Origin of the sequence: Allobosea thiooxidans, assembly GCF_900168195.1 — a bacterium.
GTDB classification, from domain to species: Bacteria; Pseudomonadota; Alphaproteobacteria; order Rhizobiales; family Beijerinckiaceae; genus Allobosea; species Allobosea thiooxidans.
This window is the reverse complement of the sequence record NZ_FUYX01000004.1, coordinates 390,192-443,244: the sequence shown is the minus strand read 5'-3', so window position 1 is coordinate 443,244 and position 53,053 is coordinate 390,192. Positions and strand designations below refer to the sequence as shown.

At 67.6% G+C, this 53,053-nt stretch carries 60 protein-coding genes (2 of these 60 only partly in view); 40 read left to right on the top strand and 20 right to left on the bottom strand.

Going from position 1 to position 53,053, the window contains the following annotated elements:
* Positions 1-18, bottom strand: partial view of a 2-hydroxyacid dehydrogenase gene (locus tag B5Y19_RS10325; RefSeq protein WP_055729835.1) — the start only. Its footprint begins 978 nt before the window's first position; the window shows 18 of its 996 coding nt (coding positions 1-18); it begins with the start codon at positions 16-18; its stop codon lies off the left edge, out of view.
* A 189-nt stretch (positions 19-207) separates the two neighbouring features.
* Between B5Y19_RS10325 and B5Y19_RS10320 the strand changes: the two genes are divergently transcribed.
* The gene (locus tag B5Y19_RS10320; protein ID WP_055729834.1) at positions 208-738 is read left to right on the top strand and encodes an SH3 domain-containing protein; all 531 of its coding nucleotides are present in this window, start codon (positions 208-210) and stop codon (positions 736-738) included.
* 13 nt (positions 739-751) lie between these two features.
* On the opposite strand, the gene B5Y19_RS10315 is transcribed toward B5Y19_RS10320, so the two are convergent.
* On the bottom strand, positions 752-1,522 hold the full coding sequence (locus tag B5Y19_RS10315; protein WP_055729833.1) for a YbaY family lipoprotein: 771 nt from the start codon (positions 1,520-1,522) through the stop codon (positions 752-754).
* Positions 1,523-1,550: 28 nt separating this feature from the next.
* Complete coding sequence (irr, locus tag B5Y19_RS10310) at positions 1,551-2,015, bottom strand: Fur family transcriptional regulator Irr (RefSeq protein WP_055729832.1); 465 nt, start codon at positions 2,013-2,015, stop codon at positions 1,551-1,553.
* Between the two features lie 283 nt (positions 2,016-2,298).
* Here irr and fabA point away from each other — a divergent pair, with 283 nt between their 5' ends.
* From fabA to B5Y19_RS10285, 5 genes are all read left to right on the top strand, one after another.
* Positions 2,299-2,811, top strand: a complete 513-nt coding sequence (fabA, locus tag B5Y19_RS10305) for a 3-hydroxyacyl-[acyl-carrier-protein] dehydratase FabA (RefSeq protein WP_055729831.1) — start codon at positions 2,299-2,301, stop codon at positions 2,809-2,811.
* Positions 2,812-2,923: 112 nt separating this feature from the next.
* On the top strand, positions 2,924-4,150 hold the full coding sequence (gene fabB, locus B5Y19_RS10300; protein WP_055729830.1) for a beta-ketoacyl-ACP synthase I: 1,227 nt from the start codon (positions 2,924-2,926) through the stop codon (positions 4,148-4,150).
* Positions 4,151-4,157: 7 nt separating this feature from the next.
* Positions 4,158-4,427 carry a DUF3303 domain-containing protein gene (locus B5Y19_RS10295; RefSeq protein WP_055729829.1) on the top strand — a complete coding sequence of 90 codons (270 nt, stop codon included), beginning with the start codon at positions 4,158-4,160 and terminating at the stop codon, positions 4,425-4,427.
* 139 nt (positions 4,428-4,566) lie between these two features.
* Positions 4,567-5,400, top strand: a complete 834-nt coding sequence (gene fabI / locus B5Y19_RS10290) for an enoyl-ACP reductase FabI (protein WP_055729828.1) — start codon at positions 4,567-4,569, stop codon at positions 5,398-5,400.
* Between the two features lie 54 nt (positions 5,401-5,454).
* Positions 5,455-5,700 carry a DUF2188 domain-containing protein gene (locus B5Y19_RS10285; RefSeq protein WP_055729827.1) on the top strand — a complete coding sequence of 82 codons (246 nt, stop codon included), beginning with the start codon at positions 5,455-5,457 and terminating at the stop codon, positions 5,698-5,700.
* Between the two features lie 15 nt (positions 5,701-5,715).
* Here the strand turns inward: B5Y19_RS10285 and B5Y19_RS10280 are convergent, their stop codons facing one another.
* Both B5Y19_RS10280 and B5Y19_RS10275 read right to left on the bottom strand, forming a co-directional pair.
* Positions 5,716-6,069 carry a hypothetical protein gene (locus B5Y19_RS10280; RefSeq protein WP_055729826.1) on the bottom strand — a complete coding sequence of 118 codons (354 nt, stop codon included), beginning with the start codon at positions 6,067-6,069 and terminating at the stop codon, positions 5,716-5,718.
* 317 nt (positions 6,070-6,386) lie between these two features.
* Positions 6,387-7,619 (bottom strand): argininosuccinate synthase, encoded by a 1,233-nt coding sequence (locus B5Y19_RS10275; RefSeq protein ID WP_055729825.1) that lies wholly within the window; start codon positions 7,617-7,619, stop codon positions 6,387-6,389.
* A gap of 247 nt (positions 7,620-7,866) precedes the next feature.
* Between B5Y19_RS10275 and B5Y19_RS10270 the strand changes: the two genes are divergently transcribed.
* The gene (locus B5Y19_RS10270) at positions 7,867-8,475 is read left to right on the top strand and encodes a 2-hydroxychromene-2-carboxylate isomerase (protein WP_055729824.1); all 609 of its coding nucleotides are present in this window, start codon (positions 7,867-7,869) and stop codon (positions 8,473-8,475) included.
* Positions 8,476-8,479: 4 nt separating this feature from the next.
* On the top strand, positions 8,480-9,388 hold the full coding sequence (locus tag B5Y19_RS10265; RefSeq protein WP_139384339.1) for an NHL repeat-containing protein: 909 nt from the start codon (positions 8,480-8,482) through the stop codon (positions 9,386-9,388).
* Here B5Y19_RS10265 and B5Y19_RS10260 read toward each other — a convergent pair whose 3' ends face one another.
* Both B5Y19_RS10260 and B5Y19_RS10255 read right to left on the bottom strand, forming a co-directional pair.
* Complete coding sequence (locus tag B5Y19_RS10260; protein WP_055729822.1) at positions 9,389-10,459, bottom strand: M48 family metallopeptidase; 1,071 nt, start codon at positions 10,457-10,459, stop codon at positions 9,389-9,391. It lies immediately after the preceding gene.
* Positions 10,460-10,492: 33 nt separating this feature from the next.
* Positions 10,493-11,050, bottom strand: coding sequence for a LemA family protein (locus tag B5Y19_RS10255; protein WP_055729821.1), 558 nt, complete (start codon positions 11,048-11,050; stop codon positions 10,493-10,495).
* Between the two features lie 350 nt (positions 11,051-11,400).
* Here B5Y19_RS10255 and rpsA point away from each other — a divergent pair, with 350 nt between their 5' ends.
* The 7 genes from rpsA (at position 11,401) to B5Y19_RS10220 (ending at position 17,686) form a co-directional block, all read left to right on the top strand.
* Positions 11,401-13,104, top strand: coding sequence for a 30S ribosomal protein S1 (rpsA, locus tag B5Y19_RS10250; protein WP_055729820.1), 1,704 nt, complete (start codon positions 11,401-11,403; stop codon positions 13,102-13,104).
* Between the two features lie 162 nt (positions 13,105-13,266).
* Positions 13,267-14,556, top strand: a complete 1,290-nt coding sequence (locus B5Y19_RS10245) for an Hsp70 family protein (protein WP_079591417.1) — start codon at positions 13,267-13,269, stop codon at positions 14,554-14,556.
* 184 nt (positions 14,557-14,740) lie between these two features.
* Entirely contained in the window at positions 14,741-15,718 is a 978-nt protein-coding gene (gene sppA / locus B5Y19_RS10240) for a signal peptide peptidase SppA (protein ID WP_055729818.1), read from the top strand.
* A 28-nt stretch (positions 15,719-15,746) separates the two neighbouring features.
* Positions 15,747-16,031: an integration host factor subunit beta gene (gene ihfB / locus B5Y19_RS10235; RefSeq protein ID WP_055729817.1), complete on the top strand. Its 285-nt coding sequence runs from the start codon at positions 15,747-15,749 to the stop codon at positions 16,029-16,031.
* A 37-nt stretch (positions 16,032-16,068) separates the two neighbouring features.
* Positions 16,069-16,407 carry a LapA family protein gene (locus B5Y19_RS10230; RefSeq protein WP_055729816.1) on the top strand — a complete coding sequence of 113 codons (339 nt, stop codon included), beginning with the start codon at positions 16,069-16,071 and terminating at the stop codon, positions 16,405-16,407.
* On the top strand, positions 16,407-17,351 hold the full coding sequence (gene lhpI, locus B5Y19_RS10225; RefSeq protein WP_055729815.1) for a bifunctional Delta(1)-pyrroline-2-carboxylate/Delta(1)-piperideine-2-carboxylate reductase: 945 nt from the start codon (positions 16,407-16,409) through the stop codon (positions 17,349-17,351). Before B5Y19_RS10230 ends, lhpI begins: the two co-directional genes overlap by 1 nt.
* Before the next feature lie 38 nt (positions 17,352-17,389).
* Entirely contained in the window at positions 17,390-17,686 is a 297-nt protein-coding gene (locus tag B5Y19_RS10220; RefSeq protein WP_055729814.1) for a hypothetical protein, read from the top strand.
* 22 nt (positions 17,687-17,708) lie between these two features.
* Here the strand turns inward: B5Y19_RS10220 and B5Y19_RS10215 are convergent, their stop codons facing one another.
* A complete protein-coding gene (locus B5Y19_RS10215) occupies positions 17,709-17,876 on the bottom strand; it encodes a DUF3309 family protein (RefSeq protein ID WP_079591416.1) in 168 nt (55 codons plus the stop codon).
* A gap of 254 nt (positions 17,877-18,130) precedes the next feature.
* On the opposite strand from B5Y19_RS10215, the gene mepA reads away from it, so the two are divergent.
* Positions 18,131-19,072 (top strand): penicillin-insensitive murein endopeptidase, encoded by a 942-nt coding sequence (mepA, locus tag B5Y19_RS10210; protein WP_079591415.1) that lies wholly within the window; start codon positions 18,131-18,133, stop codon positions 19,070-19,072.
* Positions 19,073-19,162: 90 nt separating this feature from the next.
* On the opposite strand, the gene B5Y19_RS26325 is transcribed toward mepA, so the two are convergent.
* Together B5Y19_RS26325 and B5Y19_RS10200 are read right to left on the bottom strand one after the other, a co-directional pair.
* Positions 19,163-20,314: an extensin-like domain-containing protein gene (locus tag B5Y19_RS26325; protein ID WP_079591443.1), complete on the bottom strand. Its 1,152-nt coding sequence runs from the start codon at positions 20,312-20,314 to the stop codon at positions 19,163-19,165.
* 589 nt (positions 20,315-20,903) lie between these two features.
* On the bottom strand, positions 20,904-21,164 hold the full coding sequence (locus tag B5Y19_RS10200) for a hypothetical protein (RefSeq protein WP_055729811.1): 261 nt from the start codon (positions 21,162-21,164) through the stop codon (positions 20,904-20,906).
* A gap of 234 nt (positions 21,165-21,398) precedes the next feature.
* On the opposite strand from B5Y19_RS10200, the gene B5Y19_RS10195 reads away from it, so the two are divergent.
* From B5Y19_RS10195 to B5Y19_RS10185, 3 genes are all read left to right on the top strand, one after another.
* Entirely contained in the window at positions 21,399-22,379 is a 981-nt protein-coding gene (locus B5Y19_RS10195; protein WP_079591414.1) for a Tim44 domain-containing protein, read from the top strand.
* Between the two features lie 162 nt (positions 22,380-22,541).
* Positions 22,542-23,348, top strand: a complete 807-nt coding sequence (dapB, locus tag B5Y19_RS10190; protein ID WP_055730747.1) for a 4-hydroxy-tetrahydrodipicolinate reductase — start codon at positions 22,542-22,544, stop codon at positions 23,346-23,348.
* A gap of 2 nt (positions 23,349-23,350) precedes the next feature.
* A complete protein-coding gene (locus B5Y19_RS10185; RefSeq protein WP_055730748.1) occupies positions 23,351-23,974 on the top strand; it encodes an alpha-ketoglutarate-dependent dioxygenase AlkB family protein in 624 nt (207 codons plus the stop codon).
* A 39-nt stretch (positions 23,975-24,013) separates the two neighbouring features.
* Here B5Y19_RS10185 and B5Y19_RS10180 read toward each other — a convergent pair whose 3' ends face one another.
* The 3 genes from B5Y19_RS10180 to B5Y19_RS10170 all read right to left on the bottom strand — a co-directional run bounded on the left by B5Y19_RS10180 (position 24,014) and on the right by B5Y19_RS10170 (position 28,235).
* On the bottom strand, positions 24,014-24,634 hold the full coding sequence (locus tag B5Y19_RS10180) for a trimeric intracellular cation channel family protein (RefSeq protein ID WP_244555548.1): 621 nt from the start codon (positions 24,632-24,634) through the stop codon (positions 24,014-24,016).
* A 4-nt stretch (positions 24,635-24,638) separates the two neighbouring features.
* On the bottom strand, positions 24,639-25,241 hold the full coding sequence (gene grpE, locus B5Y19_RS10175) for a nucleotide exchange factor GrpE (protein WP_055730749.1): 603 nt from the start codon (positions 25,239-25,241) through the stop codon (positions 24,639-24,641).
* A gap of 225 nt (positions 25,242-25,466) precedes the next feature.
* Positions 25,467-28,235, bottom strand: a complete 2,769-nt coding sequence (locus B5Y19_RS10170; protein WP_079591442.1) for a [protein-PII] uridylyltransferase — start codon at positions 28,233-28,235, stop codon at positions 25,467-25,469.
* Between the two features lie 304 nt (positions 28,236-28,539).
* On the opposite strand from B5Y19_RS10170, the gene B5Y19_RS10165 reads away from it, so the two are divergent.
* The 5 genes from B5Y19_RS10165 (at position 28,540) to B5Y19_RS10145 (ending at position 32,717) form a co-directional block, all read left to right on the top strand.
* On the top strand, positions 28,540-29,502 hold the full coding sequence (locus tag B5Y19_RS10165) for an aliphatic sulfonate ABC transporter substrate-binding protein (protein ID WP_055730750.1): 963 nt from the start codon (positions 28,540-28,542) through the stop codon (positions 29,500-29,502).
* Positions 29,503-29,517: 15 nt separating this feature from the next.
* Positions 29,518-30,348 (top strand): ABC transporter permease, encoded by an 831-nt coding sequence (locus B5Y19_RS10160; protein WP_055730751.1) that lies wholly within the window; start codon positions 29,518-29,520, stop codon positions 30,346-30,348.
* A gap of 162 nt (positions 30,349-30,510) precedes the next feature.
* Positions 30,511-31,293, top strand: a complete 783-nt coding sequence (locus B5Y19_RS10155) for an ABC transporter ATP-binding protein (protein WP_055730752.1) — start codon at positions 30,511-30,513, stop codon at positions 31,291-31,293.
* 161 nt (positions 31,294-31,454) lie between these two features.
* Positions 31,455-32,165: an ATP-binding cassette domain-containing protein gene (locus B5Y19_RS10150; protein WP_176168604.1), complete on the top strand. Its 711-nt coding sequence runs from the start codon at positions 31,455-31,457 to the stop codon at positions 32,163-32,165.
* A gap of 42 nt (positions 32,166-32,207) precedes the next feature.
* The gene (locus B5Y19_RS10145) at positions 32,208-32,717 is read left to right on the top strand and encodes an OsmC family protein (protein ID WP_055730754.1); all 510 of its coding nucleotides are present in this window, start codon (positions 32,208-32,210) and stop codon (positions 32,715-32,717) included.
* Here B5Y19_RS10145 and B5Y19_RS10140 read toward each other — a convergent pair whose 3' ends face one another.
* The gene (locus tag B5Y19_RS10140; protein ID WP_055730755.1) at positions 32,718-33,899 is read right to left on the bottom strand and encodes a DNA recombination protein RmuC; all 1,182 of its coding nucleotides are present in this window, start codon (positions 33,897-33,899) and stop codon (positions 32,718-32,720) included.
* A gap of 114 nt (positions 33,900-34,013) precedes the next feature.
* On the opposite strand from B5Y19_RS10140, the gene def reads away from it, so the two are divergent.
* The 3 genes from def (at position 34,014) to truA (ending at position 36,465) form a co-directional block, all read left to right on the top strand.
* Positions 34,014-34,553: a peptide deformylase gene (gene def / locus B5Y19_RS10135; protein ID WP_055730756.1), complete on the top strand. Its 540-nt coding sequence runs from the start codon at positions 34,014-34,016 to the stop codon at positions 34,551-34,553.
* A 188-nt stretch (positions 34,554-34,741) separates the two neighbouring features.
* Positions 34,742-35,671 (top strand): methionyl-tRNA formyltransferase, encoded by a 930-nt coding sequence (gene fmt / locus B5Y19_RS10130; protein WP_055730757.1) that lies wholly within the window; start codon positions 34,742-34,744, stop codon positions 35,669-35,671.
* A 53-nt stretch (positions 35,672-35,724) separates the two neighbouring features.
* Positions 35,725-36,465 (top strand): tRNA pseudouridine(38-40) synthase TruA, encoded by a 741-nt coding sequence (truA, locus tag B5Y19_RS10125; RefSeq protein ID WP_055730758.1) that lies wholly within the window; start codon positions 35,725-35,727, stop codon positions 36,463-36,465.
* Between the two features lie 64 nt (positions 36,466-36,529).
* Here the strand turns inward: truA and B5Y19_RS10120 are convergent, their stop codons facing one another.
* The 3 genes from B5Y19_RS10120 to B5Y19_RS10110 form a co-directional block, all read right to left on the bottom strand.
* On the bottom strand, positions 36,530-37,114 hold the full coding sequence (locus tag B5Y19_RS10120; RefSeq protein ID WP_139384337.1) for a hypothetical protein: 585 nt from the start codon (positions 37,112-37,114) through the stop codon (positions 36,530-36,532).
* A 68-nt stretch (positions 37,115-37,182) separates the two neighbouring features.
* Positions 37,183-38,394 (bottom strand): succinyl-diaminopimelate desuccinylase, encoded by a 1,212-nt coding sequence (gene dapE / locus B5Y19_RS10115; protein WP_055730760.1) that lies wholly within the window; start codon positions 38,392-38,394, stop codon positions 37,183-37,185.
* A gap of 25 nt (positions 38,395-38,419) precedes the next feature.
* On the bottom strand, positions 38,420-38,845 hold the full coding sequence (locus B5Y19_RS10110) for a DUF805 domain-containing protein (RefSeq protein WP_055730761.1): 426 nt from the start codon (positions 38,843-38,845) through the stop codon (positions 38,420-38,422).
* 224 nt (positions 38,846-39,069) lie between these two features.
* Here B5Y19_RS10110 and B5Y19_RS10105 point away from each other — a divergent pair, with 224 nt between their 5' ends.
* The 10 genes from B5Y19_RS10105 to B5Y19_RS10060 all read left to right on the top strand — a co-directional run bounded on the left by B5Y19_RS10105 (position 39,070) and on the right by B5Y19_RS10060 (position 48,170).
* A complete protein-coding gene (locus B5Y19_RS10105) occupies positions 39,070-39,684 on the top strand; it encodes a ribonuclease D (protein WP_055730762.1) in 615 nt (204 codons plus the stop codon).
* Positions 39,685-39,842: 158 nt separating this feature from the next.
* Positions 39,843-40,619 (top strand): LPS export ABC transporter periplasmic protein LptC, encoded by a 777-nt coding sequence (gene lptC, locus B5Y19_RS10100; protein WP_055730763.1) that lies wholly within the window; start codon positions 39,843-39,845, stop codon positions 40,617-40,619.
* A gap of 1 nt (position 40,620) precedes the next feature.
* Positions 40,621-41,328 carry an LptA/OstA family protein gene (locus B5Y19_RS10095; protein ID WP_079591412.1) on the top strand — a complete coding sequence of 236 codons (708 nt, stop codon included), beginning with the start codon at positions 40,621-40,623 and terminating at the stop codon, positions 41,326-41,328.
* A gap of 43 nt (positions 41,329-41,371) precedes the next feature.
* Complete coding sequence (gene lptB, locus B5Y19_RS10090; protein ID WP_055730764.1) at positions 41,372-42,229, top strand: LPS export ABC transporter ATP-binding protein; 858 nt, start codon at positions 41,372-41,374, stop codon at positions 42,227-42,229.
* A 161-nt stretch (positions 42,230-42,390) separates the two neighbouring features.
* The gene (gene rpoN / locus B5Y19_RS10085; RefSeq protein WP_079591411.1) at positions 42,391-43,920 is read left to right on the top strand and encodes an RNA polymerase factor sigma-54; all 1,530 of its coding nucleotides are present in this window, start codon (positions 42,391-42,393) and stop codon (positions 43,918-43,920) included.
* Between the two features lie 129 nt (positions 43,921-44,049).
* Entirely contained in the window at positions 44,050-44,634 is a 585-nt protein-coding gene (gene hpf, locus B5Y19_RS10080; RefSeq protein WP_055730786.1) for a ribosome hibernation-promoting factor, HPF/YfiA family, read from the top strand.
* An 87-nt stretch (positions 44,635-44,721) separates the two neighbouring features.
* Complete coding sequence (gene ptsN, locus B5Y19_RS10075; protein WP_055730765.1) at positions 44,722-45,183, top strand: PTS IIA-like nitrogen regulatory protein PtsN; 462 nt, start codon at positions 44,722-44,724, stop codon at positions 45,181-45,183.
* A 245-nt stretch (positions 45,184-45,428) separates the two neighbouring features.
* Positions 45,429-47,045 carry a fumarate hydratase gene (locus B5Y19_RS10070; protein ID WP_079591410.1) on the top strand — a complete coding sequence of 539 codons (1,617 nt, stop codon included), beginning with the start codon at positions 45,429-45,431 and terminating at the stop codon, positions 47,043-47,045.
* Positions 47,042-47,371: a hypothetical protein gene (locus B5Y19_RS10065; RefSeq protein WP_055730767.1), complete on the top strand. Its 330-nt coding sequence runs from the start codon at positions 47,042-47,044 to the stop codon at positions 47,369-47,371. The genes B5Y19_RS10070 and B5Y19_RS10065 overlap by 4 nt, the downstream gene beginning before the upstream one ends.
* A gap of 145 nt (positions 47,372-47,516) precedes the next feature.
* Positions 47,517-48,170 carry an MBL fold metallo-hydrolase gene (locus B5Y19_RS10060; RefSeq protein WP_055730768.1) on the top strand — a complete coding sequence of 218 codons (654 nt, stop codon included), beginning with the start codon at positions 47,517-47,519 and terminating at the stop codon, positions 48,168-48,170.
* 258 nt (positions 48,171-48,428) lie between these two features.
* Here the strand turns inward: B5Y19_RS10060 and B5Y19_RS10055 are convergent, their stop codons facing one another.
* From B5Y19_RS10055 to efp, 3 genes are all read right to left on the bottom strand, one after another.
* Positions 48,429-48,908 (bottom strand): GNAT family N-acetyltransferase, encoded by a 480-nt coding sequence (locus tag B5Y19_RS10055; protein ID WP_079591409.1) that lies wholly within the window; start codon positions 48,906-48,908, stop codon positions 48,429-48,431.
* 8 nt (positions 48,909-48,916) lie between these two features.
* The gene (locus B5Y19_RS10050) at positions 48,917-49,435 is read right to left on the bottom strand and encodes a DUF1993 domain-containing protein (RefSeq protein ID WP_055730770.1); all 519 of its coding nucleotides are present in this window, start codon (positions 49,433-49,435) and stop codon (positions 48,917-48,919) included.
* Positions 49,436-49,524: 89 nt separating this feature from the next.
* Positions 49,525-50,094 (bottom strand): elongation factor P, encoded by a 570-nt coding sequence (gene efp / locus B5Y19_RS10045; protein WP_055730771.1) that lies wholly within the window; start codon positions 50,092-50,094, stop codon positions 49,525-49,527.
* A gap of 178 nt (positions 50,095-50,272) precedes the next feature.
* On the opposite strand from efp, the gene epmA reads away from it, so the two are divergent.
* The 3 genes in view from epmA to B5Y19_RS10030 are tightly spaced (each overlapping or abutting the next) and all read left to right on the top strand, a layout consistent with a single transcriptional unit that may run on beyond the window.
* On the top strand, positions 50,273-51,337 hold the full coding sequence (gene epmA, locus B5Y19_RS10040) for an EF-P lysine aminoacylase EpmA (RefSeq protein ID WP_055730772.1): 1,065 nt from the start codon (positions 50,273-50,275) through the stop codon (positions 51,335-51,337).
* Complete coding sequence (locus B5Y19_RS10035; protein WP_079591408.1) at positions 51,334-52,401, top strand: lysine-2,3-aminomutase-like protein; 1,068 nt, start codon at positions 51,334-51,336, stop codon at positions 52,399-52,401. Before epmA ends, B5Y19_RS10035 begins: the two co-directional genes overlap by 4 nt.
* A protein-coding gene (locus B5Y19_RS10030; RefSeq protein ID WP_055730774.1) for a DsbA family oxidoreductase crosses the window boundary here: on the top strand, positions 52,370-53,053 show its 5' portion. 33 nt of this gene lie beyond the right edge of the window; only the first 684 of its 717 coding nucleotides appear in the window; its start codon is at positions 52,370-52,372; its stop codon lies beyond the right edge, outside the window. Before B5Y19_RS10035 ends, B5Y19_RS10030 begins: the two co-directional genes overlap by 32 nt.

Below are 53,053 nucleotides of genomic sequence, written 5' to 3'. Positions count from 1 at the left end.
GGGCTTCTTCTTCGACATGGCGGTCACCCTTCCGTCATCGGCCGTATCGTCCGCACTTCCTCAACCCGCCATTAACCCTGCTGGCCCAGGAATGAGCGGGAACGGGAGCGCTTGCGCCCCCGGCTCTCCAGTTGTCTAGGCGGCACGGCGACGGATGACAACTTGCCCCTTCGCAGGGGGCGGAACGGCCGAGAAGGAGTGTGGTGGATGAAGGCCTTGTCGATGCGGCGCCTTGCGCTGTTGGCTTTCTGCGTCCTTGGCGCGCCGACCGTCGCCTTCGCGCAGGACATGCAGGCCGGCTCGGTGACCGGCCTGCCGGTGCCGCGCTATGTCAGCCTGAAGACCGATCGCGTGAATCTGCGCGAAGGCCCGTCGAAGGAACACCGCACGCGCTGGGTCTATCAGCGGGCCGGCCTGCCCATGGAGGTGACGGCGGAGTTCGAGACGTGGCGGCGTGTGCGCGACGCCGACGGCACCGAGGGCTGGGTGCTGCACAGCCTGCTCTCCGGCCGGCGGACCGCCCTCGTCGCGCCATGGTCGAAGAAGAAGGACGAGGTCTTTCCGATGCGCGCTACGGCGGGGGAGGATGCGGCGGTGGTCGCCCGGCTGCAGCCGGGCGTCGTCATCAGCGTCGCCTCCTGTGCCAATGCCTGGTGCCGCGTCAGCGTCGGCGCCATCAACGGCTATATCCGCCAGGAGCGGCTCTGGGGCGTCTATCCGAACGAGAAGGTCGACTGAGTCGCGCCGACCGCTACTGCGGCGTCAGCGTCGCCAACGGCCTGCCGCCGCGGTCGAGCAAGGCGAGACGGCCCGTTCGCTGCTGGATCGTCCAGCGCTGCACCCGTTCGAGGGTCTTCAGGAAACGCTGTTCCTGATCCATCACCTCCGGCGCGCAGGCCATCATCGTCGAGACCATGCGCGAGAAGCGGATGGTCCGGCCCCTGATCGTCGCATTGCCGCCGAAGCCGTTGCAGCCGCCGCGGCCGGACACTCTGCCATCGCTGGCGATCTCCATCGTGGTCGTGATCGAGGCCGGCGTTTCGGCGCCGCCGAGGCTGGCGAGGCGCCAGTTCCCGATCGGCGAGGAGGCGGGGCGGGAGGGCTGATCCTGCCCGGCCACGCGCTGGACCCAGATGTCGGTCTTGTCCGGGCCGCCGGTGAAGACACTGTGCCGCTCGGTCGTGATGAAGAGGAGCCGCCCGCGATCGAGGATGCGCGCCTGCAGCGCGTAGCTGCGCCGCGGCTCGATCTGGCGCGAATCGAAGCGGAGCGTCCAGGGCGCGGGGATGCGCCGCCCGGAGACGCGGGTTTCGGCGATGGTGCGGGAGGGCGCGTCGGCCAGCGACACATCGAGGAGCTTGACCTCGATGATGGCGCCCGGCGGCAGCGCCATGCGCTCGCGATAGGAAACCGTGCCGCGCAGGACGCGGGGCGCTGCCATAGCGGGGAGGGCGGGGCCGGCGGCGGCGAGCAGCAGTCCGGCGAGAGCCCGCCGCGAGATCGCGGCGTCGAGACAGCGCATCGTTCTGGGGCCTTTCGCGCGGGAGGGGTCAGCCGTCGATCTTGCGCAGGCGCACCACGACATCGACGCGGGCAATCTCATAGCCTTCGGGCGGCGTCGGCAGGCTGGCGACGTCGATCTCCTCGGCCGGAATGTCGATGACGCGGTTCTCGCCATCGACGACGAAGTGATGATGCTGGTGATCGGCGGTATCGAAATAGGCCTTGGCGCCGTCGAGCGTCAGTTCCCGCAGCAGGCCAGCCTCGGTGAACTGGCGCAGCGTGTTGTAGATCGTGGCCAGCGAAACCGGAATGCGCTCCCGCATCGCCTCTTCGTAGAGCATCTCGGCGCTGACATGGCGCTGCCCCTTGGCGAAGAGAACCCAGCCGAGAGAGACACGCTGGCGCGTCGGCCGCAGGCCCACGCGCCGCAGCTTTTGCCGGATGTCGTGGAAGGGGCAACCCTGCCGCGAGGCCGATCCGTAGCCCTGGCTCTGGGAAGTCAGATCGTTCATGCCGCTAAGCGTGTCCCTGTCCGCAACGGGCGCCCGACGCTCCGCTCGTTGATTGAAATCATCCTAAGAAATGTAAGGCTTCGGTTCCTCGGTCGCAAGCGCGACGCCCATATCTAGCGGGTCCTTGCGGTCCTGGCCTTGATCTGGCGCATGCTTGCGGTGGTTTTCGATCCGCGGGTGTGGTTGGGGGCGCCTGCGCCCTTTCGTTCCCGGCGCCGGGCGTGTTAGCACGGCGGAGAATACGCGGGCCGAAACCGGGCTCGCGCAAAGGAGCGGAACGGGAATGCAGCGTCAGTCGTCTTTCAGCTACGAGGAGATCCTCGCCTGCGGTCGCGGGGAACTGTTCGGGCCTGGCAATGCGCAGCTCCCGCTGCCGCCGATGCTGATGTTCGACCGCATCACCGAGATCGCCGAGGAGGGTGGCGAGCACGGCAAGGGGCTTGTGCGCGCCGAGTTCGACATCAAGCCCGACCTCTGGTTCTTCGATTGTCATTTCAAGGGTGACCCGGTGATGCCGGGCTGCCTCGGCCTCGATGCGCTCTGGCAGCTCACGGGCTTCTTCCTCGGCTGGCTCGGCCTGCCGGGCCGCGGCCGGGCGCTGGGCGTCGGTGAGGTCAAATTCGCCGACCAGGTGCTGCCGACGGTGAAGAAGGTCGTCTATGGCGTCGACTTCAAGCGTGTCTTCAAGTCGAAGCTCGTCCTGGGCATCGCCGATGGCTGGCTCGAGGCCGACGGCAAGCGGATTTATACGGTCAGCGACATGCGTGTCGGCCTCTTCAAGCCGGAAGCGGCCTGAGGAAAAACGCAGCCCGACCTTGCGCGCAGCTGCCGCTCGGTCCATTTGCGCGATAGGAATCCAGAGCGGCCGGGCTTGCCCCGCCGCGTGCGGACAGCTGGAGTAAGCGAGCATGAGACGCGTCGTCGTCACGGGGATGGGCATCGTCTCGTCCATCGGCAACAACACGCAGGAGGTCCTGGCCTCGCTGCGCGAGGCGAAATCGGGCATCTCCCACGTTGCCGAATTCGCCGAGCACGGCTTTCGCAGCCGTGTCGCCGGCGTGCCGACTCTCGATGCGGCCAGCGTCGTCGATCGTCGCGCGATGCGCTTCCATGGCGGCGGCTCCGCCTGGAATCATGTGGCGATGGAGCAGGCGATCGTCGATTCCGGGCTGGAGCCCGGCGAAGTCAGCCATGAGCGCACCGGCATCGTCATGGGTTCGGGCGGCCCTTCCACCCGGGCCCTGATCGACGCCTATGACAAGGCGCGCGAGAGCGGCTCTTCCAAGAAGGTCGGCCCCTTCGCCGTGCCCAAGGGCATGTCCTCGACCGCTTCGGCCACGCTCGCGACCTGGTTCAAGATCAAGGGCGTCAACTATTCGATCTCCTCGGCCTGCGCGACCTCCAACCACTGCATCGGCAACGCCTACGAGCTGATCCAGTGGGGCAAGCAGGACGTGATCTTCGCCGGCGGCTGCGAGGAGCTGGACTGGACGCTCTCCGTCCTCTTCGACGCGATGGGGGCGATGTCTTCGCGGTACAACGACACCCCGGCGGTTGCCTCCCGCGCCTATGACCTGAATCGCGACGGCTTCGTCATCGCCGGCGGCGCCGGCGTCGTCGTGCTGGAAGAGCTCGAGCACGCCAAGGCCCGCGGCGCCAAGATCTATGGCGAGGTCGTCGGCTACGGCGCGACCTCGGATGGCTACGACATGGTCCAGCCCTCCGGCGAGGGCGGCGAGCGCTGCATGCGGCAGGCGCTGGCAACGGTGAAGGCGAAGGTCGACTACATCAACCCGCACGGCACCTCGACGCCGGCCGGCGACGGCCCGGAGATCTCCGCGATTCGCAACGTCTTCGGCAGCGGCGATGCCTGCCCGCCGATCTCCGCGACCAAGTCGCTCACCGGCCATTCGCTCGGCGCGACCGGCGTGCAGGAGGCGATCTACTCGCTGCTGATGCTGAACAACGACTTCATCTGCGAGAGCGCCCATATCGAGGAACTCGACCCGGCCTTCGCCGACATGCCGATCGTGCGCAAGCGCATCGACAATGCCGGGCTCGGCTGTGTGCTCTCCAACTCCTTCGGTTTCGGCGGCACCAACGCCACGATCGTAATGAAGCGCCTGGAGGCCTGAGGGCACGATGCTCTTCATGGTGGTCGAGCATTTCGATCAGGCCCGCGTGAAGGACGTCTACGTCCGCTTCCAGGAACGTGGGCGGATGGCGCCGGAAGGCCTGCGCTATGTCGAAAGCTGGGTCGCCGCCGATCTCGGGCGCTGTTTCCAGATCATGGAATGCGACGATGTCGCCCTGCTGCAGGAATGGGTTCTGCAGTGGAGCGACCTCGCGCGTTTCGAGATCGTACCCGTCGCGACGTCGAAGGCCGCGGCTGCCGCGGTGTTGAAGTCCTAGCCTTGTCGCGCCCTTTCGCCTCGTGCAATGGACGTGCAATCGCAAGGTGAGGTTCAGGCTTGACGAGCCTCAGTTGCCCAGCGTTTTTCTCTTCCCCCGCCGTCGGACCAGATCCTGAAACTCCCTTCTAGAGTGTGCCATGCTCCCGCTGATGCATAACAAGCGCGGCCTCATCATGGGCGTCGCCAACCAGAATTCGATTGCCTGGGGCATCGCCCGCACGCTTCACGCCCACGGCGCCGAGATCGCCTTCACCTATCAGGGCGATGCGCTCGGCAAGCGCGTCCGGCCGCTGGCCGAGAGCCTCGGCTCGAGCCTCGTCATCCCCTGCGACGTCGAGGACACCGCTTCGGTCGATGCGACCTTCGCTGCCCTCGACGAAGCCTGGGGCGGCGATCCGGAACGCAACACGCTCGATTTCATCGTCCATGCGATCGGCTTCTCGGACAAGAACGAGCTCAAGGGCCTCTACGCCGACACCACCCGCGAGAACTTCTCGCGCACCATGGTGATCTCCTGCTTCTCCTTCACCGAGATCGCCAGGCGCGCCGCCGAACGCATGCCGAGGGGCGGCAGCATGCTGACCCTGACCTATGGCGGCTCGACCCGGATCATGCCGAACTACAACGTGATGGGCGTGGCCAAGGCGGCGCTCGAGGCGAGCGTGCGCTATCTCGCCGGCGACTACGGCCCGCGCGGCATCCGCGTGAACGCCCTCTCGCCCGGACCGGTCAGGACGCTGGCCGGCGCCGGCATCTCCGATGCGCGTGCCATGCTCTCCTGGCAGCGGGCCAATTCGCCGCTGCGCAAATCGGTCTCGCTGGAAGAGATCGGCGGCTCGGCCCTGTACTATCTTTCGGACCTGTCGGGTGGGGTCACCGGCGACATCCACCATGTCGACGCCGGCTACCACATCACCTCGATGCCCGTTCTCGAAGGCTTGCGGGCGGCCGATAGCGGCAACGGGGAGTAGACGGAACCCCGCGTCGGGACCATCGTTCTCCTCCGGTCGGAAGGAGGACATGCGATGACCTTGGTCAGGTATGAGATCGTCCAGCACGATGACGGCTGGGCCTACAAGGTCGGGGACGTGCTGTCGGAGACCTTTCGCTCGCACGAAGCGGCGCTGAAGGCGGCCAGGCGGGCGGCGGCGCGGCAGACGATCGCCGGCCATACGGACGGCATCGTCTACCAGGACAGGGATGGCCAGTGGCACGCGGAACTGGCCGACGGCCATGACCGCCCCTCGACCGAGGTCATCGACGAGCCCTGACGAGCGGGTTCCTGCCTAGCGGGCGGTGAAGAAGGTCAGCAGCACCTTGTCCATCTCCCCGAGCAGGCAGAGGAAGCGGCGCGGCTTGTCCGAGCGGTCCGTTCGCAGATAGGCCTCGCCCATGACGATGCGCGTGACCGGGATATCCTCGATCTTCGCTTCCGACACCGCGACGGTGGCGCCGTCCTCGTCGATATAGATGTCCTTGATCTCCGGTTCCTTCGCATGGAGCGTCTGGAGCGCCGCCTTCTTGCAGGTTGCGATCTCGGGCGTGGCCGGCTTTTCGCTCTTTGGCGGAACCTCTTGTGCGAGAGCGGGAGACGACAGGAGTGTCGCGGAGATCAGGGCAGTGGCGGCGAAGCGGAGCATGCGGGGAGCACTCGGGTTGATCGGTGAGTGCTGAACGCCTCAGAGCCCCGCTGGTTCAAAAGGCAACGTCATCCCGTGCGCGCTGCGGCGCGAAGTGCCGCTGCGCAGACACGGGACCGTGCGCCGGATAGCCTCCCGTCTCGCCCTCGGCGCGAGGCCCAAATGACCGTGGAAGATCGCGCTCATAGAAAAAGAAAACCCGGCGTGGTCTGACCTCGCCGGGTAATTGGAGCTTTTATCGTCACGCGGTCCCGTGTCTGCGCAGCGGCATTCACATGCCGCAGCGCGCACGGGATGACACCCGCGACAAGCGCTCGTCAGAGACCGAGCTTCTTCTTGCGCTGGCCGAGCGTGCGCAGGCGCAGCGCGTTGAGCTTGATGAAGCCGGCCGCGTCGCGATGGTCGTAGGCCACGGCGCCTTCCTCGAAGGTGACGAGGTCCTGGTCGTAGAGCGAGTAGTCGCTCGACCGGCCGATGACATGGACGCCGCCCTTGTAGAGCTTGAGGCGCACGTCGCCGGTGACGAATTCCTGGCTCTTGTCGATCAGCGCCTGCAGCATCTCGCGCTCGGGCGAGAACCAGAAGCCGTTATAGATCAGCTCGGCGTATTTCGGCATGATCTCGTCCTTGAGATGCGCCGCACCGCGATCGAGCGTGATCGACTCGATCGCGCGATGCGCCGCATGCAGGATCGTTCCGCCGGGCGTCTCGTACATGCCGCGGCTCTTCATGCCGACGAAGCGGTTCTCGACGAGGTCGAGCCGGCCGATGCCGTTGTCGCGGCCGAGATCGTTGAGCTTGGCGAGCAGCGTCGCCGGCGACAGCTTCTTGCCGTCGATCGCGACCGCGTCGCCCTTCTCGAAGGAGATCGTGATGATCGTCGGCTTGTCCGGCGCGTCTTCCGGCGAGACTGTGCGCGAATAGACGTAGTCCGGCACCTCGACCGCCGGGTCCTCCAGCACGCGGCCCTCCGACGAGGCGTGCAGCAGGTTGGCGTCGACCGAGAACGGCGCTTCGCCGCGCTTGTTCTTGGCGATCGGGATCTGGTGCTGCTCGGCGAAGGCGATGAGCTGTTCGCGCGAGCGCAGGTCCCATTCCCGCCAGGGCGCGATCACCACGACGTCGGGCTTGAGCGCGTAGGCGGTGAGCTCGAAGCGAACCTGGTCGTTGCCCTTGCCGGTGGCGCCATGGGAGACGGCGTCGGCGCCGGTCTTCTCGGCGATCTCGATCAGCTTCTTGGCGATCAGCGGGCGCGCGATCGAGGTGCCGAGCAGATAGACGCCCTCATAGGCGGCGTTCGCCCGGAACATCGGGAAGACGTAGTCGCGCACGAATTCCTCGCGCAGGTCTTCGATGAAGATGTTCTCGGGCTTGATGCCGAGCAGAAGCGCCTTGTCGCGCGCCGGTCCGAGCTCCTCACCCTGGCCGAGATCGGCGGTGAAGGTCACGACCTCGCATCGATAGGTGGTCTGCAGCCATTTGAGGATGATCGAGGTGTCGAGTCCGCCGGAATAGGCGAGAACGACCTTCTTCACGCTGCTGTCAGCCATCTTGGTCAATTTCCTGCTGGCGGCCCGCAGGCCGCGTTTCGGACGCAATGGCGCACTATCGCAGGGTTCGGGGCGAAGCAATCGGAACCTTCTGATCGATCCCGCGCCGTCCTGTGATGGGTCGGCGTTGGCGGCGGCGGCGCCCCGTTCCCGAGAGCGCCCATTCGGGGCGCTTGCGGTCGTGCTCCGGAGAGTTCAGGCTCGCCGGTGCGCGACACGAGATGATGACGACCTGTTCGGAGGCTGAATGCCGAATCGTCCCGTTCTGGACTTCTGGTATGAGTTCGCGTCACCCTATTCCTGCCTGAGCGCCCTCAGAATCGAAGAATTGGCCGAGGAGGCCGGTATTGCTCTGCGCTGGCGGCCCTTCCTGCTGGGGCCGATCTTCGCCGCGCAGGGCTGGAACACCTCGCCCTTCGCGCTCTATCCCAGCAAGGGGCGCTATATGTGGCGCGACACGGCTCGCCGGGCGCGGCGCCAGGGCCTCGATTTCGTCAAGCCGGAGAATTTTCCCCAGAATTCGCTGTCCGCGGCGAGGCTGGCCCTGGCCGGCCGCGAAGGCGGCTGGACCTCGGTCTTCTCGAAGGCTCTGTTCCGGGCCCAGTTCTGCGAAGGCAGGAACATCGCCGAGGAGGCGGTGCAGACGCTGGCGCTGCGGGAGGCGGGGATCGAGCCGCATGTCGCCATCCCGCTGTCGCGCAGCGAGGAGGTCAAGGGGCGGCTGCGGGCCGAGATCGAATACGCGAAGTCGATCGGCATCTTCGGCGCGCCCTTCTTCGTGGCGGGCGATGGCGAGCTGTTCTGGGGCGATGATCGCCTGGAGGAAGCGCTCGAATGGGCCCGGGACGGGCGCTGACGAGGTGAGGGCCAATCGACGCGAGCTGCTGGCGGCCGGCATGGGCCTGTGTCTGGCTCCCGCCGCGTTCGCACGTCCGGTCTTGCCGGGCGATGCGCCGAGCTACGACGCGCGCGAGCTCACGGCCGTGCCCAACGAGGCGGCGATCGGTCGCCGCTACTGGTCGCCCGGGCTGAACGAGGGCTATGTTCCGCAGGGGCTCACCGTCCATGGCGACGAGATCCTGATCGCCGCCTATCGCAGCACCGAGCGGGATCAGGACAACGGCCCGGCCCGTCTTTTTCGATTGGGTCGCCGCGATGGGCGCCTGCTCGGCAGCTTCGCGCTGCCGGCGACCTACGGCCACCCGGGTGGTCTCGCCATGGTGCGGGAGACGCTGTTCGTCGCCAATTCCGGCCGGCTCCTCGCGCTCGACTTCAAGGAATCATGCCGCAGCGGCGAATGCGTGCCGCTGAAGGAGACCCGCGTCGACAAGGCGATGGGTCCCTCCTTCCTGGCGGCCTCGGGGGACCGGCTCTGGTTCGGGCCCTACCGCCGCGAGGGCGCGCCCAGCGTCCATGCCGTTTCGGTCGCCCGCATTCTCGCTGCGGCGGAGGCACCGGTCGGGCTGGCCGATGCGGAGGCGACAATCCCGCTGCCGCTCTTCGCGCAGGGCGCCACTTTCGGCCCCGAAAGCAGTCTCTGGATCGCGCAGAGCTCCGGCAACCGGCCGGCCTTCCTGTCCCGGCTCGACGCCCGCAGCGGCGCGGTGCTCGCGCGCTATCCCGCTCCGGGCGGGATCGAGGATCTCGGCCATGCGCCGGACGGCAGGCTCTGGGCGGTCGGCGAGGCGGGGACACAGCGCTGGAACCGCTGGAGCACCTTCTACCCGCTCGTCTTCGAGATCGATCCGGGAAAGCTGGTCGCCGGCTGATCAGCCCGGCCCGGGCGTGGGCGGTCGCGACCACGGCCCACGCGCCACGGTTTCCTCGACCATCGTCGGCAAATCCTGCCGTTCGGTGAGCTTGGGCGGGTGCGGCGGCATGTCGGGCATCCTGCCGCCGGCCGTCTCGATCAGCGCCTGGACCCGCTTGGTCACGGAAGGGTGGGTCGAGAACAGGTCGGCGAAATCGTCGGGGTCGTTCTCGAAGCACATGTCCATGACGCCCGATGGCACCCCGTCGATATCGGCGCGGCCGGAGATCTTGAGCAGGGCCGAGATCATCGCATCTGGGTTCTTGGTCAGCTCGACCGCCCCGGCATCGGCCAGGTATTCCCGCGAGCGCGACAGCGACAGCCGGACCAGCACGGCCAGGAACCAGGAGATCGCGATCACCGCCACGCCGATGATGATGGCGGCGCCATTGCCCTTCTTGGAATCGTCCGACGAAACCCGGATCCGGCTGCGGCCGAAGCCGCGGAACACCATCTCCCCGATGAAGGAGATGACGCCGGCGATGACCACGGCGACCACCATCAGGCGGACGTCGCCATTGCGGATATGGGTCAGCTCATGGGCGAGGACGGCCTCGACCTCGGCGTCGTTGAGCTGGGCGAGCAGCCCGCTGGTGACGCTGACCGTGAACTGCTTGTCGTTGACGCCGCTGGCGAAGGCGTTGAGCGCGTCGCTTTCGATGATCGCCAGTTTGGGCATCGGCAGGCCGCGCGAGATGCAGAGGTTTTCCAGCATCCGGTAGAGCTTGGGGTTGTCCTCGCGTGCGAGGCCCTTGGCGCCCGTCACCGCCCCGATCAGCGCGACATTGATGCGGAAGCCGACGAAGACCCAGAGGATCGTCGCCAGCGTGATGAACGGAAACCAGGAGCGAAAGATGCGGTTCGCCTCGGTGAAGACGCTGCGGCCATAGGGCACGCCGCCATAGCCGTAGCCGATCAGCAGCAGGCCCCAGGTCGTGAGGTAGACGAGCAGGAAGAGCCCGGCGATCAGGAGGTTGGACCTGATCCGGTTGTTGCGCTGATGGGTATAGAGCCCGAAGGCCTGGGCCATCGCCGCCGCTCCCCTGCCGCCGGCAATCCTGCGCTAGAACTTCACGCTCGGGGCGGTCTCGATCTGGGCCCGGGTTTCCGGACCGACATCGAAGAATTCGCGCTGGGTGAAGCCCATCTGTGGCGCGAAGAGCATGGCCGGGAAGGCCTGGATCGCGGCGTTGAACTCGCTCACCGCATTGTTGAAGAAGCGCCGCGCCGCGGCGAGCTTGTCCTCGACATTGCCGAGATCGACCTGGAGTTGCTGGAAGTTGGCACTGGCCTTGAGGTCGGGATAGGCCTCGCCCAGCGCCAGCAGCCGGCCGACTGCGCCGGAGAGCTGCTGCTCGGCGGCCGCCTTGTCATGGACGCCGGTCGCGCCCTGGGCCGCGTTGCGGGCGGCGATGACGGCGTCGAGCGTCGACTTCTCATGCGTCGCATAGCCCTTCACCGTCTCGACGAGGTTCGGGATCAGGTCGTGCCGTTGCTTGAGCTGGACATCGATGTCGGCGAAGGCCTGGTTGACCCGCTGCCGCATCGTGACGAGCCCGTTATAGGTCATGATCGCATAGATGATGACGGCCGCGATCAGCCCGAGAATGACCCAACCCATGCAACGCTCCCCCTTGCCCGGCGTTCGAGCCGGCAGACTGGCACGGCCGGCGAGCTTGGGGAAGCCGCAGGAAGCTTGCCCTTGCGGCGAGAGTGGATTACATCGCCCCTGTCCGAAGGGCCGTGATCGATCATGCGCCGGGGGCGGTCTTCGTGGCCTGCTCCCGTTTCGTGTTTGAAACGGCTGCCTCGGATACGGATCGAGCCATCGGCATGGCGCCTTCGGCCCCGACGCGTCGGGGCGGAAACCTCCGCGAGGAGGAGCCGGCGGCGGCGCTCCGGACCGCAACACCAACCCATGGCGCCTTGCCGGACATCCGCGGGATACGCGGCCGGCTCCCAGGAGATCACATGTCAGCAGTTGAGAGCTATAGCGCGGGTCGCGAGGATTTCGCCGCCCTGCTCGAAGAGTCCTTCGCCCGCAACGAGGCGATGGAAGGCACCGTCATCAAGGGCAAGGTTGTCGCCATCGAGAAGGATATGGCGATCATCGACGTCGGCCTGAAGACGGAAGGCCGCGTCGCGCTCAAGGAATTCACCGGCCCCGGCCGCGAGCAGGAGATCGGCGTCGGCGATGAGGTCGAGGTCTATCTCGACCGGATCGAGAACGCCCTCGGCGAGGCCGTCATCTCGCGCGACAAGGCTCGCCGCGAAGAGAGCTGGGTCAAGCTCGAGAAGGCTTTCGAGGCCCGCGAGAAGGTTTCGGGCGTCATCTTCAACACCGTCAAGGGCGGCTACACCGTCGATCTCGACGGCGCCGTGGCCTTCCTGCCGCGTTCGCAGGTCGACATCCGTCCGATCCGCGACGTCGGCCCGCTGATGGGCCAGCCGCAGCCCTTCGAGATCCTCAAGATGGATCGCCGCCGCGGCAACATCGTCGTGTCGCGCCGCACCGTCCTCGAAGAGACCCGCGCCGAGGCTCGTTCCGAGCTCGTCGCCTCGCTCGAAGAGGGCCAGGTCATCGACGGCGTCGTCAAGAACATCACCGAATACGGTGCGTTCGTTGACCTCGGCGGCATCGACGGCCTGCTGCACGTCACCGACATGGCGTGGCGCCGCGTGAACCATCCGTCCGAGGTCGTGACCATCGGCCAGACGGTCAAGGTCAAGATCATCAAGATCAACCAGGACACGCACCGCATCTCGCTCGGCATCAAGCAGCTGCTGGCCGATCCGTGGGATGGCATCGCCGAGCGTTACCCGGTCGGCACCCGTCTCAAGGGCCGCGTGACCAACATCACGGACTACGGCGCGTTCGTCGAAGTGGAGCCGGGCATCGAAGGCCTGATCCACGTCTCCGAGATGTCCTGGACCAAGAAGAACGTCCACCCCGGCAAGATCGTCTCGACCTCGCAGGAAGTCGACGTCGCGATCCTCGAGGTCGATCCGGTCAAGCGCCGCATCTCGCTCGGCCTCAAGCAGACCCTGCGCAACCCGTGGGAGCTCTTCGCGGAGCAGCACCCGTCGGGTTCGGTGGTCGAGGGCGAGGTCAAGAACAAGACCGAGTTCGGCCTGTTCCTGGGCCTGGAAGGCGATATCGACGGCATGATCCATCTCTCGGATCTCGACTGGAACCGTCCGGGCGAGCAGGTCATCGAGGAATACAAGAAGGGCGACGTCCTGCAGGCCGTCGTTCTCGATGTGGACGTCGAGAAGGAGCGTATTTCGCTCGGCCTGAAGCAGCTGGGCGGCGATCCCTTCGTGGATGCCGGCGAGTTCAAGAAGGGCCAGATCGTCACCTGTGAGGTGGTCGAGGTCAAGGAGTCGGGTCTCGACGTCAAGATCGCCGACACCGACATGATGACCTTCATCAAGCGCGCCGAGCTGGCTCGCGATCGCTCCGAGCAGCGCCCCGAGCGCTTCGCGGCCGGCGAGCGCATCGACGCCCGCGTCGTGCTCTTCGACAAGAAGGCCCGCAAGATCCAGGTCTCGATCAAGGCCCTGGAAATGGCCGAGGAGAAGGAGGCGATCGCCCAGTTCGGTTCGTCCGACTCCGGCGCCTCGCTCGGCGACATCCTGGGCGCGGCCCTCAAGAAGGCCAGCGACAAGAAGTGAGGCTTCGGCCGCGTGAAGCGGCCGGCCTTCGAATTCGGCCCGCGCGGAGCGATCCGCGCGGGCTTTTGTTTCGGCTGACGACCCTCAGCCCTCCTCCTGAGCAGCCTTCCGGCGGCTCCTCGGGAGGGGGGCTGGTTTGTCTACTCGCGAAAGGACCTCGCCATGACCCCCGCCGCCATCGGCATCGACTTCGGCACCACCAACAGCGTCGTCGCGCTGGCGGGGGCGGACGGCTCGGTCATGACGCGCTCCTTCGCCACGCAGCAGGGCGCGGTCGACGCCTATCGCTCGGCGCTGATGTTCTGGCGCGAAGGGCGCCCGCCCGAGACCCGCATCACCCATGTCAGCGGGCCCGATGCGCTCGACATGGCGCTCGGCATGACGACCGAGCACCGCTTCCTGCAGTCGCTCAAGACGCATCTCTCCAGCCGCGCCTTCCAGGAGACGCGGCTCTTCGGCAAGCTCTTCCGGCTGGAGGACCTGATCGGCGTCTTCCTCTCGGATCTCTCGACTGACCTCTCCGGCCACGACACGCTGCCGCTCGTCTCCGGCCGCCCGGTCGTCTTCGCCGGCGACCGGCCGGACGAGGAGCTCGCGGTCGGCCGCCTGAAGGCCTCCTATGGCAAGGCCGGGATGGAACAGGTCGATTTCGCCTACGAGCCGCTTGGCGCCGCCTATTGGTATGCGCGCGAGCTGAAGGAGCCGCGGACCATGCTGGTCGCCGATTTCGGCGGCGGCACCAGCGACTTCTCGGTGATGCGCTTCGAGCCCGGCGCGCAGGGCAGGCTGGAGGCGATCCCGCTCTCCCATGCCGGCGTCGGTGTCGCCGGCGACACCTTCGACTACCGCATCATCGAGCATGCCGTCTCGCCGGCGCTCGGCAAGGGCACCGAGTACCGCTCCTTCGGCAAGCTCCTGCCGGTGCCGGCGCATTATCACGCCGCCTTCGCGCAATGGCACAAGCTCTCGCTGATGAAGAGCCGCGAGACCATGGCCGAGCTCAACGCGCTGATCCGCGAGGCGGTCGAGCCCGCCAAGCTCGAGGATCTGCTGACGGTGATCGAATACGATCTCGGCTACGAGCTCTACCGTGCGGTTTCCGCCGCCAAGGTCGCGCTGTCCGACAGCGACAGCACCATGCTGAGCTTCAGCCAGATGGGCGTGACCATCGAGAAATCGATCCGCCGGGCCGATTTCGAGCGCTGGATCGCCGAGGATGTCGGCGCTATCGAGGCGGCCCTCGACCGGGCGCTGGCCGAGGCCGGGCTCGGCGGCGAGCGCATCGAGGCGGTTTTCATGACCGGCGGAACCTCCTATGTCCCGGCGGTGCGCAGCCTGTTCGACCGCCGCTTCGGGGCCGGGAAAGTTCATATCGGCGATGCCTTCCGCTCGGTCGCGAGCGGCCTTGCGCTGCTCGCGCTCGATCGGGCGCGCGCCTCCGTCGCGGCCTGAAAGCGGTCCTTCCGTCTTGCCCGCCGGGCATGGCGGGTCTACATCACGGACCCGCAGACGCCGGCGCGCTTCCGTTCGCCCGGAATGGGCCGAGCGGAAGAGTTCGCGCCAAATCAAGAAGTTGAGCATGTTCCGCTTGCCAAGCCGGTTTCCGCTCTCGCGGGACGCGCTCTAGGAGGCCCCGATGTCGTCCGATGCCGACCTGCTCGCAGATCGTCGCAGCCTGCGGCGCAAGCTGACGCTCTGGCGCGTTCTCGCCGTCCTCGGCGTGGTCGCGGCGGCGATCGTCGGCGGCCTCGCCTGGAAGGGCGACAGCCCCAGCGCCAGCCTGTCGCGCTCGCACATCGCCCGCGTCACGATTTCTGGGTTCATCTCCGGTGACCGGCGCACCCTCGATCTGATCAAGTCGGTTGGCGAGAGCAGCGCCGTCTCCGCGGTGGTGCTGCGGGTCGACAGTCCCGGCGGCACCACCTCGGGGTCGGAGGCGCTGCACAGCGCCTTGCGCGATCTCGCCGGCAAGAAGCCGATGGTGGCCGTGGTCGACGGGGTCGCCGCCTCGGGGGGGTACATCGCCGCCATGGGCGCGGATCGGATCGTCGCCCGGCAGACCTCGTTGGTCGGCTCGATCGGCGTGCTCTTCCAGTTCCCGAACGTGTCCCATCTGCTGGACACGGTCGGCGTCAAGGTCGAGGCCATCAAGTCGAGCCCACTCAAGGCCGCGCCCAGCGGCTTCGAGCCGACCTCGCCGGAGGCGCGCGAGGCGCTCCAGCGCGTCGTCGACGACAACTATGCCTGGTTCAAGCAGATGGTGCGCGACCGCCGCCATCTCGGCGATGGCGAGGTCGCCTCGGTTTCGGACGGGCGCGTCCATTCCGGCCGCCAGGCGCTCGCACTGAAGCTCGTCGACCAGATAGGCGGCGAGCCCGAAGCCATCGCCTGGCTGGAGCGGGAGAAGGGCATCGCCAAGGAACTCACGGTGCGTGACTGGCGTCGGCGCAGCGAAACCTCATCCTTCGGCCTGTGGAGCTTCGCCGAAGCGATGGCGCGGGCTGCGGGGCTCGAAGCTCTGGCCACGACCATCGCGCGTGCGGCGGATCAGCCGGTCGGCTTGCGGCTTGACGCGCCCTTGGCGCTCTGGCAGCCTGCCCTCACTGAAAAATGATGTTGATACAAATGGTTATACTCCGGCGATGATTAAGTCCGAACTCGTTCAGCGGATCGCTGATCAGAACACCCACCTCTACCAGCGCGACATCGAGAACATCGTCTCGGCCATTCTGGACGAGATCGTGAAGGCCCTCGAGCGTGGCGACAGGGTGGAGCTGCGCGGCTTCGGCGCCTTCTCGCGCAAGGCCCGCTCGGCCCGCATCGGCCGCAACCCCCGCACGGGCGACGCGGTGGAGGTCGAGGAGAAATTCGTGCCTGTCTTCAAGACGGGCAAGGAGCTGCGGCTGCGCCTCAACGGCAAGGCTTGAGCCGAGAGCCGGCCCTATTGCCGGCACGGAGAACGCGATGAAGGCCTTTCTCAAGGCGTTGGTGCTGGTTCCGATCGCGTTGCTGATCGTGCTGTTTTCGGTTGCGAACCGCGCGCCGGTGCGGGTCTCGCTCGACCCCTTCAGCCGTGACCTGCCGACGCTGTCCTATGAGCTGCCGCTGTTCGCCGTGGTGCTGGCGGCGATTGCTATCGGCGTCCTCATCGGCGGACTGGCCTCCTGGCTGGCCCAGGGCAAGCACCGCAAGGCCGCGCGCCGCAATCGCCGCGAGGTCGAAACCCTGCGCTCGGAGACGCAGGCCCTGCGCTCCGCCGTTCCCGATTCCGCCCTGCCGGCCCTGACCAGCGGACGTCATTGATGCGCCTTTTCGACGTGGCCGAGATCGACGCGGCCCTGAGCTATCCAGCCCTGATCGACATTCTCGACGACGCCTTCCGCAGCGAGGTCATCGCACCCAAGCGCGGCCAGTACGCGATCGAGCGGCCGGGCGAGGAGAGCGCGATCCTGCTGACCATGCCGGCCTGGAGCGGGTCGGATGTCGCCAATCCCTATATCGGCACCAAGATCGTCTCGGTCTTCTTCGGCAACGGCAAGCGCAACCTGCCGGGTGTGATGGGCGCCTACCTGCTGATGGACGGCGAGACCGGCAAGCCGCTCGCCGTGATGGACGGCAACCGCCTGACGACCTGGCGCACGGCCGCCGCCTCCGCGCTCGCCTCCCGCTACATGTCCAACCCGGAAGCCAGCCGCATGCTGATGGTCGGCGCCGGCGCGCTTGCGCCCTTCATCATCAAGGCGCATCGCTCGGTCCGGCCGCTGACCGAGATCGCGATCTGGGCGCGCCGGCCGGAGGCGGCTGAAGCCGTCGTCGCCGAGCTGGCGAAGGACGGCATCGAAGCCCGCGCCACGACCGATCTCGAGGGCGAGGCCCGCACGGCCGACATCATCTCCTGCGCCACCAATGCGACCGAGCCGCTGATCCACGGCCACTGGCTGAAGCGCGAGGCCCATCTCGACCTGATCGGCGGTTTCACCATGCAGATGCGCGAGGCCGATGCCGATGCGCTGCACCGCGCCCGCGTCATCGTCGATTCCAGCAAGGCGATCGACGAAGGCGGCGACGTCGCAGTCGCGATCGCGGAAGGCAGCTACAGCGCCGACAAGGTCGCCGGCACGCTCGCCGATCTCTGCCATGGGCGGATCTCGGGTCCGGTCGAAGGCGGCGGCATCACGCTGTTCAAGTCGGTCGGCGTGGCGCTGGAGGATCTGGCCGCGGCCGTCGCCGTCTGGGACAACCGGTAGCCCCGGTGCGTTCCCGGCCGCAGGCGCAAGGCAGTCCCATGGCCGTATCGATCGAGCTGACGGACGAGGAGCGCGGCTATGCCGCACAGGCCGCAGCCATGAAGCCGGGGTTCCTGCCGACGCTGCTGAGCTATCTGCCCTATCTCGCGCCGGTGATTCTGTTCGGCGGCTACGGTCTCGCGATCGGCGATCTGACGGCGGTTGCGCTCGCCTTCATTTGCCTGCTCGCGCTGAATCTCTGGTGGATTCACGCTCAGAGCCGGCCCACGGCGCTGTTTCGGGCGATCTGCCACAAGCTCGTCGCTGCGGGCGGGCGGAGCGGGGCCGCGGAGTAGCAGCCGGCAGGGCGGTTTCGCCTCAGGCGACCGGAGCGCCGCCGATGGCGCCGAGCAGCCACAGGATCAGCACCACGACGAGAACGAAGCCGAGCACCCCGCCGAGCCCGGCGGGGCCGTAGGAACGGTGCCCGTAATAGCCGCCGCCGAACAGCAGCACGACGAGGATGACGATCAGAAGCGTGGACATGGACGTCTCCCGTGAAATGGGCGCCCATTCGGGCGCGGTCGAGCGGGAAACGCCGGTTCCGAAGCCTCTGTTCCGCGGCGCGGCCGCGGTCACTCGACCTTGAGCCAGGCGACAAGCCGTGCCGGCATATCGGTCGTTCTCTCTCGACTCCGGCATTGCCGAGCTGCCTTGCCGGCAGGCTGCCGTCGAGGCCTGCGGCTTGTCCAGCCGCTCGCGCTTGACCGCGGGCGGGCCAGGCGACGATCCTTCGGCCCATGCTCACTCATCCGCGAATCGCCATTCTTGCCGCCTGCCTGGCCGTTTCCGTGCCAGGAGCCGGCCTCGCCCAATCGACGGCCGATCAGGAGGCGAAGACGCGCGCCAACAACATCGCGGCCTATCCGGATGCGGCCCGCTCGCTCTTCGGCCAGAAGACGACGCCGGCCAGCATGCAGGCGCGGGCCATCGGCTCCTATGCCCGCGGCTGCCTCGCCGGCGCCGAGGCGCTGCCGATCGACGGGCCGAGCTGGCAGGTGATGCGGCTCAACCGCAACCGCAACTGGGGCCATCCGGTCCTGATCGACTATCTGGAGAAGCTCGCCCGCGACGTGCCGCGCATCACCGGCTGGCCGGGCCTTCTCGTCGGCGACATGTCGCAGCCGCGCGGCGGCCCGATGGTCACCGGCCATGCCTCGCACCAGATCGGGCTCGATGCCGATGTCTGGCTGACGCCGATGCCGAAGGGCCGGCTCGATCGCGAGGAGCGCGAGAACATGCCGGCGGTCAATATGGCCCGCTCCGACTGGCGCGACGTCGATCCGCGCAACTGGACCCCGGCCCATACGCGCCTGATCAAGGCCGTCGCGGCCGAGCCGCGCGTCGAGCGCATCTTCGTCAATCCGGCGCTCAAGGTGGCGCTCTGCCGCGAGGCGGGCGCGGACAAGAGCTGGCTGGAGAAGGTGCGGCCGATTTGGGGCCACAACTATCACTTCCACATCCGCATGGCCTGCCCGGCCGGCATGGCGAGCTGCCAGGGCCAGGAGCCGCCGAATTTCGGCGATGGCTGCGGGACGGAACTCAGCGGCTGGGTCGAGCGCCAGTACCAGGCGATCTTCCACCCGCCGAAGCCCAGGCCGGGGCCGAAGCCCAAGCCCAAGCCGCCGATGTCGCTGGACGCCCTGCCGCCGGAGTGCCGACAGGTGCTCGTCTCGCGCTGAGGCGGGCTGAGCATCGGACCGGAAATCGGAAAGTCCGATGCTGGCCAAGGGCTGGATCGCCATTTTGCGTCCGGTGGGACGCATGGCGATCTAGCGCCGCGGCGGCGCGCGCCCCGAGCTGTAGGCGAAGGGGTCGTGCTGCGGGTTGATCTGCGGTTGGGCCTGGTCATAGCCCTCCTGGTCGACCACGCCGGTTCCGCCCTCGTCGCCGAGGATATCCTCCTCCGTCGGCGCCACGGCTCCCTGCAGCGATAGCGGGCCGCCGGCCTCGCTCGGCAGCGGCTGCGGCTGGTAGGCACGCTGCGCGCCCTGCTGCTGCGGGCGATAGCCCGGCTGCTCCAGATAGCGGCGCTGCGCGTCGAGGCCCTGGCTTTGGCCCTGGGCGTAGCTGGCGACCGGATAGCCGCCCTGCACCGCGCCCGGCGGGCGCAGGCCGTCGCTCGGCTGCCGGAGCAGCCCGCCGCCTGCGACCATCGTGTCGGCCGGCGGCGCGGAGCCGCGCGGCAGCGCCCGGGCCGATGAGTACGTCCGGGCCGGATCCGGTGGCGGCAGGTTGTAGTTCGGCGTGTACTTGATGACCGGCTTGCAGATGTGCCGGCCCTTGGCGTGCCGGGCCAGGTCGATATGGAAATGGTCGTAATGCATCGGATCGGCGCCCGGGCCGAGCACGGTCGAGAAGTGCTCGCAGGCGCCGACGAAGACCTCGCGCAGGAAGTTCTGCTCCTCCGGCGAGCCGCGCCAGCCGTCCTTCACGGTGACGACGCGGTTGTCGTTCAGGCGGAAGGAGAAGACGTCGACGGCGTTGCCGAAGGCATGCTCCGAAGTGCGCCGCGTCCCCGTGCCGTTGTTCATCGCGCGGCAGGAATAGGAGCCGGCGCGGAGCTCGATGACCTGTGCGCCGAGGATGTTCATCGCCGCCGGCTGTACCACCTCCGCCAGCCATTTGTCCGTGGTCGCGACCACGGGGCAGGAGAGGGTGGCGGCGCTGGTCAGGCCGATGCCGCCATTCGAGAAGGCCGAGACCTTGAGCGGCTGCTGCATGCCGCAGGTGCCCGGCCCGTCAATCGCCTTGCCGCGCAGGCTGACATAGGCGGACAGCTGGACCTGCCGGGAGGCCATGCAGGCGGCCTCCGCCTGGTCGCGCCAGGCGGCGCGCTGGGGCTTCTGGAACTTGCCGCAACCCGCCAGGCCGGCTGCGCCGACGAGGCCGAGTGCGATGAGGGCGAGTTTTGCGCGTCGCATGACCATTCAAATGCGAAGCGCTTGGTGAACGCTTTCTCAACCGACTGCGCCTCGGCCGCCACAGCCGGATTAACTTTGGCGGGGTGGTGAATCGGCACTTAATGCCCTTCGGTCCGGCGTTAATCGGCAGCCCTTCGAGGGGCGGCGGCCCACCGTTCCGGCATTCCCAAGAACAGCGCCGATGCGCGCTCCGGAAAGATGGCGCCGCTGTGGCGGCCAAAGGTCGAGCCGAGGCCGCGACAATTTGACGGAAGAAGTATCCCCAAATCTAATCAATGGGTTAAGCAAGTTTTAAGGATGATCTAGCCTCCGCCCGGCCGGTGCCACGATGCTGCCCCCTTGCGGCCTCCCTCAGTTCTGGGTAGCTTCCGCGACAGGTCAATGACACAGGAGGGTGTGATGAGTGTCACGCTACGTCTCGACCGATTGATCATGGGTGCGGCCTTCGTGTTCATGATGGCGATCGTTCTGGGAGCGTTCTGACGGGGGTCAGTCTCGAAGTCGCTAGGACCACAAGAGCCATAGAAGCAACGCCGCCGGGAAGCTCCCGGCGGCGTTTCTCTTTGGTGGCCTCGCTCCGGAAAGCGTCTCAGCTTTCGGGGCAGTCGGTCTCGGAAATCTGCCAGGACATCATGTTGACGACCCGGCCGCAGGTGGCGAGCCGCCGGCCCTGCGTGGTGCGGATGCAGGACATCGAGCCCTCCGCGATCTTTCGGCCGTCATTCCAGCAGAAGCAGAGCGGCTCCGGCGCCTGGGCGAGGCGGGGCGGATCCAGCGCGACGGCGGGCTCGCCGGCTGCGGCGGCTTCGCTGATCAGCAGCAAAACGGCCAGCGCGAGCAACCAGCTCAACGCCCTGTGTCGGTGAGGCCTCGGTCCGGATCCGGTCATGGCGCTCTCCCACCGCCTTCGCATGGCGAGATGGCTTCGAAGTTTACCACGCGCACCCGATCGCGACGAATAATTATGCATTGATTTGAAATAGTAAGGGATTTCAGTCTGTTAGCCGGATGGCGTCTTGCGCGGCCCGCGATCGCTCTCCATATTGCGTGCCGGTTGGGCCCGTTGGGGGCTCCGGGAGGAACAATGTCTCTGATTTCGCTCGCCCGTCGTGGACGCGCCGTCGCCCTGGTTGTCGGGGCCCTGATGCTCGTGCCGCTGGTGGCCGAAGCCCGTCCGGGCGGTGGCCGCAGCTCGGGCAGCCGCGGCTCGTTCACCAACAGCGCGCCGCCGTCCACGAACACGACGCCGGGCGGCGCCCAGACCTTCCAGCGCTCGGCTCCCTCGCCGTCGCCGTCCATGGCCGGTCCTTCGGCCGGTGCGGCTGCGGCGCAGGCCGCCCGGCCGTCCTTCGCCCGCAACATGATGATGGGTATCGGCGCAGGTCTGCTCGGTGCGGGCCTGTTCGGCATGCTGTCCGGCTCAGGCTTCTTCGGCGGCCTGGCTTCGCTCGCCGGCGTTCTCGGCTTCCTGCTCCAGCTCGCGCTGATCGCCGGCATCGTGATGCTGGCCATCCGCTTCTTCCGCCGCCGCTCCGAGCCGCAGCTCGCCGGCGCCGGCGCGCCCTATGCCCGCCAGGGCCATGACGCGCCGCAGCCGGCCGCGGCCCGCATGGGCGGCTTCGGCGGTGGCGCCGCGGCCGCGGCCGTGCAGCCCCAGCCGATCGAGCTCGCCGGCGAGGACTTCAACAGCTTCGAGCGCCTGCTCGGGGAGATCAACACCGCCTATTCGAACGAGGACGAGGCCGGCCTGCGCCAGCGCACCACCTCCGAGATGTTCGGCTATTTCGACGAGGATCTGTCGGAGAACGCCCGCCGCGGCGTCGCCGACCGCGTCTCCGACGTCAAGCTGCTGCAGGGCGACCTGTCCCAGGCCTGGCGCGAGGGTGATGCCGACTACGCCACCGTCGCGATGCGCTTCAGCCTGATCAACGCGCTTTACGACCGCAAGAGCGGCCAGGTCGTCGACGGCAATCCGACGCAGGCCCAGGAGGTCAAGGAATACTGGACCTTCCTGCGCGAGCGCGGCGGCCCCTGGAAGCTCTCGGGTATCCAGCAGGCGGCTTGAGCCTCGTCATCGCGAGAAATCGGAACGGCCGGGGCAACCCGGCCGTTTTGCATTGCGCGGGTTTCGGGTGTGCCGCTGGCGGAAATCGCCCTATTGCGCTACTGGCCAGCGACATCTGTTGTCGCAGCAGGGTGAATCCGGAGTCCGCCTTCCATGAGTGACATGCGTCTCGTCGTCGTCGGTGCCGCCGGGCGGATGGGCCGGATGCTGATCCGCGCGATCGACCAGGCCGAAGGCTGCCGGCTGGTTGCGGCCGTCGAGCGGCCGGGCGCTGCCTCCATCGGCGAGGATGCCGGGCTGCTGGCGGGCCTGCCGCCGCTTGGCGTCGCGATGACGGACGATGCACCCGCCGCTTTCGCTGCGGCCGACGGTGTCCTCGATTTCACCGCACCGGACGCGACGGTCGCCTTCGCCGATCTCGCCGCGCAGGCGCGCATCCTGCACGTCGTGGGCACGACCGGACTGGAGCCCGCCCATCTCGCCCGGCTGGCCGCGGCCGCGACACATACCCCGATTATTCGCTCCGGCAATATGAGTCTCGGCGTCAATCTGCTGGCGGCGCTGGTGCGCAAGGTCGCCGCGACGCTCGGCACCGACTGGGACATCGAGATCGTCGAGATGCATCACCGGATGAAGGTCGATGCGCCCTCCGGCACGGCCGTCCTCCTCGGCGAGGCGGCGGCGGAAGGCCGCGCGGTCGATCTGGCGCAGCAGCGCGTCGCCGGCCGCGACGGCATCACCGGCGCGCGTGCGCCGGGCATGATCGGCTTCGCGGCGCTGCGCGGTGGCACCGTGGTCGGCGACCACAAGGTCATCTTCGCCGGCGCCGGCGAGCGGCTCGAGCTCGCCCATGTCGCCGAGGATCGCAGCCTTTTCGCGCAGGGCGCCGTCAAGGCCGCGCTCTGGGGCAGGGGGCGTGCGCCGGGACTGTATTCGATGGCCGACGTGCTCGGCCTCGACACGCTCTGACCATGACCCGGATCGCCGTCGCACCGGGCGTCGTCCACTGGCCGGGCCGGCTCGCGCCGGCAGAGCAGGCGGCGCTGCTGGCGGAGCTTCGCGCCGTCGCTCGCAAGGCGCCGTTCTTCCAGCCGCGCATGCCGAAGACGGGCAAGCCCTTCTCGGTTCGGATGACCAATTGCGGGCCGCTCGGCTGGGTTTCCGACGAACGGGGCTATCGCTATCAGCCGCTGCATCCGGAGACCGGCGAACCCTGGCCGCTGATGCCGGCGCCGCTGCTCGCCCTCTGGGAAGAGCTCGCGGGCTACCCGCATCCGCCCGAGGCCTGCCTGGTCAATTTCTACGCGGCCGGCGCGAAGATGGGCCTGCATCAGGATCGTGACGAGCAGGAATTCGATGCGCCGGTCCTGTCGGTCTCGCTGGGCGACGCCGCCCTTTTCCGCATCGGTGGCACCGAGCGGGGCGGCAAGACGGTCTCGCTGAAGCTCGCCTCCGGCGACGTGCTGCTCTTCGGCGGAGAGGCGCGGCTGGCCTATCACGGCATCGACCGCATTCTGGCCGGCTCCTCGACCTTGCTGCCGGAAGGCGGGCGGATCAATCTGACGCTCAGGCGGGTGACGAAGCCGGCTGGCTAGTGCCCGGTTCGACGGCGCCGCGACCTGGTCGCGCATGCTCTATTGCGGCGGCTGCCCGGGCAGCTTCGGAAACGACCAGCCGAACAGGAGTGAGCCGGCCCTTAGCCCGAAAGCCGCCGCCGAGCCGCCCAGCACCACGACGAGTCCCGGCAGGCCGAGTCCGACGAGCAGGGCCGTCATCGCCGCTCCGGCCGCGGCGGCGGTGACGTAGAAGTCGCGGCTCCACAGCACCATCGGCCGGTCCCCGGCCAGGACGTCGCGCAGGATGCCGCCGAAGGTCGCGGTCATCGCGCCCAGTGCGACGGCGGAATGCACCGGCACGCCGGCATCGAGGCCTCTGAGTGTGCCGATGACGGCAAACAGCGAAAGCCCCGCCGCATCGGCCCAGAGCAGCAGCTTGCGGCCGCTCCAACCTTCCAGGAGGCCCGGCCTGAGATAGGCCAGCGCCCATGAATTGAGCGCGATCGCCGTGCAGATAATCACATCGGTCGGGGCCTGCACCCAGAACACGGGGCGGTCGAGCAGCAGATCGCGCAGCGTTCCCCCGCCCACGCCCGTGATCGTCGCCAGCAGGATGAAGCCGAACGGGTCCATCCCCTTGCGGGCCGCGACGATGGCGCCGGTCAACGCGAAGATGGCGACGCCGGCGGCTTCGAACACGGGGTCAGTGCTTGGCGGAATCGTCGGCTGGCGGCTCGGCCGCCTTCGGCGCGCCGGCCGAGACGCCGACCAGTGCGGGGCGCAGGACGCGCTCGCCGATCTTGTAGCCGACCTGAACGACCTTCGAAACCAGGCCCTTGGCGATCCCGGCATCCGGCGCCTCGAACATCGCCTGGTGCAGGTTCGGGTCGAATTTCTCGCCCTGCGGGTCGATACGGCGCACGCCATGGCGCTCCAGCGTCTTGAGCAGCTCGCGCTCGGTCAGCTCGACGCCCTCGTAGAGCGCCGTCGTGGCCGCGTCGGCGGTCTTGCGGGCCGCTTCGGGCATGCTCTCGAGCGCGCGCCGCAGATTGTCCGAGGAGCCGAGCATGTCGCGGGCGAAGCTCGTCACGGAATAGGCCTTGGCGTCGGCGATCTCGCGCTCGGTGCGCCGGCGCAGATTCTCCATCTCGGCGAGCGTCCGCAGCAGCTTGTCCTTGAGGTCGTCGCGTTCGGCCTGGAGCTTGACGATCTGCGCCTCGGGGCCGGTCTCCGTGGCGGCAGCCTGCTCGGGCGCGTCGGCTGAGGCTTCGAGGTTGGGGTCTTCCGTCGCAGGGTTCTGCGTCATCGCGTCTTCCAATTCCCTTCGCTGGAGCTGGCACCGATCCGATTGAAGCACCGGAACGGCGAATCCGTCTCCCAAGTTCCAATAGAACATGGTCCGGTCGGCCTGGATCGCAAGCGGATCGGATCATGCTCTGGCTGGCCGTGCCGCCCTTCGCCGGGAGTCTTGCCGGTCAGGTGCCGGGCACAGCCGCGTTCGTGCCGGATATCGGGCTTATGGCGGCTTAAATCAAGCGCGCGCCGGCAGCTTGGACTTTGCCGTTGCGGCTTTCTCCCCCTCGATGCTGAAGACCTCGAGCAGGGCCTTGCGGATGTTGAGCTGCCGCCCGGTCGAGACGATCTTCGCGTGGGTCAGGTCGGTGACGTAGAACACGTCGACCGCCTTCTCGCCGAAGGTCGCGATATGGGCCGAGGCGATGTTGAGGTTGAGCTTTCCGATCGCGGTGGTCAGGTCGTAGAGCAGGCCCGGCCGGTCGAGGCCGGACACCTCCAGCACCGTGTGGCGCGCCGAGAGCACGTTGTCGATGATGACCTCGGGCTGCACCTGGAAGGTCTGGCCGCGCGGTGGCGGCGCCCGGCGCTGCGCCACCAGATCGGCGATCTTGATCTCGCCCTTCAGCGCCCGCTCGATGGCCGCGGCGATCCGCTCGGCCCGGCGCAGTTCGTCGTCGTCGCGGTCGAAGGCGCGCGAGACCGAGATGGTGTCGAGCACCAGCCCGTCGCTGGTCGTGAAGATCTGGGCGTCGACGATGTTGCCGCCGGCCGCCGCACAGGCGCCGGTGACGATGGCGAGCAGGCGCGGATGGTCGGGCGCCAGCACGGTGAGCTCGGTCACGCCGCGGAACTGGTCGGTCTCGACGATGGTCGCGGTGGTGCGCCCCGCCTGCTCGGCCTCGCGCAGGAAACGCGCATGCTTCTCCTGCTGCTCCGGGTCGACCTTGATCCAGTAGGCCGGGTAGTGGCGCGCGATATAGGCCTCCCGATCCGCGCTGCTCCAGTCCGCCAGGCGTTCGCGCAGCGCTTCCTGCTTGGCCTGGACGCGCACCTTGCGCTCGACGGCCGAATGGCCGCCGGTCAATACGAGCTCGGTCTCGTAATAGAGCGTGCGCAGCAATTGCCCCTTCCAGCCGTTCCAGACGCCGGGGCCGACCGCCTTGATGTCCGCCACGGTGAGGACCAGCAGGAGCTTGAGCCGCTCCAGCGTCTGCACGGTGGCTGCGAAGCTCTCGATCGTCTTGGGGTCGCCGAGGTCGCGGCTCTGCGCCACGGTCGACATGTCCAAATGGTGTTCGACCAGCCAGGCCACCGTTTCGGTCTGTGCAGTGGTCAGGCCGAAGCGCGGACCGAGCTTGCGGGCGATGCGCGCGCCGGCGAGCGAATGGTCCTCCGGCCGTCCCTTGGCGATGTCGTGCAGGAAGAGCGCGACATAGAGCGCGCGCCGGTTGGCGATGCTCGGCATGATCTCGTTGGCCAGCGGATGTTCCGCCTCGAGCGCGCCGGCATCGATCTCGGCCAGCACGCCGATCGCCCGGATCAGATGCTCGTCCACCGTGTAGTGGTGGTACATGTTGAACTGCATCATCGCGACGACCCGGCCGAAATCCGGGATGAAGCGGCCGAGCAGGCCGGATTCGTTCATGCGCCGCAGCACGATCTCCGGCGAACGCCTGGCGGTGAGGATCTCGAGGAAGATGCGGTTGGCCTCTGGGTCGTTGCGCAGGCCCGGCGTGACCAGGCGGAGCGATTGCGTGACGAGCCTGCTCGCATCCGGATGGATGGCGAGATCCTCGCGGCTGGCGATCTCGTAGAGCCTGAGCAGGTTGACCGGATCGCGCTCGAAGGCGCTGTCGTCGACGACGTCGAGCCGCTGGCTCGTCAGCTTGAAATCGCGATGGCCCAGCGAGCGCTCGCGCTTGCGCTTGGTGAAGGAGCCGAGCAGTCGCGAGAGCGTCGCGCGCGGCTTCTGCTGGCGCGCTTCCAGCGCCGCGCAGACGATCGCGGTGAGGTCCCCGACATCCTTGGCGATGAGGAAATAGGCCTTCATGAAGCGCTCGACCGGCGCCTGGCCGCTGCGGCCGGCATAACCGATCGCGGCCGCCACCTGGCGCTGCAGGTCGAAGGAGAGCCGCTCCTCGGCGCGCCCAGTGATGAAATGCAGCCAGCAGCGCACGCGCCAGAGGAATTCCTCCGAGCGCTGGAACATCTGCAGCTCATCCTTGTCGAAGAGCCCGGCCGCGACCAGCTCCCGCACATCCTGGACGCGGTAGGCGTATTTGGCGATCCAGAACAGCGTGTTGAGGTCGCGCAGGCCGCCCTTGCCGTCCTTGACGTTGGGCTCGACCAGATAGCGCGAGGCGCCGGCCCGCTGCACCCGCGTCTCGCGCTCGGCGAGCTTTGCCTCGGTGAAGGCGGCGGCCGTGCCCTCCACGACCTCGGCATCGAAGCGGCGCGTCATCTCCTCGAACAGGGAGCGGTCGCCGGCCAGGAAGCGCGCCTCCAGCAGGGCGGTCCGGATCGTCATGTCGGCGCGGGCTTCCCGCACGCAATCGTCGATCGAGCGCACCGAATGGCCGGTCTTCAGCTTCAGGTCCCAGAGCGGGTAGAGCAGGGATTCGACGACGCTCTCGCCCCAGGCGGTCTGCTTGTGCGGGAAGAGGAAGAGCAGATCGACGTCGGAGCCGGGCGCCAGCGTGCCGCGGCCATAGCCGCCGACGGCGACGACCGCGATCCGTTCCGACTGCGACGGGTTGTCGGCAGGGTAGAAATGAGCTGTCGCCGCCTTGTGCAGCCCGATCACGACGGCATCCATCACCGCCGAGAGCCGATGGGCGCAGGCGAGCCCACCCCGCGGACCCGCCAGGATCGCCCGGGCCGAAGCATGGCCGTCGTCGAGCAGCTGCCGGAGCGCAGCGACGAGAAGCTGGCGCTTCTCGGCCTTGTCGCGCCGTCGCGCGGCCTCGAACAGATGTGCGATCCCCGCTTCGGGGTTCAGCAGCATGTCGGCCAGCGGCAGCTTCGGCGGGGCGGGGGATGCTGTCACGAGGTCTCGTTCCGGTGGCGGCAGGTGTTGTCCTAGCACGCAAGCCGTCGAGACAGGACATTAAATTATACATTCTAAGAATGGTAATTAGACAAATACCGTTCTTGTACGTATTGTTTGACATACAGAACGGTCGGACCTAAAAGACGGATACGCGCCGATTTGAGCCACCAGCTTGCGGGCGCGAAACAAGTGCAGCTAAAGCGTGGGGCCAAGGACGACCTCCGTCCCGATCCCTCGCATCTTCGAGAGGGACCGCCCGATGATCGACTTTACCCGCCGCTTCGCCCTTGCCGCTGTCGCCGCCGCGGTCTTCGCCGCGCCCGCTTTCGCGCAGGCGCCGAAGGAAATCCGGCTCGATTACGCGACCTACAACCCGGTCAGCCTCGTGCTGAAGGAACGCGGCATCCTCGAGAAGGTGCTCGAGGCCGACGGCATCAAGGTGCGCTGGGTCCTGTCCGCCGGATCGAACAAGGCGCTCGAATTCCTCAATGCCGGTTCGATCGATTTCGGCTCGACCGCCGGCGCCGCCGCCCTGATCGGCAAGATCAACGGCAATCCGATCAAGTCGATCTATGTCTATTCGCGGCCGGAATGGACGGCGCTCGTCACCGGCGCCAAGAGCGAGATCACCAAGGTTGCGGATCTCAAGGGCAAGCGTGTCGCCGTCACGCGCGGCACCGATCCGCACATCTTCCTCGTGCGCGCCCTCGCCGATGCCAAGCTGACCGAGAAGGAGGTCAAGCTCGTCCTGCTCCAGCACGCCGATGGCCGGCTCGCGCTCGAGCGTGGCGATGTCGACGCCTGGGCGGGCCTCGACCCGATGATGGCGGCGGCCGAGGTGGAGAGCGGCGCCAGGCTGTTCTACCGCAAGCCCGAGGACAACACCTGGGGCATCCTCAATGTCCGCGAGGCTTTCGCCAAGGAAAACCCGGCGCTAGTCCGCAAGGTGATCGCCGCCTATGAGGCGGCGCGGGCCCATGCCCTCGCCAACCCGGCCGAGGTGAAGAAGGTGCTCGTCGAATACACCAAGCTCTCCGAGCCGGTGATCGAGCGCCAGCTCACCCGCACCGAACTCACCCATTCCGCCATCGGCCAGGCGCAGATCGACGGCATCACCGCTGCCGGGCTTGCGCTGAAGGAGGCGGGCGTGCTGCCGGCCACGACCGACGTGAAGGCTGCGGTGGATTCGCTGATCGACCGCGGCTTCGTCGCGACCAACTGACGGCGGTGGCGCGGGATGAGCGTGCTGGAGGCTGAAGCCGCGCCGGATGAGAGGGAAGGGCGGTCTGCCGTTCCCCGGCCCGGCTATGGCCTCGCCGCCGCGGGCTTCGCGCTGCCGGTCGCCCTCGCCATCTTCTGGGAATGGCTCGTCGCCGCCGGCATCGCCAATGGCCGGCTGATGCCGCCGCCGAGCGTCGTTGGCCGCACGCTCTGGGATCTGGCCGCCTCCGGCGAACTCCTGGCCCATGCGGGCGCAACGCTCTGGCGGGTGGCGGCGGGCTTCGGCCTCGGCGCGCTGGCCGGCACGGTGCTCGGCGCCGTCACGGGCGCCCTGCCGATCGCCCGCAGCCTGCTCGATCCGACGCTGCAGGCGCTCCGGGCGATTCCCTCCATCGCCTGGGTGCCGCTCTTCATCCTCTGGCTCGGCATCTTCGAGGCCTCCAAGGTCGCGTTGATCGCGGTCGGCGTCTTCTTCCCGGTCTATCTCGGCGTCGCCGCCGCGATCCAGGGCATCGACCGCAAGATCGTCGAGGTCGGCCGCGTCTTCCGCCTGTCGCGCCTCGCCATGGCCCGGCGCGTGCTGTTGCCGGCGATCCTGCCGAGCTGGATCACGGCGCTACGCTCGGGCCTGGGCCTCGGCTTCATGTTCGTCGTCGCCGCCGAGATCATGGGAGCGAGCGAGGGGCTGGGTTACCTGCTCGTGGACGGACAGCAGCTCGGCCGCCCCGACACCATCATCGCGGCCATCATCAGCTTCGCCGTGCTCGGCAAGCTGGCGGACGGGCTGCTCGTCGCCATCACGCGGCCCTTCCTCGCCTGGCAGGATACGGCGCGCGACAAGCTCTGAAGGCCTTTGCTCTTCAAGTCCTCATCCTGAGGAGCCGCGTAGCGGCGTCTCGAAGGATGTTCCAGGAGGTTCCGGTGACAGCTGGAGCATCCTTCGAGACGCGGGCCTTCGGCTCGTTCCTCAGGATGAGGGCTCGCTTGAACGGATTCGAAGGTTCGCCCGATGCTGAGTTTCGACCGGCTTACCAAGACCTATGCCGACGGCACGCGCGCCCTGTCGTCGATCACGCTGGATGTCGGGCGGGGCGAGATCGTCGCCCTGCTCGGCGGCTCCGGCTGCGGCAAGACCACCCTGTTGCGCCTCGTCGCCGGGCTCGACCGGCCGAGCGACGGCGCGATCCGCCTCGGCGGCGAGGCGATCGCCGAGCCGCGCGCCGATGTCGGCGTCATCTTCCAGGAGCCGCGGCTCTTCCCCTGGCTCGGCGTCGCCGAGAATGTCGGCTTCGGGCTCTCGCATCTCTCCGCCTTCGAGCGTGAGGGGCTGGTGACCAATGCGCTGGCCCGCGTCGGCCTCGCCGGGCACCAGAAGCGCTGGCCGCGCGAGCTCTCCGGCGGCCAGCAGCAGCGCGTCGCCATCGCCCGCGCCCTCGTCACAAGGCCGAAGCTTCTGCTGATGGACGAGCCCTTCTCGGCGCTCGATGCCACCACGCGCGCGAGCCTGCACGACCATCTGCTGGCGCTCTGGCAGGAGAGCCGCCCCACCGTCGTCATGGTCACGCACGACGTCGAGGAGGCGGTGGCGCTCGCCGACCGCATTTTGGTGATGCAGCCCAAGCCCGGCCGGATCTTCGACGAGCTCGACAATCCGCTCGCTCGCCCGCGCGACCGGCTTTCGCCGGCCTTCGAGGCGGCCAAGCGCGAGGCCCTGCGCGCGCTCGACAGGTCGTTGCGTCACGAGGCCCCGCATCAGGAGAAGGCGGCCGAGACCGCCGGCATGTGGTGGTGAGCGTCGTTTGACAAAACGGACATTCGGACCTTAGAAGAGGACACGCGCCGATTTGAGCCTCAGCTTGCGGGCGCGAAACAAATGCAGCTAAAGCGCGGGAACGACGGGACGGCTCGATGCCGTCGGCGCTCCTTCCGCCTTGTTCATGGATGGAGCCAGCAATGTCAGCCGTTCTTCACGATGTCTCCCGCTCTCTCGAGAATGCTTCGGCGTGCCCCAGGGCCGGCGAGGTCGTTGCGTTGCTCGGCGCACCCGAGGTGCGGGGCGCGGCGTTGCATGCGTTCGCCGGCCTGCGGGCCGATGAAGGGGCGATCCCGACGGCCGAGATCGGACTGCTCTGCGCCCGGCCGCGCTTCTTTCCCTGGCTCGATCTCACGGACAATCTCGCTTTCGCCCTGCCGAAGGCGACGCCGTTCGAGCGCGAGGGCCTCCTCGCCAATGTGCTGGTCCGCCTCGGCCTTGCCGGGCAGGCGAAGCAGCGGCCGGCTGAACTCTCGCCGGAGGGCTTGCAGCGGCTTGCCATCGCGCGCCTGCTGCTGGTCAGGCCGCGTTTGCTGCTGATCGAGGAGCCCTTTGCGGCGCTCGATGCCGATGCGCGAGCCCGCCTCGCTGCCTTCCTGCCGGAACTCTGTTCGCAGGCGCGCCCCGCCGTCGTCATTGCAACCGGCTCCGTCGAGGAGGCTTTGCGCCTGGCCGATCGTATTCTCGTCCTGTCACGGCAGCCGGGGCCGGCCGCCTTCAGCCTCGACAATCTGCTGGCACGGCCACGCGAGGAGGGTTCCGTCGGCTTCGTCACCCTGCGCCGCGAATTGCGCCGGGCGCTTGAAAAGGAAAACCGGCACGCCGTGCCGGAGGTGGAGGCGGCGGCCTGAAGCGGCTACAAGCCGGCGGGCCGCTTCAGGAGGATCACGATCATGGACGTCACCGCTCTGCGCGCCCTTCAGGCGCCGCTCAAGGACAAGTATCGCGATGCACCCGACGCGGCGGTCATCACTCTCAAGGCCCATGGCGAGCTCGACGACCAGCACATCGCCTGCAAGGTCGAGACGGGTCGCGCCATCGCGCTCGCGGGGCTCCATCCCGCCACCGGCGGCTCCGGTGCCGAGCTCTGCTCGGGCGACATGCTGCTGGAGGCGCTGGTCGCCTGTGCCGGCGTCACGCTGAAGGCGGTCGCCACCGCGCTCGAGATCGAGCTGAAGAAGGGCGCGGTCCGGGCCGAGGGCGATCTCGACTTTCGCGGCACACTCGGCGTCGCCAAGGATGCGCCGGTCGGGTTCAGGGCGATCCGCCTCTTCTTCGACGTCGAGACCGATGCACCCCAGGAGAAGCTTGACACGCTGCTCAAGCTCACCGAGCGCTACTGCGTGGTCTTCCAGACGCTGAACGTGAAGCCCGAGCTTTCGGCCGCGCTCAGCCGCAGCTGATCACTCGGCCGCCTTCAGATCCAGCCCCTTCGCGAAGGGCAGCCGCGGCTCGCTCTTCTCGTCGTCGAATTCGAGCGCGCCGATCTTCTCGGCGCGGCTCGTGACCTTGCCGGCCGAGGTCTTGATTTGGCCGACATCGTCCTGTGCCTGGCGGAAATGGGTGTCGAGTTTGTCGACGCGCTCACCGAGGCGGCGCACGTCATCGAGCAGCTTGCCGACCTCGGTCTGAATCACGCGCGCCTCCTCCCGCATCCGTGCATCGCGCACCAGCGACTGCATCAGCTGGATCGCGAGCGCCAGCAGCGAGGGCGAGACGATCATCACGCGCGCCCGGTGCGCCCGCTGCACGATATCGTCGAAATGCTCGTGCAGATCGGCGTAGATCGCCTCGGAGGGGACGAAGAGCAGCGCGATGTCCTGCGTCTCGCCGGGCAGGAAATAGCGCTCCGCAATGTCCTTCACATGCACGCCGACATCGTTGCGCACGCGCTGGCCGGCGGTTTTCTTCGCATCCTCGCCGCGTGCCTCGCGCAGCATCGTGAAGCTCTCCAGCGGGAACTTCGCGTCGATCACCAAGCCGCGCCCGTCGCCGGGCAGGGTGACGAGGCAGTCCGGCCGGCGCCCGTTCGAGAGCTGCGGCTGGAAGGAGAAGAAGGCGGCGGGCAGCCCGTCGCGGATGATCGCCTCCATCCGCCCCTGACCATAGGCGCCGCGCGCCTGCTTGTTGGCCAGCACGTCCTTCAGCGTCACCACCTCAGAGGTGAGGTCGGTCAGGTTCTTCTGGGCGGTGTCGATCACCGCCAGCCGCTCCTGCAGCTTGCCGAGGCTCTCGGTGGTCTGCTGGACGTTGCGCTCCAGCCCGGCGCCGACCTGCTGGCGCAGGCCGTCCATCCTGTCGGCGACGAGCCGGGCGAGGTCGCCCTGCCGGGTCGAGAGAATCTCCGCCATGGACTGCATCCGGCCGGCCAGCTCAGCCTGCTGGCGGTTCATTTCCGCGACCTTGTCGTCCATCTCCCGCGCGCGTTCCGCCGCCATGGCGGCCTCGATCGCCCGGCCGCGGCTGCCCCGCCAGCCGGCGATGACCGCCATGAGCAGCAGGGCAAGGCTCAGTCCCGCGAAGCCGAGAGCCGCTTCGGCCCAGCTCACCGGGCGTTCCAGCAGGGTGAAGGCGATCTCGTTCATGAGGCGCAGCCTAGCCGATTCGATTCGGGATTGCGAACGAAAGCGGAACAGTTTGACCGCTTGCCCACAAATGCTTATGTCCCGGGCTCAACAGCTCTTTTCCTCCGGAACATCATGGCCATTCGCCCGCTCGTCATCCTGCCCGACGCCCAGCTTCGCCTCGTCTCGAAGCCGGTGGAGGCCGTCACGCCCGAGGTCAGGACGCTGGTCGAGGACATGTTCGAGACGATGTACGACGCGCCCGGCATCGGGCTCGCCGCGATCCAGATCGGGGTGCCGCTGCGCGTGGTGACGATCGACCTGTCGAAGCCGGAGGCGAAGGAGGGCGAGGAGCCGGAGCCGCGCAAGCCGCAGGTCTTCATCAATCCGCAGGTCACCTGGTCTTCGGACGAGTTCAGCGCCTATGAGGAAGGCTGTCTCTCGATCCCCGAATATTACGAGGAGGTCGAGCGCCCGGCAGAGGTGAAGGTCCGCTACATGGATCTCGACGGCAAGACGCAGGAGATCGCGGCCGAGGGCCTGCTCGCCACCTGCCTGCAGCACGAGATCGACCATCTCGACGGCATCCTTTTCATCGATCACCTCTCGCGGCTGAAGCGCGAGCGGGTGACCAAGAAATTCGCCAAGGCGGCCAAGCGCGAGCGGGCGGCGTAGTCGACATCCATGATCCGAGCCCTCATCCTGAGGAGCGCTTCGTAGAAGCGCGTCTCGAAGGATGGTCCAGATGGCTCGGGACTCTCTTGGAGCATCCTTCGAGACGCGCTTCTACGAAGCGCTCCTCAGGATGGGGGCTGCTTCATTCCGTCCGGCACCCCTGCCGGAGCTGAGGAAATATTGAGCATATGAGCTTGCGCGTCATCTTCATGGGCACGCCGGATTTTGCCGTGCCGGTGCTGACCGAGATCGTCGGGCAGGGGCACGAAGTGGTCTCCTGCTACACCCGCGCCCCGGCGCAAGCCGGCCGCGGCCTCGATCTGAGGCCCTCGCCGGTGCACAAGGCGGCCGAGCGCTTCGGTATTCCCGTCTTCACCCCCGCGACGCTGAAGACGCCGGAGCAGGCCGAGATCATCGCCTCGCACCAGGCCGATGTCGCCGTCGTCGTCGCCTATGGCATGATCCTGCCGCAGGCGATCCTCGACCTGCCGGAACTCGGCTGCCTCAATCTCCATGCTTCGCTGCTGCCGCGCTGGCGCGGCGCGGCGCCGATCCAGCGCGCGATCATGGCCGGCGATGCCGAGAGCGGCGTCTGCGTGATGAAGATGGAGGCCGGGCTCGATACCGGCCCGGTCGGCATGGTCGAGACGCTCGCGATCGGCCCGGACATGACGGCGGGCGAGCTGCATGATGGGCTCAGCCTCCTGGGCGCCGACCTGATGGTGCGCGCGCTGGCAGCGCTCGGGCGCGGCGCCCTGCATTTCACGCCGCAGCCGGAAGAGGGCGTCACCTACGCCGCCAAGATCTCCAATGCCGAGGCGAAGCTGAGCTGGTCGCTGCCGGCGCAGCAGGTGCATGATCGCGTGCGCGGCCTTTCGCCCTTTCCGGGTGCTTTCGCCGAGATCGATCTCGGCAAGGGGCCGGAACGGCTCAAGATCCTCCGCACGGCGCGCGCCGGCGGGGCGGCCGAGCCCGGCACGCTGCTCGACGACGAGGGCACCGTCGCCTGCGCCGTCGGCGCGGTGAAGCTGCTGCAGGTCCAGCGCGCCGGCAAGGCGCCGATGAGCGGAGCCGAGTTCCTGCGCGGCGCGCGGCTCGGGGCCGGCGACAGGCTTTAGCGGAGCAGGCCGTTGTCCGAAAACCGCTTCCTACGTTCCGGCGGCCGGCTCTGATGCCGCGCTACAAGCTCGTCATCGAATATGACGGCACGCCGTTCTCGGGCTGGCAGCGCCAGGCGAGCGACCCCTCGGTGCAGCAGAGCGTCGAGGAGGCGATCGAGGCCTTCTGCGGCCATCCCGTGCGGCTGCACTGCGCCGGCCGCACCGATGCCGGTGTCCACGCCACTCATCAGGTCGCCCATGTCGATCTCGACAGGGAATGGCGCACCGATGTGGTGCGCGACGCGAGCAATGCGCGGCTGAAGGCGCAGGTCCCGGTCAGCGTGCTCGGTGCCGAGATCGTGCCGGATGAATTCGACGCCCGCATCTCGGCGAAGCGCCGCTACTACATCTACCGCATCCTCGACCGGCGGGCGCCGCCGGCGCTCGACCGTGGCCGCGTCTGGCATGTCCCGGTCAAGCTCGACCACGAGGCGATGGACCGTGCCGCCAAGGCTTTGCTCGGCCATCACGACTTCACCACCTTCCGTGCCGCCGAATGCCAGGCCAACAGTCCGATCCGCACGCTCGACCGGCTCGATGTTCGCCGCGAGGGCGCGGAGATCGTGGTCTACACCCACGCCCGCTCCTTCCTGCACCATCAGGTCCGCTCGATCGTCGGCAGCCTGAAGATGGTCGGGGCCGGACGCTGGCCGGAAGCGAAGCTCGGCCAGATCCTGGCGGCGCGCGATCGCGCGCAATGCGCCGCGCTGGCGCCGTCTTGCGGGCTCTATCTCGCTGGCGTGGACTACTGAGCACCACGCCGAAAAGCGGGGCGTGCTTTTCGGAGATATCCGACGCAGCCGTGGAACGGCCGGCTCAGAACAGGCCGAACAGCCGGATCACGCCATAGTCGAGCACGACGCTGGCGATGATCAGCGGCAGGGCGATGGCGGGCCCTTCCGGGCCGAAGGCGGCGCGCGCCACGCAATAGCGCAGCCGGAGCACGATCGCGGCGAAGAAGGCCGACTGGACGAGCGCGAGCGTCGGCGTCGACCAGCCGACCGCGAAGACCGCGGCCGGGACCGCCATCAGGCTGGCCGAGACGATGCCGGCCCAGTTCCAGGCGATGACGAAGCTGGTGAAGCGTGGCGCCTGCGCGAGCGCGGGGCGCAGCGCGATCAGCAGGGTAGGCACCGCGAGGATGGCGAGGCAGAGCGCGCCGACGACCGCCATCACCAGGGTCGGGGCGGTGAAGAGGCCCGCGCTGTTCGGCAGTCCGGCGATCAGGCGCGCCGCGGCGAGCATCGCGATCGTCGCGGGCAGCATCAGCGCAAAAGCGAGGTAGGAGCGCCAGAACCCGTCCCGGCTGAGGTCGAGTTCGGAAAGCGCTTCAGTGCCGCGGGTCATCAGGTGCCAGGAACCCCGCAGCGAGCGCGCGACGTCGTCGGCAGCGAGCCTCATCACGGTCTCCATCATCTGCGTTCTTAGACTTTCGTCTAAGGCAGATAATGCCCCATGGGTCCGGCGCGTCAAGCCCCATGCTGCGCTGCAAAATAAGTGCCGAGTAAACGATGCGTGATCCGCTCCAGCGCGACGAGATCCGCGACCGCGACGCATTCGTCGATCTGGTGCATCGTCTTGCCGACGACGCCGTATTCGACCACCGGGCAATAGCTCTTGATGAAGCGGGCGTCGGAGGTCCCGCCGGTCGTCGACAGCGCCGGCCGCTTGCCGGTCTCGGCGGCGACGGCGTCCGCGACCATGTTCACGAAGGGGCCGGGCTCCGTCAGGAAGGCGACGGCATTGGTCGGCTGGAAGCCGACCTCGTAGCGCACCGTGTTGCCGGCCGCCTCGCGCAGGCGCCGCTCGATCTCGGCCGCGAGCGTCTCCGGTGTCCAGACATCGTTGAAGCGGATGTTGAAGACGGCTTTCGCCTGCGCCGGGATGACGTTCGTCGCCGCATTGCCGACGTCGAGCGTGGTCACCTCGAGATTGCTCGGGTCGAAATGATCCGTGCCGGTGTCGAGCGGCGTCGCATCGAGCGCCGCCAGCAGCCGGACCATGCCGCGGATCGGATTGTCGGCGAGATGCGGATAGCCGACATGGCCCTGCGTGCCCTGGACCGTGAGCTTGCCGGTCAGCGAGCCGCGTCGGCCGATCTTGACCATGTCGCTCATCGCCGCCGGATTGGTCGGCTCGCCGAGGATGCAGTGGTCGAAGCGCTCGCCGCGCTCATGCGCCCAGGCCAGCAGCTTCACGGTGCCGTTGACGGCCGGTCCTTCCTCGTCGCCGGTGATCAGGAAGGCGATCGAGCCGGGCGCATCCGGATTCGCGCGGCGATAGCGGATCGCGGCCGCGACCATGGCGGCGACACCGCCCTTCATGTCGCAGGCGCCGCGCCCGTAGAGCACGCCGTCCTCGATCGTGCCGCCGAAGGGCGCGCGGGTCCAGGCCGCCTCGTCGCCGACCGGAACCACGTCGGTATGCCCGGCAATGACGAAGACCGGGGCCTCGCTACCGATGCGGGCATAGAGGTTCTCGACATCCGGCGTGCCGGGCTCGCTGAAGACGGGGCGATGGACCTCGTAGCCCTCGGCCGCGAGCACGCTATCGAGCAGGGCGAGCGCTCCGCCTTCCTGCGGCGTGACGGAGGCACGGCGCACCAGCGCCTGCGTCAGCGCGACGGGGTCGGTGGGGTCGAAGGCGAGGGTAGGGGCGGAAGCGGCGGGATCGTTGGTCATGGCGCCGCTTTAGCGTGCTTTCGCCCTAGCGGGAACCGAGCTTCACGGTGGCCGGCTCTGCCGGTTCGTCCTGTCTGGCCGAAGGCATCAGCCCGAGATCGATGAAGGCGATGACCCAGGCGATCGTCGCGATCGCTTCGAGCGACGGCCGCCAGCCGAATGGCATGTAGAGCCGCAGATGCTCGGGCAGGACGATCGCGCAGATCAGCAGGATGCCGAAGAGCGGGCTGCTGCCGCGGTCGGTGGCGCGCTTGGCGGCCAGCGCCGCCCAGGGGAACAGCGCGAAAGCGCTGGCGAAGGCGACGATGGTTCGCGCCATCTGAGGGGTGGTCAGATGCGGCACGATCTTCTGCAGCGCGAACAGCGTGAGCGCGACGGCGGCGCCGCCGATCCAGAAGCTGCGCAGGCCTATGCGGCCGTCGAGATCGCAGAAGAGGCGGATCGTGGACATGCGTCTGCTCCGTTGGGTGCTTGATCGCATGTCTTAACGCAAGATTGAAGCTTATGGTGAATAAAAGGTTAACGCTGCGGCCGGGCGGTTGTGCCAACTCAGAAAAGGCTTGAATGGCCCATTCCGGGCCGCTAGCTGCGGATGGAGCGTCGCGCCGGCGCAGTCCGACCGGCAGTGAGTATCGTTGAAGGGCGCCCCTGCGCGGCCCGAGTGAGGTTTCGAGCATGACCATCCGTTTTCATCGCGGCGATCTGCCTGACGGCTACGAGGCCGGGTCCAGCGTCGCGATCGACACCGAGACGCTTGGCCTCAACCCGCATCGCGACCGGCTCTGCGTGGTGCAGCTTTCGCGCGGCGACGGCACGGCCGATGTCGTGCAGATCCCGCAGGGCGGCGAGCGTCCCAAGAACCTGATCCGCCTGCTGGAAGATCCCGCGGTGCTGAAGCTCTTTCATTTCGCGCGTTTCGACATTGCGGTGCTCCGCCAGGCCTTCGGCGTCGTGACCAGCCCGGTCTACTGCACCAAGATCGCTTCGAAGCTGGCCCGCACCTACACTGATCGCCATGGGCTGAAGGACCTGGTCCGCGAACTGCTCGGCGTCGAACTCTCGAAGCAGCAGCAATCCTCGGACTGGGGCGCGGACAGCCTGAGCGAGGCCCAGCTCGCCTATGCGGCTTCCGACGTGCTGCATCTCCATGCCCTGCACGAGAAGCTGGAAGCGATGCTGGCGCGCGAGGGGCGTAGCCATCTCGCCCGCGCCTGCTTCGAGTTCCTGCCCTACCGTGCCGAGCTCGACCTCGCCGGCTGGCCCGAGAACGATATCTTCGCTCACACTTGACAATTTCGAAGGCTTCTTGCGTCTGTCTGCGCGCGGACAGACGTGGGGGCGCGCCGTCGGCATCGAGAGGGCGGATCGCGCGGGGGCGCGATGCGATTCGCCTGCCCGACACGAAAATGCCGTGAGCGGCTGCCATTGCGCGGGACATGACTGTGGCAATGACCTTCAATGATCCGGCCGGTAGGCTGTCCGCGCAGGCGCTGCGTCGCCGCGCGGCCTTCGGTGCTGCCCGGCGACATACCCGTCTCGTCCAGATCCTGCGCGGCGCGATTCCGGTGGCCGTGGTGGTCCTGGTGCTGGCGCTGGTGGTGATCCCCTTCCTCAGCCCGCTCGGCGGCAAGCTGGCCAATGTCTCGGTCAGCTCGGTCGGCATCACCGGCGGCAAGGTCAGGATGGAGACGCCGAAGCTCTCCGGTCACCGCAAGGACAACCGGCCCTATCAGGTCACGGCGGAGAACGCCTTCCAGGAAATCCGCAACCCGACGCAGGTCGAGCTGCAGGCGCTGACCGCGCGCATCCAGATGGAGCGCGAGGGCTGGGTCACCGTCAATGCCCGGACCGGTCTGTTCGACACGCAGAAGGAAAAGCTGCGGCTCGTGGATGATGTCCATATCCGCACGGAGAACGGCCACGACATGCGGATGAAGACGGCCGATGTCGACTTCAAATCCGGCACCGTGGTCTCCCGCGAGCCGGTCAAGGTTGACCTCGGCGAGACGACGGTGGATGCCAACACGCTTGACGTGAAGAACAATGGCGAGTTGATCGCCTTCGAGGGGCGGGTGCGGGTCTTCATCAAGAACGCGCCGGCAGGTACGATCGCGGGTCCCGAGCGCGAAGGCAGCACGCCGATGCCGGAACTGCTGAAGGCCGATCGGGTTGCACCGCAGGGCACTGCACCGGCAAGCGACGCCGGCAACGGGAAGAGACAGTGACATGATCACGGCAGGCCAGACGTTTCGCTTCGTGAAGGGCTGCTCCGGCATCGCCATGCTGCTGGCGGCCGGCTTCGTCGTCCTGGGAGCCTCGCAGGAGGCCTGGGCGCAGCCGGCGCAGGGCAAGGGGCGCGGCGCCAATGCCTCGTCGCCGCTCGGTGGCCTCGGCGGTGACAGCAAGGAGCCCATCAAGATCGACGCCGACAAGCTCGACGTGCTCGACAAGGAGAACAAGGCGGTCTTCACCGGCAATGTCGTCGCCGTCCAGGGCGAGACGACCGTCCGCTGCTCGGTGATGACCGTGCTCTACGAGGGGCGCGGAGGCGGGCAGGGCGGCGGCGCCGCGTCGGCCCGTGCCGCGACCCCGGCCCCCGCTGCCGCCGGCAATGGCCAGGGCGCGGGCAATGACAGCTCGATCAAGCGCATCCTCTGCAAGGGGCCGGTCACGGTCGTCTCCAAGACCCAGGCGGCGACGTCGGACAATGCCGAGTTCGACCGGGCCAACAACGTCGTGATCATGACCGGCAATGTCGCGCTGAACGACGGCCCCAACATCACCCGCGGCGAGAAGCTGACCTACAACACGGTCACCGGCGTCGCCAATGTCGAGACCAACAAGGGCGGACGCGTGCAGGGGTTCTTCGTGCCGAACTCGACCGACTCCAGCAAGACGGACGCGAGCAAGCCGGCGCCGAAGCCCACCAACTGATCGTGCTGCAGTGACCGTATCCGAAGCTCCCCGCCCCGCCGCCATGCCGGCCCGTGCCGATGCTGCCGGCTCGCAGCAGAATGGTCTGTTCGGACGCCTGCGCGGGCTTTTCGGCGGGCGCGGCCCGCAGGCCCGCCAGGCGCGGAGGGCGCCGTCGACGGCCGAGCTGATCGGCGGTCCCGGTATCCTCGCCGTCAGCAATCTGCGCAAGAGCTATGGCGGGCGCGCCGTCGTCTCCGATGCCAGCCTTTATCTGCGCCAGGGGGAGGCCGTCGGCCTGCTCGGCCCGAACGGCGCCGGCAAGACCACGATCTTCTACATGATCACCGGGCTCGTCGCGGCCGATTTCGGCGTGATCTCGCTCGAGGGCAACGACATCACCGCGCTGCCGATGTACCAGCGCGCGCGGCTCGGCATCGGCTACCTGCCGCAGGAAGCCTCGATCTTCCGCGGCCTCTCGGTCGAGGACAATATCCGCGCCGTGCTCGAGGTGGTCGAGCCCGATCGCAAGGCGCGCGAGCGCCAGCTCGACCAGCTGCTCGAGGAGTTCACGATCTCCCGCCTGCGCAAGGCACCTTCGATCGCGCTGTCGGGCGGCGAGCGTCGCCGCTGCGAGATCGCCCGAGCGCTCGCCGGCAAGCCCTCCTTCATCCTGCTCGACGAGCCCTTCGCCGGCATCGACCCCATCGCGGTCGGCGACATTCAGGCCCTGGTGCGCCAGCTCACCGACCGTGGCATCGGCGTCCTGATCACCGACCACAATGTCCGCGAGACGCTCGGCCTCGTCGACCGCGCCTACATCATCCATTCCGGCCGGGTGCTGACCGAGGGGTCGCCGGCCGAGATCATCGCCAATCCGGATGTGCGCCGCGTCTATCTCGGCGAGGATTTCCGCCTCTAGCCAGTCGGTGTCTTCGCCTTCGCGACGATATGTTGCGATGCGTCAATCATCGCGCCTTCGAACGAGGCGGAGGCTTTGACGTGGCGATGCACCGGCGCTAGGGTCTCTTCTCAAGCAAGAAGCGTGCCGTTGGGTGCGCCAGTGAGAAGGGCCGTCGGCGCATGGCGATGATGCCGCGCATGGAGCTGCGCCAGGGACAGTCCCTGGTGATGACGCCGCAACTGCTGCAGGCGATCAAGCTGCTCCAGCTCTCTCATCTGGAACTGCAGAATTTCGTCGATGGCGAACTCGAGCGCAATCCGCTGCTCGAGCGGGATGACGGGCCGGACCTGCCCCTGCGGCCCGAAGGCGGCGACGGTCCTCTCGCGGCAGATCCCGAGAGCTTCGCCCGCGCCGAGAGCCTGAACACCCAGGAGGGCATGGAAGGCCGGCTCGGGACCGGGCTCGACAACGTCTTCCAGAGCGAGCAGCCGAGCGCCGCGCGCAGCGAAGCCAACGGCGCCGACAGCCTGCCGATCATCGGCGGCGCCTATGGCTCGCGTGGCGGCTCCTTCGAGGACGGGCCGGAGGGTTTCGAGAGCGGGCTGACGGCAGATCTGTCGCTGCAAGACCATCTCAGCGCCCAGCTCGACCTCGCCGTCAGCGACGCGGCGCAGCGCATCATCGGCCGTCACCTGATCGATGCGGTCGACGACAGCGGCTATCTCGCCGAGCCTGTCGCCGAGATCGCCGCGCGTCTCGGGGTCGGCGTCGAGCGCGTCGAGGCCGTGCTGCGCATCGTCCAGGGCTTCGACCCCTCGGGCGTCGCCGCCCGCGACGTCGCCGAATGCCTCGCGATCCAGCTGCGCGACCGCGACCGCTTCGACCCGGCGATGCAGGCGCTGGTGGCGAATCTCCATCTTGTCGCCAAGCGCGATTTCGCGGCGCTGAAGCGCGTCTGCGGCGTCGACGACGAGGATATTGCCGATATGGTCGGCGAGATCCGCCGGCTCGATCCCAAGCCCGGCCGCGGTTTCGGCGGCTCGGCCGCGGAGACGGTGGTGCCGGATGTCTTCATCCGCGCAGCGCCGGACGGCTCCTGGCTGATCGACCTCAACCCGGACACCCTGCCGCGCCTACTCGTCAACCAGACCTATCACGCCCGCGTTTCGAAGGCCGCCCGCAACGACGAGGAGAAGGCCTTCATCGCCGAATGCCTGCAGACGGCGAACTGGCTGACCCGCTCGCTGGAGCAGCGGGCCCGCACCATCCTGAAGGTCGCGAGCGAGATCGTGCGTCAGCAGGATGGCTTCTTCGCGCATGGCATCGAGCATCTGCGCCCGCTCAACCTGAAGACCATCGCGGACGCGATCGGCATGCACGAATCGACCGTTTCGCGCGTGACCTCGAACAAGTACCTGACCTGCTCGCGCGGCGTCTTCGAGATGAAGTATTTCTTCTCGGCCGCGATCGCCGCGACCGGCTATGGCGAGGCGCATTCCGCCGAAGCGGTGCGCTTCCGCATCAAGCAGATGATCGACGAGGAAAGCCCTTCCGCGGTGCTTTCCGACGATGCCATCGTCACGAAGCTCAAGGCCGGTGGCATCGACATCGCGCGGCGCACTGTGGCGAAATATCGCGAATCCCTGCGAATCCCCTCTTCGATGGAGCGGCGGCGGGAGAAAGTCGCGATGGCGCGCAGCGAACGCTGAGCGAATTTGTTCCAAAGCCCTGGCGCATGCTGGCCATGACCGGCCTCGCTCATTGACATCCCCGACTCCCGGTTCTTAGCTCCTAGGGATGGCCGAGCACTGGCCATGACGAACAAGGGGAAGCAGTCCATGAGCTTGCGAATCTCCGGCAAGAATCTCGATGTCGGCGAGGCCCTGCGTGGTCAGGCCGAGGAGCGGGTCGCTGCGGCCGTCAGCAAATATTACGAGGGCGGCTATCAGGGCCATGTCACGGTGGACAAGGACGGCACGGCCTTCCGTACCGACACCGTGATCCATCTCTCCTCCGGGATCACGCTGGAAGCCTCCGCCACCGCCCATGATGCCTATGCCAGCCTGGACAAGATGGCCGAGCGCATCGAGAAGCGGCTGCGGCGCTACAAGCGCCGGCTGAAGGACCGCTCGGGTGCCAACGGCCGCGATGCGGGGATCGAAATCCCCAGCTATGTGATCGCGGCTCCGGATGCCGAGATCGAGGAGTTCGACGGCGTTTCGGCCGGCGACAACCCGGTGATCGTGGCCGAAACCACCAAATCCCTGCATGTTCTGACGGTAGGTGACGCTGTCGCCGAACTCGACCTGACGGGTGCGCCGGTCATCGTCTTCCGTCATGCTGGCAATGGCCGCATGAACATCGTATACCGCCGCCGCGACGGCAATATCGGCTGGATCGACCCGCCGGCATCGTTGTCCTGAGAGGCCGGCGGGCGAACCGCTCAGGCCGTCGACCCTGACCCGTGCCGACGGCGTTGTGGCCGGCACGGGACATGCATGGACGGGCGAATGACGCTAACCGATCTCCTGAGCCCTGCAGCGGTGATCTCGCCGCTACGGGCCAATGGCAAGAAGCAGGCTCTGCAGGAGCTTGCTCTGCACGCCGCCACCCTGACCGGCTTGCCCGAGCGCGAGATCTTCGAGGCGCTGCTTCAGCGAGAGCGCCTCGGCTCGACCGGCATCGGCGATGGCATCGCGATCCCGCACGGCCGCATGCCGGGCATCGACCGTCTGGTCGGGCTGTTCGCCCGCGCCGAGAAGCCGATCGATTTCGACGCGCTCGATGGCCAGCCGGTCGATATCATCTTCGTGCTGATCGCGCCGGAAGGCGCGGGGGCGGATCATCTCAAGGCGCTGGCCCGGGTCGCGCGCGTCCTGCGCAACCAGTCGGTGCTGGAGCAGGTCCGGAAGATCCGCGATCCGTCGGCGATCTACGCCGTCCTGGCCGAGTCGGCCGCGCAGGCGGCCTAGAGACGCGCAACCCGCCATTGCGGGGCGCGAAGCGACGAAGCAATCCAGAGAGGGAAACGGGTGCAACGTTTTTGCCCGACCCTTCTGGATCACGTCGTTGGGGAGGCGTGCTTCCCTGCTCCCTCAGTCTGTACGGATTAAAGACTGCTTGGACGCGAGCGCCCGAGCGGCTATGACGCCGGCCAGAACGGCGTCGCGCCAGCCATGAGCCGAGCGCGGCGCACCCTGCTCCGGAGCCGCTGATCATGGCCTATACGCATGTCGATCTCTTCCCGCTCGGCGAGGACAAGACGCCCTACCGCAAGCTCGGCAGCGAAGGTGTCAGCGTCGAGAAAATCGGTGATCGTGAGATCCTGAGCGTCTCGCGCGAGGCGATCCGCCAGCTCTCCGAGCAGGCCTTCATCGACATCAACCATCTGCTGCGTCCGGGGCATCTCGCCCAGCTGGCCAAGATCCTCGACGACCCCGAGGCGACCTCGAACGACAAGTTCGTCGCCTATGACCTGCTCAAGAACGCCAATATCGCCGCCGGCGGTGTCCTGCCGATGTGCCAGGACACCGGCACCGCGATCGTCATGGGCAAGAAGGGCCGCAAGGTCTGGACCGATGGCGACGACGAGGCGGCTTTGGGCGAGGGCGTCCACGACGCCTATCTCAAGCGCAACCTGCGCTATTCCCAGCTCGCGCCGCTCTCGATGTTCGAGGAGAAGAACACCGCGACCAACCTGCCCGCGCAGATCGACATCTACGCCGAGGGCGAGGACGCCTATAAGTTCCTCTTCGTCTGCAAGGGCGGCGGCTCGGCCAACAAGACCTTCCTCTACCAGGCGACGCCGTCCCTTCTCACCAAGGATCGCATGATGGCGTTCCTGAAGGAGAAGATCCTGACGCTCGGCACCGCCGCCTGTCCGCCCTATCACCTCGCCATCGTGATCGGCGGCACCTCGGCCGAGCAGAACCTCAAGACGGTGAAGCTCGCTTCGACCCGCTATCTCGACGCGCTGCCGACCAAGGGTTCGCCCTCGGGCCATGCCTTCCGCGATCTCGAGATGGAGGAGGAGGTCCATAAGATGACGCAGGCGCTCGGCGTCGGCGCACAGTTCGGCGGCAAGTATTTCTGCCACGACGTCCGTGTCATCCGCCTGCCGCGCCACGGCGCCTCGCTGCCGATCGGGCTGGGCGTCTCCTGCTCGGCCGACCGCCAGGCCAAGGGCAAGATCACCAGGGACGGCATCTTCCTCGAGGCGCTGGAGACCGATCCGTCGAAGTATTTGCCGGATGTCGACGAGGCGAAGCTCGGCGGCGCCGTGGTCAAGATCGATCTCAACCAGCCGATGAGCGAGATTCTCGCGACGCTCTCGAAGCACCCAGTCAAGACGCGCCTGTCGCTGACTGGCACGATCATCGTCGCCCGCGATCTCGCCCATGCCAAGATCCGCGAGCGCCTGGAGCGCGGCGAGGGCATGCCCGACTATTTCAAGAACCACCCGGTCTATTACGCCGGCCCGGCCAAGACCCCCGAGGGCTTCGCCTCCGGCTCATTCGGCCCGACCACTGCCGGCCGCATGGATTCCTTCGTCGACCAGTTCCAGTCCTTCGGCGGCTCGATGGTGATGCTGGCCAAGGGCAACCGCTCCGCCGCGGTGCGGGAAGCCTGCAACAAGCATAGCGGCTTCTATCTCGGCTCGATCGGCGGCCCGGCGGCGCGGCTGGCGCAGGATTGCATCCGGAAGGTCGAGGTTCTGGAATATCCGGAACTCGGCATGGAAGCGGTCTGGCGGATCGAGGTCGAGGATTTCCCGGCCTTCATCGTCATCGACGACAAGGGCAACGACTTCTTCAAGGAGCTGAATCTCGGATGAGGCGCGCGCTCACCCTGGCGCTGCTCGCGGCACTGCTGACCGGCCCTGCCCTGGCCCAGCAGCAGCGGCCGGCGACCTGCTCGCGCGACCTCTTCCAGAACGAGGCCGGCTTCCGCCGTCAGCAGACCAGGCTCGCCGCCGTGGCAAGCGCCGACCAGGCGACGCAGTGCCGCGCCTATCGCGAGCATGTCGGCTATTTGCAGAAGGCCCGCTCGGTCTTCGCCGCCTGCCAGAGCGGGGCGGAGCGCGAGCGCAACGTCGCGGAGATGGACACCGAGCTGGTGAACTACCGCGCACTCGTCGCCAATCGCTGCGGCGGGCGTTGAGGCGCATCCGTCATTGCGAGGAGCGAAGCGACGAAGCAAGCCAGGGGGCTGGGCGAACCCTCCCAGTCTCCCTGGATTGCTTCGCTGCGCTCGCAATGACGCCACGGCGTGGTAGTAGCCGTTTCAGATAATCGAAAGGCCTCCCATGACCGACCAACAGCCGCCGCTCCAGATCGCCGTTGTGCCGGTGACGCCGTTCCAGCAGAACTGCTCGATCATCTGGGAGCCCAAGAGCAACGAGGCGGCGATCGTCGATCCCGGCGGCGACGTGCCGCGCCTGCAGGCCGCGCTCAAGGAACTCGGCGTCATCCCGGTCGCGATCTGGCTGACGCACGGCCATCTCGACCATGCCGGGGGCGCGACCGAACTGGCCGAGGCGCTGTCGATCCCGATCATCGGGCCGCATCAGGGCGACAAGCCGCTGCTCGATGCCCTGCCGGAGCAGGGGCTGCGCTTCGACATCCCCGGCATGAAGGCCGTGGTGCCGACGCGCTGGCTGAAGGATGGCGATACGGTCTCGCTGGGCGATCTGACCTTCGAGGTCGCGCATGTGCCGGGCCATTCGCCGGGCCATGTCACCTTCTTCCAGAAGGATCTGCGCTTTCTGCTCGCCGGCGACACCGTCTTCGCCGGTTCCGTCGGCCGTACCGACTTCCCCTATGGCGACCACGAGGCGCTGATCTCGGGGATCAAGACGAAGCTTCTGCCGCTTGGCGACGACGTCCAGTTCCTGCCCGGCCATGGCCCGGCGAGCACGCTGGGCGAGGAGCGGCAGAACAATCCGTTCTTGCAGGGCTGAAAGACTGCGCCGTCATGCTCGCCCTTGTGGCGAGCATCCACGCCTTGAACACTGCTATCGGCGAAGGAAGGCGGGGATGGTCGGGACAAGCCCGTCCATGACGGGCTCGGCCCCAGAAACGCCAACGGCCATGCAGCGGAACGGTGCGCGTACATCCGGCGTCACACGTTCGGCTCATGGCCGTCTTCACGGGCGCTGGAGGGCTGTGGAACGCCCTCGACATCGCCGTGAACCCAAGATGGGGAGGGCTTCTCCCGATTACAAGCCCTCGGTCGAAAAAGTTTGGCGCCACACGTAAAGCGCGTCCGGTTCGCCTTCAACATTGCGCCTGCCGTCGTTGAGATCGACGAGGCGGAAGCCGTGGCGCTCGTAGAAGGCCCGCGCGGCCGTGTTCCGCTGGAAGGTGAACAGGCTGAGCTGCTCGGGGCTGCGCTCCTTGGCCTTCGCGAGCAGCAGCGTGCCGATGCCGCGGCGAAAATACCCAGGCAACAGATAGAGCTGGTCGAGCTCCTCGCCGTTCAGCGTCGCAAAGCCGAGGATGCGCCCGGCCTCGCGCGCCACCCAGGTCTCGCCGGTTGCCAGCATCACGGTCGCGATCCAGCTCCGCACCGCCTCGTCGCTGTGGCAGCGGCGCAGATAGGGCAGGGCGGCGGCGCGCGAGGCGAGATAGAGCGTCGCGATCTCCCCGGCATCCCGGGGAGAGGCGGGTTCGATCGCGATCGTCGGCGTCGCCGGCACGGGGCGTCTCAGGCGTCGAAGACGCCCAGCAGGAAGTCCTGCTTGCCGATCTGGAAGCCGTTCTCGCGCAGGATGTCGTAGGCCGTCGTGGCGTGGAAATAGAAGTTCGGGATGGCGAAGCGGGTGAGATAGGCCTCGCCCGTCATCGTCACCGTCGCCGAGGGGCCGCGCGGGAAGGTGACCTCGCGGGCAAGCCCGGCATCGAGGGCGGCGCCATCGGCGGCCGCCACGAAGGCGAGTGTCTTGGCGATGCGATCTTTCAGCTCCGGGAAGCTCTTCTCCTCGTCCGGGAAGCGCGGATTCTCGCCGCCCGAGAGGCGCGCTACCGCGTTCTTGGCGAAGTCGCAGCAGAGCTGGATCTGGCGGGTGAAGGCCAGCATGTCGGGCGCGAGCCGCGCCGTCAGCAGCACCTCGGGCTGGATCTTGCGGGTCTCGGCCTGTTCCAAAGCCTTGTCGAGAATGGCGTCGAGCGCCTTGAGCGTCTGAACGAAGCCGGAAAGGGCGGCGGCCTGGACTGTGAGCGGCATGGGAAACCTCGAAACGACAACGGGCCCGGAAAGGGCCCGCTGCGTAAAGTTATAGAGGAGATTTTTCCGCGGCGCTCTGCGCGGAAAGATCAATCTTTCGCGCGCTCGACATAGGAGCCGTCGGCCGTCATCACGACGATGCGGGTGCCGACGCCGACATGCGGCGGCACGGCGCTGCGCACACCGTTGGAGAGGATCGCCGGCTTGTAGGACGAGGAGGCCGTCTGGCCCTTGGTCACCGGCTCGGTCTCGACCACCTCCAGCGTGACGCGCTGCGGCAGCTCGATCGCGACGGCCTTGTCGTCGAACACGGAGAGCGAGACCTTCATGCCTTCCAGGAGATAGGGGGCGGCATCGCCGACCACATCCTTGTCGACATGGAGCTGGTCGTAGTTCTCCGGGTTCATGAAGACGTACTGCTCGCCGTCCTGGTAGAGATAGGTGAAGTCGCGATCCTCGACATAGGCGCGCTCGACCTGCTCGGTCGTCTTGTAGCGCTGCGAGACCTTCACGCCGTCGGCGATGCGGCGCATGTCGATCTGCGTCGTCGGCGTGCCCTTGCCCGGGAAGAAGCTCTCGGCCGAGAGCACAGAGCAGAGATGCCCGTCGACTTCGAGGACGTTGCCCTTGCGGACGGAAGAGGCGATGACCTTGACCACGTGAATGTCCTTGCTGGTGCGCGGCGTTCCCGCGCCAAATCTAAAATTCAGAGCGTCGCTCTCGCGAAAAACCGGTTCCCACTTTTTCGCGCGATGCTCTATGCGAATTCTGTCGCCGCGCAACTACCGCATTCGCGCGCGAAACGAAAGCTTTCCGACGCATTCGACGCGAGATTCGATGAGTTCCTCCCCGACGCCGTTCTGGCGGCCCGACGTCCATGCCGATCGCCGCCCGGCGCTTCTCGCACGGGGCCGGATCAAGGCCGCGCTGCGGCGCTGGTTCGAGGCGCGCGGCTTCACCGAGGTCGAGGCGGCGATCCTGCAGCTTTCGCCGGGCAACGAGACGCATCTGCACGGCTTCGGCACGACGCTGATCGACAACGCCGCCGAAAGCCACCCCTATTACCTGCACACTTCGCCCGAATTCGCGGCCAAGAAGCTGCTGGCGGCGGGCGAGACGCGCATCTTCGATTTCGCCCGCGTCTTCCGCAACCGGGAGCGCACGGCGCTGCACCATCCCGAGTTCACGATGCTGGAGTGGTATCGGGCGGGCGAGGACTACGAGGTCCTGATGCAGGATTGCGCGGCGCTGCTGGCCGAGGCCGCTCGCGTCGCCGGTGCGACGACGCTCCGGTGGCGCGATGCGGAGGCCGATCCCTTCGCCGATCCCGAGCGGCTGACGCTGCACGACGCCTTCGCCCGTCATGCCGGTATCGACCTGCTCTCGACCGTCTCACCGGAAGGCACGGTGGATCGCGCGGCGCTGGCCGGGCAGGCCGTCGCCGCTGGCATCCGGCTGGCCGAAGACGACAACTGGTCCGACATCTTCAGCCGCGTGCTGTCGGAACGCATCGAACCGCATCTTGGCCGTGGCCGCGCCACGATCCTCTGCGAGTATCCGATCAGCGAAGCTGCGCTCGCCCGGCCAAAGCCCGGCGATCCGCGCGTGGCCGAACGCTTCGAGCTCTATGCCTGCGGCGTCGAGCTCGCCAACGCCTTCGGCGAGCTCACCGACCCGGCCGAGCAGCGCCGCCGTTTCGAGGCCGATATGGACGAGAAGGAGCGCATCTATGGCGAGCGCTATCCTGTCGACGCGGATTTCCTCGCGGCGCTGGCGCTGATGCCGGCCGCTTCCGGCATCGCGCTTGGCTTCGACCGGCTCGTCATGCTCTGCGTGGGCGCGCGCTGGATCGAGGACGTCCTCTGGACGCCGGTCGCGGAACCGGGCAGGGGAAGTTCATGACCGTTCACCAGCCCCCTGGAGGCCAGCCGCTGCGCAGCATCGACGCGCTCGTCGAGGCCGGCCTCGCCGCGCCCGCGCGCCGGGAAGCGCTACAGAAGGTGGCGGAGCGCTACGCCGTTTCCGTCACGCCGGCCGTTGCCGGGCTGATCGATCCCGCCGATCCGGCGGACCCGGTCGCGCGCCAGTTCATCCCCGATGCGGCCGAGCTGGTGACGCTGCCGCAGGAACTGGCCGATCCGATCGGCGACGACGCCCATTCGCCCGTCGAGGGCGTGGTGCATCGCTATCCCGATCGCGCCTTGCTCAAGCTCGTCCATGCCTGCCCGGTCTATTGCCGCTTCTGCTTCCGCCGCGAGATGGTCGGGCCCGGCGGCGATGCGCTGACCGGTGCCAAGCTCGACGCCGCGCTCGCCTATCTCGCCTCCCGTCCCGAGATCTGGGAGGTGATCATGACCGGCGGCGATCCCTTCATCCTCTCCGCCCGGCGCGTCCGCGAGGTCGCCAGGCGCCTCGCCGCCGTCCCGCATATCAAGGTCGCGCGCTGGCATACCCGCGTGCCGGTGGTCGATCCCGGCCGGATCACGCCGGATTATGCGAAGGCGCTGCGCATCCCCGGCAAGGCGAGCTACATCGCGATCCACGCCAACCATCCGCGCGAATTCACGCCGGAGGCCCGCGCCGCGATCGCGGCGCTCGCCGATGCCGGCCATGTGCTGCTGAGCCAGTCCGTGCTGCTCAAGGGCGTCAATGCCGATGTCGAGACGCTCGGCGCCCTGATGCGCGCCTTCGTCGAGAACCGCATCAAGCCCTATTACCTGCACCATCCGGATCTGGCGCCCGGCACCTCGCATTTCCGCCTGACGCTGGAAGAGGGGCAGGCGCTGGTCAAGCGCCTGCGCGGCCATCTTTCGGGGCTGTGCCAGCCGACCTATATCCTCGACATCCCCGGCGGCGCCGGCAAGATTCCCGTCGGCCCCTCTTTCCTGTCAGGCTGCGAGATGCCCGGCGCGGAAGCGGTTGCCGAAGACCGGCATGGCGGGCAGCACCTCTACCCGCCGGCCTGACACGAAGGACATCGACATGCAGGACAAGCTGCCGCTCGCGATCGTCTCCGACATCGCCTGCCCCTGGTGCTTCATCGGCAAGACGAGGCTCGAGACGGCGCTGGACCGCTATGGCCTGACCGAGCGCTTCGCCATCACCTGGCTGCCCTATGAGCTCAACCCGGAGATGCCCGAGCAGGGCATGGACCGAACGCAGTATCTCGAGACGAAGTTCGGCCCCGGCAAGCGCAAGGAAATCGAGCTTCGGCTGTCCGAGGCGGCGCTGGAGAGCGGCGTCACCTTCAACTGGGCGAAGGTGACGAAGAGCGTCAACACCCGCATGGCCCATATGCTGGTCGCCGCAGCCTCGACGGTGCAGCGCGGCGGCGACATGACCGCAGCCCTGTTCAAGGCCTATTGGCAGGACGGCCGCGATATCGGGGATCTCGAGACGCTGGTTCAGATCGCCGTCGAGCAGGGCTTCGACGAGCAGGCCGCCCGCGACGAGCTCGCCAATGATGAATTGCGCGAGACCGTGATCGGGCTCGAGAACCATGCTCGCGAGGTCGGCGTCACCGGCGTGCCCTTCTTCATCGTCGACGGCAAGCTCGCCGTCTCGGGCGCGCAGCCGCCGGATGTCTGGGCCCAGGTCTTCCAGCAGGTGCTGGCGCAG

Bases quoted from the DNA above. Each gene is read 5' to 3' on its own strand.
- B5Y19_RS10160 (WP_055730751.1), top strand. From the start codon at position 29,518: ATGAGCGTGCTGGAGGCTGAAGCCGCGCCGGATGAGAGGGAAGGGCGG.
- B5Y19_RS10035 (WP_079591408.1), top strand. From the start codon at position 51,334: ATGACCGTTCACCAGCCCCCTGGAGGCCAGCCGCTGCGCAGCATCGAC.
- irr (WP_055729832.1), bottom strand. From the start codon at position 2,015: ATGAACGATCTGACTTCCCAGAGCCAGGGCTACGGATCGGCCTCGCGG.
- B5Y19_RS10120 (WP_139384337.1), bottom strand. From the start codon at position 37,114: ATGAGGCTCGCTGCCGACGACGTCGCGCGCTCGCTGCGGGGTTCCTGG.
- B5Y19_RS10165 (WP_055730750.1), top strand. From the start codon at position 28,540: ATGATCGACTTTACCCGCCGCTTCGCCCTTGCCGCTGTCGCCGCCGCG.
- B5Y19_RS10150 (WP_176168604.1), top strand. From the start codon at position 31,455: ATGTCAGCCGTTCTTCACGATGTCTCCCGCTCTCTCGAGAATGCTTCG.
- B5Y19_RS10315 (WP_055729833.1), bottom strand. From the start codon at position 1,522: ATGCGCTGTCTCGACGCCGCGATCTCGCGGCGGGCTCTCGCCGGACTG.
- B5Y19_RS10185 (WP_055730748.1), top strand. From the start codon at position 23,351: ATGACCCGGATCGCCGTCGCACCGGGCGTCGTCCACTGGCCGGGCCGG.
- B5Y19_RS10070 (WP_079591410.1), top strand. From the start codon at position 45,429: ATGGCCTATACGCATGTCGATCTCTTCCCGCTCGGCGAGGACAAGACG.
- rpoN (WP_079591411.1), top strand. From the start codon at position 42,391: ATGGCGATGATGCCGCGCATGGAGCTGCGCCAGGGACAGTCCCTGGTG.
- def (WP_055730756.1), top strand. From the start codon at position 34,014: ATGGCCATTCGCCCGCTCGTCATCCTGCCCGACGCCCAGCTTCGCCTC.
- fabI (WP_055729828.1), top strand. From the start codon at position 4,567: ATGCTCCCGCTGATGCATAACAAGCGCGGCCTCATCATGGGCGTCGCC.
- B5Y19_RS10155 (WP_055730752.1), top strand. From the start codon at position 30,511: ATGCTGAGTTTCGACCGGCTTACCAAGACCTATGCCGACGGCACGCGC.
- B5Y19_RS10215 (WP_079591416.1), bottom strand. From the start codon at position 17,876: ATGTCCACGCTTCTGATCGTCATCCTCGTCGTGCTGCTGTTCGGCGGC.
- B5Y19_RS10145 (WP_055730754.1), top strand. From the start codon at position 32,208: ATGGACGTCACCGCTCTGCGCGCCCTTCAGGCGCCGCTCAAGGACAAG.
- B5Y19_RS10285 (WP_055729827.1), top strand. From the start codon at position 5,455: ATGACCTTGGTCAGGTATGAGATCGTCCAGCACGATGACGGCTGGGCC.
- fabB (WP_055729830.1), top strand. From the start codon at position 2,924: ATGAGACGCGTCGTCGTCACGGGGATGGGCATCGTCTCGTCCATCGGC.
- lptB (WP_055730764.1), top strand. From the start codon at position 41,372: ATGCCGGCCCGTGCCGATGCTGCCGGCTCGCAGCAGAATGGTCTGTTC.
- dapB (WP_055730747.1), top strand. From the start codon at position 22,542: ATGCGTCTCGTCGTCGTCGGTGCCGCCGGGCGGATGGGCCGGATGCTG.
- B5Y19_RS10255 (WP_055729821.1), bottom strand. From the start codon at position 11,050: ATGGGTTGGGTCATTCTCGGGCTGATCGCGGCCGTCATCATCTATGCG.
- B5Y19_RS10140 (WP_055730755.1), bottom strand. From the start codon at position 33,899: ATGAACGAGATCGCCTTCACCCTGCTGGAACGCCCGGTGAGCTGGGCC.
- epmA (WP_055730772.1), top strand. From the start codon at position 50,273: ATGAGTTCCTCCCCGACGCCGTTCTGGCGGCCCGACGTCCATGCCGAT.
- B5Y19_RS10320 (WP_055729834.1), top strand. From the start codon at position 208: ATGAAGGCCTTGTCGATGCGGCGCCTTGCGCTGTTGGCTTTCTGCGTC.
- B5Y19_RS10275 (WP_055729825.1), bottom strand. From the start codon at position 7,619: ATGGCTGACAGCAGCGTGAAGAAGGTCGTTCTCGCCTATTCCGGCGGA.
- B5Y19_RS10195 (WP_079591414.1), top strand. From the start codon at position 21,399: ATGTCTCTGATTTCGCTCGCCCGTCGTGGACGCGCCGTCGCCCTGGTT.
- ptsN (WP_055730765.1), top strand. From the start codon at position 44,722: ATGACGCTAACCGATCTCCTGAGCCCTGCAGCGGTGATCTCGCCGCTA.
- fmt (WP_055730757.1), top strand. From the start codon at position 34,742: ATGAGCTTGCGCGTCATCTTCATGGGCACGCCGGATTTTGCCGTGCCG.
- B5Y19_RS10110 (WP_055730761.1), bottom strand. From the start codon at position 38,845: ATGTCCACGATCCGCCTCTTCTGCGATCTCGACGGCCGCATAGGCCTG.
- ihfB (WP_055729817.1), top strand. From the start codon at position 15,747: ATGATTAAGTCCGAACTCGTTCAGCGGATCGCTGATCAGAACACCCAC.
- B5Y19_RS10170 (WP_079591442.1), bottom strand. From the start codon at position 28,235: ATGCTGCTGAACCCCGAAGCGGGGATCGCACATCTGTTCGAGGCCGCG.
- grpE (WP_055730749.1), bottom strand. From the start codon at position 25,241: ATGACGCAGAACCCTGCGACGGAAGACCCCAACCTCGAAGCCTCAGCC.
- B5Y19_RS10060 (WP_055730768.1), top strand. From the start codon at position 47,517: ATGACCGACCAACAGCCGCCGCTCCAGATCGCCGTTGTGCCGGTGACG.
- dapE (WP_055730760.1), bottom strand. From the start codon at position 38,394: ATGACCAACGATCCCGCCGCTTCCGCCCCTACCCTCGCCTTCGACCCC.
- hpf (WP_055730786.1), top strand. From the start codon at position 44,050: ATGAGCTTGCGAATCTCCGGCAAGAATCTCGATGTCGGCGAGGCCCTG.
- mepA (WP_079591415.1), top strand. From the start codon at position 18,131: ATGCTCACTCATCCGCGAATCGCCATTCTTGCCGCCTGCCTGGCCGTT.
- B5Y19_RS10095 (WP_079591412.1), top strand. From the start codon at position 40,621: ATGATCACGGCAGGCCAGACGTTTCGCTTCGTGAAGGGCTGCTCCGGC.
- B5Y19_RS10245 (WP_079591417.1), top strand. From the start codon at position 13,267: ATGACCCCCGCCGCCATCGGCATCGACTTCGGCACCACCAACAGCGTC.
- B5Y19_RS26325 (WP_079591443.1), bottom strand. From the start codon at position 20,314: ATGCGACGCGCAAAACTCGCCCTCATCGCACTCGGCCTCGTCGGCGCA.
- B5Y19_RS10260 (WP_055729822.1), bottom strand. From the start codon at position 10,459: ATGGCCCAGGCCTTCGGGCTCTATACCCATCAGCGCAACAACCGGATC.
- B5Y19_RS10105 (WP_055730762.1), top strand. From the start codon at position 39,070: ATGACCATCCGTTTTCATCGCGGCGATCTGCCTGACGGCTACGAGGCC.
- fabA (WP_055729831.1), top strand. From the start codon at position 2,299: ATGCAGCGTCAGTCGTCTTTCAGCTACGAGGAGATCCTCGCCTGCGGT.
- truA (WP_055730758.1), top strand. From the start codon at position 35,725: ATGCCGCGCTACAAGCTCGTCATCGAATATGACGGCACGCCGTTCTCG.
- B5Y19_RS10050 (WP_055730770.1), bottom strand. From the start codon at position 49,435: ATGCCGCTCACAGTCCAGGCCGCCGCCCTTTCCGGCTTCGTTCAGACG.
- B5Y19_RS10065 (WP_055730767.1), top strand. From the start codon at position 47,042: ATGAGGCGCGCGCTCACCCTGGCGCTGCTCGCGGCACTGCTGACCGGC.
- lptC (WP_055730763.1), top strand. From the start codon at position 39,843: ATGACCTTCAATGATCCGGCCGGTAGGCTGTCCGCGCAGGCGCTGCGT.
- rpsA (WP_055729820.1), top strand. From the start codon at position 11,401: ATGTCAGCAGTTGAGAGCTATAGCGCGGGTCGCGAGGATTTCGCCGCC.
- B5Y19_RS10220 (WP_055729814.1), top strand. From the start codon at position 17,390: ATGGCCGTATCGATCGAGCTGACGGACGAGGAGCGCGGCTATGCCGCA.
- B5Y19_RS10295 (WP_055729829.1), top strand. From the start codon at position 4,158: ATGCTCTTCATGGTGGTCGAGCATTTCGATCAGGCCCGCGTGAAGGAC.
- sppA (WP_055729818.1), top strand. From the start codon at position 14,741: ATGTCGTCCGATGCCGACCTGCTCGCAGATCGTCGCAGCCTGCGGCGC.
- B5Y19_RS10230 (WP_055729816.1), top strand. From the start codon at position 16,069: ATGAAGGCCTTTCTCAAGGCGTTGGTGCTGGTTCCGATCGCGTTGCTG.
- lhpI (WP_055729815.1), top strand. From the start codon at position 16,407: ATGCGCCTTTTCGACGTGGCCGAGATCGACGCGGCCCTGAGCTATCCA.
- B5Y19_RS10270 (WP_055729824.1), top strand. From the start codon at position 7,867: ATGCCGAATCGTCCCGTTCTGGACTTCTGGTATGAGTTCGCGTCACCC.
- B5Y19_RS10280 (WP_055729826.1), bottom strand. From the start codon at position 6,069: ATGCTCCGCTTCGCCGCCACTGCCCTGATCTCCGCGACACTCCTGTCG.